We start from the raw sequence: 57,671 nt of genomic DNA, 5'->3' as shown, positions 1-57,671 counted from the left end.
TATAAGAATTTATATTTTCGCGAGAAACAGAAAGTTAAAGTTCATCCAGTAAAGAATTCAAGAAATGCTGAAAGAAAACCTGCATCAGATGAATTAAGAAATAAAGCATTAGATTTAAAAGAACAAGGATTGAGTATAAGGGGTATTGCTAAAGAATTAAATATTGCGCTTGGTACTATTCACAAAATAATTAATGAACAAAAATAAAGGTTGAAATTCCGACATAATACTTAAATTTGGCATAGAAGGAGGTGAATATTTTAATTCACAATTCTAAAATACCGAATAGTTTGTAGATTTGATGGAATGATTAATGAAAAAGATGATCTTTGAAGGTTGAATAATACGGCAGTTACAATACGTGTTATAATTGGTGCGTAATGATAAATTATGAGGTGGGAATAAAAAATGAATTAAGGCAAGTAACAATGAAAAGATTAAAACCTATATATAGTTTATTAGTGGTGGATATAGTAATGTGTACAGGCGTTATTTCAATATCAGCTTATTCAACAGTTAAAAAGCAACAGTATCGGGGGGGCGAATTAAGTAGAGATAATTAACTAATTATTTAGAAGCGGCTAAAAGCCATGATGTGGATAAATCAGTATCAATATTAAGAGAGAGTGGCATAATCGAGGCTCAACAAGAAAAGGATCTAAGTGAATTATTTAAAACCAAATTGCGCGATATTTAAAAGTTATGTTATTATTATACAATAGTGGTTGGTATTTGTTGGCTTGGGGGATGTTTAAATGAATTTATATTATACAGAAGTTGATGTTGCAAAGTGTAAAAAAAGAATTGATAATATAATTATGTCTGAAAGACTTTTTCCTGATGGATTAAGAGGTGAGGTGGATTTTTATAATAATAAATTTTACATAAGAAAAAAGAAAGCAAATTTTCATAGTGCATTTGAAAGAGTCTTTTATGGTGAATTGATAAAAAGAGAGAATGGAACTATCATCCAAGGGGAATTTCATATGAATTTCGTAACACAAATATTTATTGGAATTTGGTTTGGCATTTTAGCCTTTGCATGGGTAATTACATTAATATTTTATCTTTCAAACCGTTTTTTGGAACTTCAATTGAATTCTCAAGTGGCTTTTCTGGGGGATTAATAGGACCTCCACTTATGGCATTATTCGTAGGTGTAATGATAGGTTCAAGTTTTGAAATATACGAAAATGAAGAAAACTACGTGTTTGATTTAATAAAATCAATATTAGAAGCAAATGAAATAAAAAGTGATTTCACATAGCCGAATAGAATTCTATGTAAATTTTTAACGTACAATATTAAAATAGAACTTATTAAGAGGAGTATATCAAGATGATTAGAAATTATCTTGATATACTACCTTTATTTTTTAAAATTGATTTATCCATAAAAATCTAAAGATAAATTTTCCTACATTTAATGTGTTTTTTATTTTAGTTTGTTAGTAAATATGGGTAATATAATAGAGACTTAGGTCCAAATACTAATTATTCATATAATAGAAAACAAGATATTTATATAAATATAGGTATTTTAAATTTTATATAAAAAAATTGTGCAACAAAAAATAAAAAGGCGAATTTATTAATAGAAAACTATTATATTAAAACAGAAACATACCGAGGTTTTCAAATCTTAAAACCTCGGTATTTCTAATTTGGTGACTCATACAGGAGTCGAACCCATGATTTAATAAGAAAGATTTCTTTGATTATTGAGGAAGTTTTCATTTTTTTAATAAGAAAATAGGAGTAATAAATCATATGAATTTGGGAAATGAATACAACAATGTATGTTATTGGTTTGACAAAATATGTAAATCATATATAATTATGATATAAAGGTTTAAGGGGATGATAGTGTGATAAAAAACTGTTGGAAAAAAGCTGTAGCTTTATCAATGATTGCCACATCAATAATATTATTGAACCCGGTAGGAGCTAACGCATCATGGAAGCAAGATAATGTTGGATGGTGGTATAATGAGGGAAATCTATGGGCTACTGGTTGGAGAAAGATTGATGGAAATTGGTATTATTTCTATCAAAATGGATATATGGCTAAAGATACACAAATAAATGGTTATAGAATATATTCAAATGGAGTTGCGGCAAGCAATCCTAGTGAAAAATATGAAGACATAACTTCTTATAAATGGAAAAATGAAAATGGAGTGACTAAGGATACCTCTAATAACTATTACTATATTGAAAATGATAAAGTTATTGGCAAAATGATTAATAAAAATAACTATTTGTACTATACAGAAAATGGACAATACTTTACTGGATGGAAGAGACTAGGTGGGAATAAAGGCTACAATTGGTATTACATGGAGAATGGAAAACGTTGTTTAGGCTGGAAAAGTATTAATGGAAATTGGTTTTATTTTTCTGATTTTGATGGAGAGTCTGATACTGATGTTGAAAATCTAAGAGGAAAGATGGTTAGTACATCTATTTTGGATGCTGGAAAGAGTTATCAATTTGATGATTATGGAGCTTTACAAAGTACAGTTACAATATAAAAAATATATTGAAAATACTGTGAGGAGCCAAATCACATTTAAGTTTGTGTAGTTAAATAACATTTTGTGTATTTGAATTATCAAATATTTCAAATTGCCTAAATAATATTACACAATACAAAAAAGAATGACTTAATTAGGGAAATAAGTCATTCTTTTATTATTATTTAAGGGGATAAATAATAATGCTTTAACTACTTTACAAATTTAATTTTATATTATTAATGTTACATCAATGTGTCAAATTTATTAACTTAATATAAACAAAAATCTAATTATTAACTATGAGAAATAAAAAATGAAGATTACGTATCGTGGGGAAAGAAGTATTAAAAGCGAAATTTAATATTATTAAAAGCATTTATATATAAAAAAGCAGTATAAAAATAAGTAAAGATATTGTTGAAAGATAGTAAAATGGAAATGGGTATAATATTAATGATTATGAGAGAGATGAGTAATCATAAAAAAAGGCTAAGATCCTCATTCTTAGGCCTTTTTTTGGTATGTAACAATATGTTTGTCCAAATTTTGAGAAATATGAATAACGATTTTATTTCTAGGAGAAAGAATATAAAGCATCTTATTTAGGAGACACTTTCTTAAACGGATGTTATATCTCAATTTAAATAATTCAAATTTATTCATGATAGTACCTCTTTTTACTAATTTATACACATAAAATAAATTATAATCTACATAATATAATTTTTCAAAAAAAATCATACTACAAATAATGCTAAAATATTGTATAAATATACATGCTGTTTTGTTCGGATAATATGAGCATTTTAATCTAGGTAAATAATATATAAAGAGATATTAAATTATTAGAAAATATAAATTTATATACATAAGATTTGTATTATTGACAGTATTTAGAAACCAATAAACTCAATTTATTAGTTCTAGTTCGGATAGAACTAATTTTTTGTACCGAAATATATGAATTCTAAATAATATAGTTAATTTTTTATAAAATACTTGTTATATTATCTAATGTTTGAGATAAACTTCGATGAGTTGGAGTTTTTAGAATATATGGAATTTAACGAATATTAACATTGAAAAATTGACGAAATAGATGTTAAAATGTATAGAAGAATTAAAATAAGAAAGTATTGACTTATGAGGAAATTATTTAAATTAAAGATAGTAAAAAATATGTAGTAATTTATTGGAGGTAATTATCATGAAAATTCATGAAATTTTGTTTGGTTCACAACCAAAATCTATTTTGAGAATAATAAAAGAAGGGAATTTGGATGAACTTAAAAATTTTATAACAAATGGCGGAAATGTTAATGACAAATATAATGATACCAGCCTGCTTCATTTTGCTATAGATAATTGTGAGAAAAATTACTTTGAAGTAATACAACTTTTAGTAAGTAATGGTGCTGATATAAATAGTAATCAAAGTTATTTGAAAGAGATACCTTTACATAGAATCTGCGCAAGAGTAAGTCCTAAGATGGATGTTATTAGATTATTATTAGAGAAAGGATCTAAAGTAAATGCTGAAAATATATCAGGAAAAACTCCTATCTTTTATTGTAACTTTAATTATTCGGTAGAACTTTTAAACCTTCTTATCAAATATGGCGCAGATATTAAGCATAGAGATAAGTATGGCAATACTCTTTTGCATGATGATTATTTAACTTGCAGTGATAGTGATAAATTTGAAGAATACTTAAATGAAGTAGTTTCTCTTGGATTAGATATAAGCTCAAAGAATAACGTGGGTCACACTCCATTATATCTGTGTAAAAATAAATCTATTGAAAATATATTGATGGATCATGGAGCAAAGAGAAATTTTTAATTAAGCCTTTAGATAGGTTTTATAAAGAGTGGATGAAAGTAGCTATATTAAGTTTTTGATTCTTTTTAGGCAACATTTCTACCGAGTATAATTTATAATTGTGGTTAATATATTACTGCAAAACAAAATTATAATTAAGGGAGGTAGATTCAAATGTCATTAAATAATAGTGGAGTACATAAAAATTCATTATCCAGAAAAAGAACTGATTCAAATACGGTGAAGTCAGATGTTGGCGCAGAAATTGGTTTTCCTAATAATAAAGATAAAGGTAGAGGAAAAACAGAAGGAATAGTTGGAAAGAATTAAAATTTAAAATGATTTAATTTTTCAGATTAAAAGAATAATTTAGAATATAGAAAAATAAAAAATCCCTTTGCGCTAATATTTTTTTATAGCAAAGGGATTTCTTATTAATTTCTTATTAGATAATCAAATGCGCCTAAAGCAGATGTTGCTCCTGATCCCATGGAAATAATTATTTGCTTGTATGGGGTATTAGTGCAGTCTCCTGCAGCAAATACTCCTGGTACATTGGTGGCACCATGGTTATCAATTATAATTTCACCTGATTTATTGCGTTCAATTGTTTCGCCTAGCCAATCAGTATTTGGTACAAGTCCAATTTGAACGAATATACCATCTAATTCAATATGTTTAACTTCTTCTGTGTCACGTTCAATATAGGTAATTCCGTTTACCTTATTGGTGCCAGTAATTTCTTTAGTCTGAACATTTTTTAGAACAGTTATATTATTCAAACTGTAAAGACGATCTTGTAAAACTGAATCTGCTTTAAGTTCTGGCATAAATTCAAAAACAGTTACGTGATTAGCAATTCCGGCAAGGTCAATAGCAGCTTCAATGCCTGAATTACCTCCACCTATTACTGCTACATGTTTCCCTTTAAACAAAGGACCATCACAGTGAGGACAATATGTCACACCTTTATTCTTAAATTCTTCTTCTCCAGGAATACCAACGTTTCTCCAACGAGCACCTGTCGAAATTATTACAGTTTTACTCTTTAAAAGAGCACCATTTTCTAGTTCTATTTCAATAAGGTCTTTCTTTTTTAAAGTCTTAGCACGTTGTAAATTTATTATATCAACATTATAGTCTTTAACATGCTCCTCAAGACTTGCTGCAAGTTTAGGTCCTTCTGTATATTTTACGCTTATAAAGTTTTCGATTCCTATAGTATCTAATACTTGGCCACCAAAGCGTTCAACGATAATTCCTGTGCGAATGCCTTTACGTGCGGCATAAATAGCAGCACTTGCTCCGGCTGGACCGCCGCCAACAACAAGCATATCGTATGGATCTTTATCTGTAAAATCTTCTAAAGGTGGAGAATTTCCGATTTTAGCAAGAATTTCTTCAGTAGTCATTCGACCACTTGCAAAAAATTCTCCATTTAAATAAATCGATGGTACTGCAAGTATGTTTTTACTCTCTATTTCTTCTTTGAAAACAGCACCATCAATCATTGTATGAGTGACATTTGGATTAAGAATGCTAATTAGATTTAGAGATTGAACAACTTCTGGACAGTTATGGCAGCTTAAACTAATATAAGTTTCAAAATGGTATTCTCCTTTAATGTTTTTAACTGAATCAATTGTCTTCTGATCAATTTTGGGAGCTCTTCCGCTAACTTGTAGAAGGGCTAATATTAATGAATTAAATTCATGTCCTAAAGGGATTCCTGCAAAAACTATACCAGTTTCTTCATCATCACGATTTATGCTAAAGCTTGGAGTTCTTAATAGTTTTGACTTTTCAGCTTTTATTTTTGGAGACATAGCAACTAATTCATCTATTAGAGCAATCATAGTGTTGGATACATCATCGGAAGCAGCGCTGACTTTTATAAGTACATTGCCTTCCATAAGTTCAAGATATTGAGCTAATTGTTGTTTTATATCTTTATCTAGTATCATAGGCGTACCTCTTAGATCTTTCCTACAAGATCTAGGCTTGGTTTAAGTGTTGATGCGCCTTCTTTCCATTTTGCTGGGCAAACTTCGCCAGGATTATTTCTAACATATTGAGCAGCTTTAATTTTATTAACTATTACAGCTGCATCACGCCCGATATTACCAGCATTAATTTCAATTGCTTGAATAACACCATCTGGATCAATGATAAAAGTACCACGATCTGCAAGCCCGTCAGACTCAATCAATACATCAAAGTTGCGTGATAATGTATGTGAAGGATCACCAATCATAGTGTAAGTTATCTTTTTAATGGCTTCTGAACTATCGTGCCATGCTTTATGTGTGTAGTGAGTATCTGTTGAAACTGAATATACTTCAGCGCCAAGTCCTTTTAGAGTTTCATAATTATCTTGTAAATCTTCTAATTCAGTAGGGCATACGAATGTGAAATCTGCTGGATAAAAACAAACCACACTCCATTTACCTTTGAAATTTTCTTCAGTGATATCTATAAATTCACCGTTTTTGTAAGCTGATGCTTTAAATTGTTTTACTTCTGTTCCTATTAATGACATAATATGTTACCTCCTAAAATTCATTTTATATTTAAATTATAATTTGTTTTTAAATATTATCACTTAATAATGATAATGATTATCACTTAAGATAATTATAAAACTAAATTATAATTTGTCAATACCATTATGTAAAAATTCTAAAATATCATGTCATATGCGTAACAAGTATATACAAAGTAGTAAGTAAGCCAATAGTTTCAAGATTGCGAAAATTAAACAGACAAGGTTGAGGGAAGCGAAAAATATTATTATTGTTAGAGAAAGTATTGGAAAAGACTATGTTAATATACATTAAATCCACCTACTTTTAGTAGGTGAGTAACTTAACTTAAAAAAGTAATCAAGTTTCATATTAAAATTTTACGTATTTTCGAATAGGTCTAAAAAATTTTTGCCTGCAGATGATAAATAGCCTGTTTTTGACCATATTATAGCTATTTGAGTTGTTAATATATCACTATCAATTTCTTTGTAAATTATATTTGAAGAGCCTATTAATTTTATTGCGGATTTTGGTACTATGGCGATTCCAAGTCCAGAATTTGCCCAAAGCAGTGAAGTCCGTGCATCGTCATTTTTACAAAATACATTTGGCTGAAAATTAAAATCTTGGCATACTTTAAATATGAGGCTTTCAAATCTTCTATAAAATATTAATGGTTTGTTATTTAATTCAGTAATTTTTATAATTTCACTATCAGTCCAATTTAGGTCCTGTCTCATAGCTGCAACCATAGGCTCTTGGGGTAATAAAATTGAGTTTACTCCAGAACTATTAAATGGAGTTCGTACAATAGCAATTTCAATTATACCCTTATCTAGTGATTCTAATAATTCATAGGTATTCCCTTCATGAATTTCAAAATTTATAAAAGGATATTTTTCGTGGAATATATTTAATCTACTATCTAAAAGTGATGCTCCAGATGAAGATACAGTACCTATGGATAAGGTTCCATGATTTCCTTGCTTAAAATCTTTTAATTCATTTTCTGTAGATTTTGCTAAAGATAATATCTGCTTAGCACGTTTATAAAGTATAACTCCAGCATCGGTAAGTTTTATACTTCGACTTCCTCTTTCAACCAGTTTAACGCCGAGCTCATCTTCTAAGTTTTTTAACTGATAGCTTAAAGGAGGCTGAGCCATATGAAGTCTTTTGGCAGCATTTGTTATTTGACCTTCTTCTGCAATTGTATAGAAATATTTTAATTGTTTAATATCCATTCTTATTCACCTTCTCATATACAAAAAATGTATGGCATTGATACATATTATGTATTTTTTATATAGATATGTTTTTGTTATAATGATAAAGGAAATTTTAACAATATTCAATAAGACATTACAGATAGGGGGATAAATCTTGAATTATTTATTAAAATTCGTAAAACCATATAAAAGACAAGTTATATTAGGTCCTATATTTAAGTTGCTCGAAGCTGTATTTGAAATATCAATACCAACAATAATGATATTTATAACAGATAAAGGGATAGAAACGAAAAATATAAATTACATATTTGAAATAGGATTAATAATGCTTTTTATGGCAGTTTTAGGCGTATTATCATCTTTTACATGCCAGTATTTTGCATCTATTGCTTCACAGGGATTTGGGACAGCTCTTAGAAATGAGATGTTTAAAAAGATAGGAACTTTTTCATATAATGAGATTGATGATTTTGGGACACCATCTCTTATTAATCGTGTTACAAATGATGTAAATCAACTTCAACTTGGTCTTGCAATGCTTATAAGACTTGCTATAAGGGTTCCGTTTCTTTGTGTTGGCGGAATTATAATGGCTATGTATCTTGACGTTAAATTGTCGCTTATAATGTATTTATCGATTCCGTTCTTTGCTTTTGCAATATATCTTATTATGAATAAATCTCTTCCTCTATATAAGGTGGTTCAAAAAAAACTTGATAAGTTATCGCTTATTTTAAGAGAAAATTTATCTGGAGTAAGAGTTATAAGAGCATTTTCAAGAGTAGAAGGTGAAAAAGTAAGATTTAGAGAATCTAATGAAGAACTTTCAAGCACTGCAATTAAGGTGGGGAAAATATCGGCACTTATGAATCCCGTTACAAGTATAATAATGAATTTCGCACTTATGGCTGTAATTTGGTTTGGAGGAATAAGGGTAAATGTAGGTGGAATGACAACAGGACAGGTTATAGCTTATATAAATTATATAAATATGGTATTATCAGCGCTTATAGTACTTGCTAGCCTTATAGTTACTTTTACTAAAGCAGCTGCTAGTGCAGCTCGTGTAAATGAGGTGTTTAGAACAGAACCAAGTATTAAGTACAATGGGAATTCTGAGTTTAGTAAAAATATAAATAAAGATATTCCAATAATTAAATTTGATAATGTATCTTTTTCTTATAAAGGATCTAAGGAAGATGCAATAAGTAATATTTCTTTTGAAATAAAAAGAGGACAAATGGTTGGGATAATAGGTGGTACAGGTTCAGGAAAAACAACTTTAGTTAATTTAATACCTAGGCTATATGATACAAGCAAAGGAGATGTGATGCTAAATGGAATTAATGTTAGAGATTATTATAAAAGAGAACTTGATAATAATATAGGGTTAGTTCCCCAAAAAGCTGTTTTATTTACTGGCACTGTATCAGAAAATATAAGATGGGGTGCTCAAGATGCAAGTATGAGTGAAGTTAAGAAGGCAGCTGAAATTGGAATGGCAGCAGATTTTATAGAAAAAATGCCTGAAAAATATGACACATATATATCCCAAGGTGGGGTTAATTTCTCCGGTGGTCAAAAACAAAGACTTACTATAGCAAGAGCCTTAATAAAGAAACTTGAGATATTAATAATGGATGACAGTTTAAGTGCTCTTGATTATGCTACAGATGCTGCACTTAGAAAAGCTCTTAAAGAAAATTCTAGTGATACAACTGTAATTATGGTAACTCAAAGAATAAGCACTATAAAGGATGCTGATCTAATAATTGTATTAGATGACGGGAAACTCGCAGGAGTTGGAACACATGAACAATTGCTTAAAGAGTCAGAAGTTTATAGAGAAATATGTAGCTCTCAAATTACAAAGGAGGCTATGTAAATGAAAAAAAGTACATTTTCTAGATTAATTGGTTATGTTTCAAAATATAAAGGGTATTTGTTTGCATCTTTGATATTTGCACTGATAAGTAATGTACTTATAGCATTTATGCCATTAATAGTAGGGAAAGCTATTGATCACATAGCTGCTAAAGGTGAAGTCGATTTTGATGGATTAATTAAGACAATTATAATACTTGGAGTAATATATGTAATAAGTGCGTTATTTACATGGTTATTTACTATTGTGGCTAATATCGTAGCATATAGTACAGTAAAGGATCTTAGAAATGAAGCATTAAATAAGATAAGTTCTCTGCCTTTAAAATATTTTGATAAAACGCCTCATGGAGATATTATAAGCAGACTTACAAATGATATGGACAATGTTTCAGATGGGTTATTTCAAGGAATAACACAAATTTATCCAGGAATCATAACTATAATAAGTTCACTCATTTTAATGGTAAGTTTAAGCTTTAAATTAACTTTAGTTATAGTTTTAATGACACCTTTATGTTTTCTTATTGCTTCCTTCATAACAAAAAGATCAAATAAAATGTTTAAAGAGCAGCAAAAGACTTTAGGAGAATTAAATGGTTATATAGAAGAAATTGTAGGAAGTCAAAAAGTAGTAAGACTTTTTGGATATGAAAAAAGAGCTGAGGAAAATTTTTCTGGAATTAATTCAAGGCTTTATAAGTGTGGGCAGCTTGCTCAGTTTTATTCATCACTTACAAATCCAGCTACAAGATTTGTAAACAATATTACATATATTTTAGTTGGACTTGTTGGAGGAATACTTTCAGTTTTAAGTGGATTAAGTGTTGGTGTGATTTCAAGTTTTTTAACTTATTCAACTCAATTTTCACAACCAATAAACAACATTACCAGTGTAGCTACTCAGCTTCAAGCCGCCCTTGCATCTTGTGAAAGAATATTTTCTATTATAGATGAGGAGCCAGAGAAAGCAGATTTTAAAGAAGCTGAAAATATAGAGAGCTGTGATGGAAATATTGAGTTTGACAATGTATCATTTTCTTATAATAAGGAAGTTCCACTTATAGAAAATTTCAGCGTTAATATAAAAAAAGGAAGCACAATAGCTATTGTAGGACCAACTGGTGCTGGAAAAACCACTATTGTTAATTTGCTTATGAGATTTTATGATTTGGATAACGGCAAAATTACTATAGATGGAAAAGAAATAAATAGCCTAACTAAGAACAATGTTAGAAGTCAATTGGGAATGGTTCTTCAGGATACATGGCTATTTGAAGGAACTATAAGGCAAAATATTGCTTATGGTAAACCAAATGCTACGTTAGAAGAAATTGAAAATGCAGCCAAAGCTGCCTTTATTCATAGTTTTATAAAAAGACTCCCTGATGGTTACGATACGCTTATAACTGAATCTGGAGGAAATCTTTCAGAAGGTCAAAAGCAGCTCTTGACTATAGCTAGAGTAATGCTAATTGATCCACCGATGCTTATATTAGATGAAGCAACAAGCAATGTAGATACAAGAACTGAACTAAAAATACAAAATGCATTTCTTTCAATGATGAAGGGACGTACAAGTTTTGTTATAGCTCATAGGCTTTCTACTATACGTGATGCAGATATAATCCTTGTAATGAAGAATGGTAAAATTTTTGAAAGAGGAAATCATGATGAACTTGTAGATAAAGGTGGAATTTATACAGAACTTTATAACAGTCAGTTTAAGCATCAACTGTAAAAATATGTTTGTATATTCGAAAAAATTTATATGTTAGTATAAATTGTATAGGTAATATCATATTTAATAATATAGCTTTTTTATCACGAGTGTTTTAAAGTTATAAAGGATTATAAATTTATAAATGTATAAGAGGTAGGAAAATGAAACGTAATAATAGTAATAGTACTAAAAATATTAAGAAAGCGAGAATTACTATATTAGTTATTTCAGTTGCAGTACTTGTAATTATAGGAAGTATAGTAGCGGCACAGAAATTTTCAATAAACAACAAAACGGTACAAGCTGCTACAAGTACGGAAGAAAGTAGCAAAGATGATAAAGAAAATGGTGATTCAGTTGATAAAGAAAGCAATAGCAGTGTAGAAGATGTTGCATATTTGGAAAAGTATATTGAGCAGCAAGAGAAGAACCAAAAGCCTGATGGTGCTGATGGTAAAAAAGTTGCTTACTTAACTTTCGATGATGGTCCATCAACAACAGTGACCCCTCAAATTTTGGACATTCTTAAGTCAGAAGATGTACATGCAACTTTCTTTCTTATAGGAAAGTATGTCGATAAAGATGATGCAAGCAAGAACCTAGTAAAGAGGGAAGTAGCAGAAGGTAATGCAATTGGGATACATTCATATTCACATGACTATGGTTACTTATTTCCAAAGGGTAAAATAAGCTTAGAGAATTGTATGTCTGATTTTGATAAAACAGATAAAGCTTTAAAAAACGTTTTGGGAGAAGATTTTTCAACTCGATCAATCAGGTTTCCAGGAGGACAAGAAACATGGAGTAAAAAGGATCCTCAAGGAGCAGAAAAAGTGGACAAAGCTCTTCATGAGAAGAATTGGCATCAAATTGATTGGAATGCATTACCAGGAGATTCAGAAGGCACTCATAAAAAGAATGCAGATGAGCTAACTCAAGAAGCTATAAAAAGTATAGGTAATAGAGAAAAGGCACTGATTTTAATGCATGATACTTATGGGAAAGAAGAAACAGCGAAGGCTTTGCCACGAATAATAGAATATTTAAAACAGCAAGGCTATGAATTTAAAATAATAGAATAACTAATTATTATCTCCCTCGTATTTGTGAAATAAGAGGGAGTTTTTTTTATTCTTTAGGAATTTATATTCAAATAAAATCTGTGGACGAGGTGCTCCTTGAGGGTATAACTTAAAAAAGGTTGATTGACTAGTTTTTGTATTTAAAAAAGAATAAAAAAAGAAATCTTGCTCGCCTGCATAAAATGTTCTTATATGCAGAATAGTTCAGTATTGTAGAAAAGCTCCGTATTGCAGCATAGCTACTCTTTTTATAGGTGCATAGCTGCCATTTCTGATGTGCAGATTTTTCTCACATACGTTCGAAAAGGCAGATAGGTTCTATTTAAAGTATGTGGTGTAAATAGCTAATACATTGAGAAAAGGGAGTGGCAAAATTTAACTTTGATTTATATCTATATTAGTATAATATGTAAATTGATAAAGTGAAATTTATACAATTGAGTTAAAAGAGTATAAGGCAGTGAATATTGAAAATGTAAAATTGTATTTTAAAATAATATATGTTAAAGATCTAAGATTGGGAGTGGAAAGTTTTGATACTTAGCAAAGAAGTAGTTATACGTCATAGTAAAGGATTGCATGCAAGAGTTTTGGCGATGGTTGTTCACAAGGTAAGTGAACTTGAAAAGAAATATGATTTAAAGTTTTTTATTATTTATAAAGATAAAAAGAAAATTTTAGCGACAAGTCTTATGCCGCTGGTTTTATTGAAGATAAAGCAAAATGAGAAGATCTTAGTAGAAGTTCATGGAGATGATCCGAAAGAGCAATTAGATGAATTATGTGATTTTCTACAAAGTGATTTTGATTTAGATGATAAAAGTACTATTAATCAAGTTGATAACATAATAAATAATAATACTATAACGTTAGAGCACGTATTTAGTAATATACCTAATGGAATTATTGCGACAGATGAGAAAGATATAATTTCAATATTCAATGAGGAAGCAGAAAGATTATTAGGAATATCTTCTGGTGATGCTATTGGCAAAAAAGTATATGAAATAATGGAATTCACAAATCTTCATGAAATAAATAGAACTGGCAAATCAGAGTTAATGGTAAAAGAAATAATAAATAATAGAATATTACTTATAAATAGAACTCCAATAATAATAGACAAGAAACCTAAAGGTGCATTAGCAGTATTTAATGATATTTCAAGATTAGAAAAAGTTAAAGATGAACTAAAAACGGTGAAAGATTTGAAAGAAAGATTACAACTTATATTGGAAACAGTACAAGATGGAATATGTGTTATAAATTCAGATGGATATATAACATATGTGAATAAGGCGTATCTTAGAATTTTGAACGAAAAAGAAGAGGATATATTAAATAAAAATATTAGGGATGTATCTCCAGATGGTGCAAGAATTAAAGTACTTAAAACAGGAGAAGGTATCGTAGGGGCTATAAGTTATAAGGAAAATGGTGTAATAATAGTTTCAAATGTAAATCCTATAGTAATTGACGGGGAAATAACAGGCGTTGTATCTATAGTTAAAAATGTAACAGAAGTTCAAAAGCTCTCTGAGAAATTAACTCGGGTTTCTGCAAAAGCTGATTATCTAGAAGAAGAGCTTATGAGAACTAAAAAACCTGATTCGGCGTTTTCGAAGTACATCGGCCATAGTGGTAAAATATTGGATGCACTAGCTACAACATTAAAAGCAGCGAAAACAGATACTACGGTTTTAATAAGAGGAGAAAGTGGGACTGGAAAAGAACTAATTGCAGAAGGAATACATTTTTCAAGTAAGAATTCCAAAGGACCTTTTATTAGAGTGAATTGTGCAGCAATACCACAAAACTTATTAGAAAGCGAACTTTTCGGATATGAAAAAGGAGCTTTTACAGGAGCTATAAAAAGAAAATTAGGTAAATTTGAATTGGCTCAAAATGGCACTATACTTCTAGATGAAATAGGAGAAATGGATAAGAGTATGCAGGCCAAAGTTTTAAGAGTAATTCAAGAAAAAGAATTTCAAAGAATTGGTGGAGAAGAAACTATAAAAATAAATGTTAGAATAATTGCTGCGACTCACAGAAACTTAGAAGAAATGGTAAAGTCAATGGAATTCAGGGAGGATTTATATTATAGGCTAAATGTGATTCCAATATTTTTACCACCTTTAAGAGAAAGAAAGCAGGATATAGCACCTTTATTGGAACACTTTATAGATAAAATAGGTAAAAGGATAGATAAAAGAATAACTGTAGTAACAAATGATGCAATGGAATCTTTATTAGAATATAAGTGGCCAGGAAATATCAGGGAATTAGAAAACCTTGTAGAGAGGATAATGACTCTAAATGAAACAGGAGTAATAGAATTAAGTGACCTTCCAGCTTATATGAGAAAAGATATAAATACAGTTAACGCTACAATCAAAAGTAAAAATAATAATGAAATAGACATGCTTATTGAAGCAGATGAAATACTACCGTTAAAGGAATATGAAAAAATCATAATAGAAAAAGCACTTAAGAAATATGGAAGTTATAATGCTGCGGGAAAAGCATTGGGACTTACTCATAAAACAGTAGCTGCAAAGGCAAGACAATATGGAATAGAGAAAAAGGTGACTTGGGAATAGAAATAGCAAGTTGGTAAAAAGTATCATGATAAAAAAGAACATTTTGATATTTTTTACCAAGGAATAGACCACTCATATTACAGTTATGTGTAAATGTTTACTTGAATTTTTGGCTAGAAGGCTTGAAAATACATACTTTTAAAAATATTTAGTTAGTAATTGAAATTGTGGCATGAGTATTGCTTTATATAAAAGTACAAATATAAATAAAAACAAATCAAAATTATTTATATATATTCTGAAAATTTAATTTCTGGAAGTTTATTTTAGACTATCAATCAGATAATGAAAGGTAGATGATTTTATAATGGATGAATTATATTATTTAGAACTTATATATAAAAATTAGATATAAATAATTTTAATCATAAAGAATATTTAAATATGGGAGGAAGAATTTTATGAAAAAAATAATTAATGATGCAAATCAAGTACTTGAGGATATGCTAAAAGGAATGGTAGCTGCACATCCAGAATATATAAAAAAAATAGAGAATGCAGATGTTTTAGTAAGAGTAAATTCACCAATAGATGGAAAGGTTGCTTTAGTAAGTGGCGGAGGAAGTGGACATGAACCAGCTCATGGAGGATATGTAGGAAAAGGAATGCTTGATGCAGCAGTAGCAGGAGCAGTGTTTACATCACCTACACCAGATCAAGTATATGAAGCAATAAAAGCTGTAGACTCAGGTAAAGGGGTTTTACTTGTAATCAAAAATTATACTGGGGATGTTATGAATTTTGAAATGGCAAAAGATATGGCTGAAATGGAAGGGATTAATGTAAAAGCTGTTGTAGTAAACGATGATGTTGCAGTTGAAAATAGTACTTATACAGCAGGACGAAGAGGAATTGCAGGAACAGTATTTATACACAAAATAGCAGGTGCTAAAGCTGAAACAGGAGCTAGTCTTGAAGAAGTTACAAGAGTTGCAGAGAAAGTAATATCAAATGTTAGAAGTATGGGAATGGCTATTTCATCTTGTATTGTACCAGCTGCTGGTAAACCAAATTTCACATTAGGAGAAAATGAGATGGAAATTGGTATGGGGATTCATGGAGAACCAGGAACTCATAGAGAAGAAATAAAAACAGCAGATGAAATTACAGAACATTTAATGAGCAAAATTTTAGAAGATATCAAATTGAGTAGTGGAGAAGAAGTTGCAGTCATGGTAAATGGCTTATCATCAACACCACTTATGGAGTTATATATAGTAAATAAAAAGGTAAATGAAATATTGGAGGAAAAAGGAATTAAAATTCATAAAACATTTGTAGGTGAATTTATGACATCTCTCGAAATGGCCGGATTTTCAATAACAGTATTAAAACTTGATAGCGAATTAAAAGAATTACTAGATGCACCAGCAAACACACCAGCATTTAAAGTGATATAAAGTGAAGATTTCTAGATAGAGACTTTTGTATTATATGGATTTAGTAGAACTTACTTAAGGAGTGTACAGATTCTTCTATCAAAGAATTACGATTTAGATGAAGCTTTAATATATAAGCATCATCTAAATTAGTTTATATATAGGAGGAATAAAAATGAGTATTCAAGGAAAGAAAGTAATTGAAATATTAGAGCAAATAAGTGAAAAGATAGATGAAAATAAAGCATATTTATCAGAGTTAGATGCTGCAATTGGAGATGGAGATCATGGGCTTAATATGAGCAAAGGATTTAAGGCTGTAATAGAAAAGATAAAAGACGATGATGGAAATGATATTGGAGGAATATTAAAGAAGTCAGGAATGGCGTTAGTATCTAATGTTGGTGGAGCTTCAGGACCTTTATATGGAACAGCTTTTATGAAGGCAGCGGTAAGTGTTAATGGAAAATCAGAAATTGATATTAATGATTTTGCAAAAATGCTAGATGAAGCTCTTGAAGGTATAAAAATGAGAGGTAAAGGTCAGGCTGATGATAAAACTATGATAGATGCAATAGAACCAGCATTAAAGTCAATAAAAGAAGGTATAGATAAAGGGCTTGAAGTCAAGGGAATTTTAAAATCAGCAAAAGAAGCAGCGTATAAAGGTGTAGATCATACAAAAGAAATTATAGCTAAAAAAGGAAGAGCAAGTTATCTTGGAGAAAGAAGTTTAGGCCATCAAGATGCTGGAGCTACATCTTCTGCAATAATATTAGAAACAATATATGAAGCTTTAAACTAGTAGTTTTTGTTTTGAGTTACATCAAAATAGTCGTTGAAGGAGAATAGATATGGTAGGAATAGTAATAATATCGCATAGTAAAAATATAGCGGATGGTGTAAAGGAATTAGCAAAGCAAATGGCGCCTAATGTAGCTATAGGCGTGGCAGGAGGAACATCAGATGGAAGAGTTGGCACTGATATGGAGAAAATATCAAATGCAATAGAAGATGTTTATTCTGAAGATGGAGTAATTATTATTTTTGATTTAGGTAGTGCTTTTATGAATGCAGAAATGGCAATAGAATGTCTAGATGAAAAAATGAAAGAAAAAATAAAGATAGTAGATTGCCCGATAGTTGAAGGTGCAGTGACAGCAGCAGTTGAAAGCAGTATAGGTAAAAATATTGAAGAAATCGAAGAAGCGTTACAACCTATGAATTTAGGAAAAATGCCTTGAAATAATAAAATATAGATAAACAACAATATGGCTTAGACTTATGTTATAACCTGCAGAAATTATAAATATTTCAATTATAGATATGAACTTAAATATGTTTATCTAATAAATCCAATCTTTTAAGTGGTTATCTATAGTTGTTTAAAAAAGAACATTTTAATAGTATCTATATAGTTTAAGAAGATAATTTCTATAAATATAAATAGAAATTCATCTTCTTAATTTTTTATAAAGTATCTATCATTTTAGTGAGAAGATATTAGTGATATCATTCTTAATAACTAAAATAAAGCATATTATAAATGAAACCTAAGAATTATTAATAAGTAATTAACCTGAATATATACAGTATTTTAAAAATATATTATTTATTCTTAAAGAAGTATTATAAATGATTAATTATTCTAAAATATAGTAAAAGTATTTCGGGTATAATTGAAATTTATAAATATTGACTTAAAAAATTTAGTTGATTCTTTTAAATTGAGAATTGTTATTAGAGGAGAGGAATTATGGAAAAATATACACTAAAAATTATTGATATAATTGATGAAACAGATAGTACAAAAACATATCTTTTTGAAAAACCAGAAAATTTAACATGGGAACCTGGTTCTCATACCCATATTGGACACATTGGATTTGATATTGGTGATAAGCCTAGAAAAGAATGGGTAAGGCACATGTCTATTACAACTTTACCGGAGGAAAATAAGCTTGCTATAACAACAAGAGTGCCAGGAAGCAAATCTGAATTCAAGAATAAGTTATCTGAATTAAAAATTGGTGATGAAGTTGTGTTTTTTAAGATAGGTTCAAGAATGAGGTTAAGACGTATAAATAGACCTATAATTTTAATATCAATGGGAGTTGGAATAGCTACCATGAGACCTCTGGTTTTATCATTTATTAATGATAAAACCAATATTCCATATCTATTAAATATAAATATAGACTCATCAGATAAATTTGTATTTAAAAATCAACTGGATAAATTAGCAGATGAAAATTATAAGAATTATTGGATAAATTCTAGAAAAGGATTCTATGAAATACTTAGCAAATCAATGAAATTAGGGGATGCTATTTATTATGTAGTTGGAAGTGATGCATTTATAAAGGATATTATCCAAAGATTAAGGGTAAATAACATTAAAATTGATGATATTCTTATAGATAGAAAAGATGAGGTAAAACAAAAGTTTTTAGAGGGTTAAAGAATTGCGAAGTTTATGATGTTAATGTGTAATAATGAGAGGGTTTTAAAAAGGATTAGGAGATTTCTAAGAGTGAATTACATTTTTAGAATAAGTTTGGCTAAAATATATATAACAATATTTACATTAAATTTTAAATATGGTATAATTATACTTGCGTTGTGATATATGAAATAAAAAAGGACGTTCAATTATATAACTTACCATCTCGCGTAATTGGTACTTACGTTTTTAAAGCAATATAATTCTACTAGTCCTAAAAATATAGATAATGTTTCAAATATAAATTTGTGTTATTGTTACTTGAAAAGTTTTAAAATTATAGAGATTAGGTTGAGTAGCTCACTAAGAAAAAGAAATATATTTTTCATTAAGTCTTTATCGAAACGTCTTTTTACATGTGCACGTTTCATATGCTACGCCTCCATAATATATCGATTTGAGATGGCATAATAATTATAGCACTAATTGGTAAAAAATACAAATTTGTATTGATGATATGTTAAGCAGTGGTAGGAGAAATTCTACTACTGCTTTTTAGTTTCAGGGCAAAAAAATATATAAAATGATAATTAATGTGATATTTTATTGTTAAATCAAACCATGTATTGATAAGATATATGAAATATTATTAAATATATTATAGTCAATTACGAACAGGATTTTTAGATATCTTTCTAAATTAATTTTAAATAATATTGCAATTAAGTTACCACATCCAAGTATCAATCGAGTATTAGCTTAACAGAATTTTAAATGCAAATTTATTATTGTAATATATATTTAAATAAAAATCTTGATGATTTTTAAATTTAACCTAGGATTAGTTTGAATTAGTCCTAGGTCATTATATTTATTACTGCAAATACTAATCTTAAAAAAGAAGAAATAAGGTTGACTAGTCAGCCAAGTGTTTGGAGGAAAAAAATTTGGAAAAAGAAAATGTTCATTTTATAATGCTTAATAGTAAGTTCTTTTGAAATACGCAGTTTTTTTTAGATAGAGCTTTAAAAAAAATATGAATTAAGTAGTGGCTCTATTTCATACATATTTACATTAGAAAAAAATGAAGGTATAAGTCAAAATAGGTTAAGTAAAGAAGCAGGAAATGATAAGTCCATGTCAGCAAGAACAATTACAAAACTTATAGAACTGGATTTCGTATATAAAAAACAAGATGAGAAGGATAGCAGAGTTTACAATTTATTTTTAACACCAAAGGCAACAGAACTTATACCTAAGATTCGTAAGGATATAAAAAGTGTAGTGGATTTGATAACAGAAGATTTAACAGAGGAAGAGAAGTTTATAACAACAAAATCCTTAAAAAAAATCTTAGATAGAACTCAAATATTAAAGCATAAAGAAGAGCGTTAATTTTTAAAGGAGGAATTTAAATGGAGAAAGATATAGAAAAAGATAAGGAGAGAAGCAGATGGTCAATATTAGTTATAGTTTTAATGTTTACATTTATGTCAGCTTTAGACGGCAGTATTGTAAATGTAGCATTACCTAAAATGGCTAATGCTTTAAATGTAACAACATCCAGCATTCAGTTGGTTGCAACAAGTTATTTAATAGTTATTGCGGGGACAGTGTTGATTTTTGGAAGACTTGGAGATATGCTTGGAAAAGCAAAGATGTTTAAATTTGGGTTGGGCCTATTTACATTTGGATCCTTATTATGTGGCATAACGCATTCTTTTCCAATATTGATTCTAGCGAGAGTGGTACAAGCTGTAGGCGCTGCTGGAACAATGGCTAATAATCAAGGTATTATTACAGAAACATTTCCTCAAAATGAAAGAGGAAAAGCACTTGGTTTTTTAGGAACTTCAGTAGCATTGGGGTCTTTAGTAGGACCAGGACTTGGAGGACTCATAGTGGGTGCATCTAGCTGGGAATTTATATTTTTGATAAATGTACCTATTGGATTAGTTGCTTTATTTTATGCACTTAAGTTGTTACCTAAGGGTAAGAAAACAGTAAAAGGAAAGCTTGATTTAATAGGCGCTGCATTATTTATGCTTACAATAGTTCCTCTTTTCGGTGCTCTAGACGAAGGACTAAATCGTGGTTTTACAGATCCAATAATTTTATCAAGTTTTATGATTGCAATCATTTCTTTCGTAGCATTTATTTTGGTGGAAAAGAAACGAGATAATCCATTGTTGCAATTAGAAATATTTAACAATAAGTTATTTTCACTAAGTATATTTTGCGGCTTTATAACCTTTGTAGCAATATTCTGTAATAATATTATTCTCCCTTTCTATCTACAGGATGTAATGAATTATACACCTGAACATACTGGATTAATACTCATGGTTTATCCTTTGATTTTAACTGTGGTGGCACCAGTTAGCGGAAATTTATCGGATAAAATTGGTTCGGAAATTTTAACTTTTATTGGATTAGTACTTATAGGATTTGGATTAATATTAATGTCTAGCTTAAATGTAGGCTCATCTTTATTAGTTATGATTATATTTATTGGAATTATGTCAATTGGTATGGGATTATTTCAGTCACCTAATAATTCTTTAATAATGTCAACAGTGCCAAAGGATAAGCTTGGAATTGCAGGAAGTGTAAATGCTCTTGTAAGAAATTTAGGAATGGTGTGTGGTATAGCTTTAGCAACAACACTTCTATATAGTATGATAAGTTTTAAAATTGGGTATCGTGTTACAGATTATGTTGTGGGAAGAAATGATGCATTCATATATGGTATGAGAATTGTATATATAGTTGCAGGAATAATAAGTTTGTTTGGAGCGGCACTAACATTTATAAGATTAAAAGGAAAGAAATATAGGAATATAGGTATAGGATAATATAAGAGGTTTCTGCACTAAAAAATTAGTGTGGACGCCTTTTTTTATAAAAAAATATTCATTTTTAAAAATAAATATTTTTAGGAGTGAATATTTTTAAGAATATTTAAATATAAGTGTTTAAAAAGTTAAGAAGGAAGAAATATAACAATGTAACAATTTGCAGGAAATATAAGGTGTTGGAGAGCCTTGCAGATAGATTTCTCAAATACAGCTCTAAAAGCAGGAATTGGGTTGATTCGCAGAAATAAATTCTTTTATACAGAAAATGGATCATGGCTAACTTTAGAAGCATGGTTAATATTTAAAAAATTAACGAGCAACAGCAAGCTGTTAAATTTTATTAAGCTAGATTATTCCTATAAATAATACCGATTTTATAGCTTCTGTATAGTATATAAATATAATATATCTGAAAAATTATACTTGGTAAAGTTTTGATGTTTTATTGAATATATTAGAAACTCTAAATATTGCAATACGGTATATTTATAACAGAATTAATGAAAAGGGATGATTTTAATAATGGAAATATACAATAAAAATGTATATAAGAATAGATGGATAATATTAGCGGTGGTAGTTTTGCTTCCGTTTATGGGAACACTTGATAGTACAATAGTAAATGTAGCGCTTCCTGTTATGGTGAATATATTTTCGGTAACGATGTCGTCTATTCAGTTGATAGTAATTTGCTATCTTATAACAATAGTTAGTACAATATTACTGTTTGGAAGGTTAGGTGATATAAAAGGAAAATCTATAATATTTAATTTAGGTTTATTGGTGTTTACGTTAGGATCTTTATTTTGTGCTTTATCAAAAGATTTTACTTACCTATTATTTTTTAGAATAGTTCAGGCGGTAGGAGCATCAGCAGCTATGGCAAACAACCAAGGGATAATAACTCAAGTATTTCCTGCCAATGAAAGGGGAAGAGCTCTTGGTATATCAGGAACATTTCTAGCTCTTGGGACAATGATTGGTCCGCCATTAGGTGGTATTATAATTTCTTACTTAAGTTGGCATTATATATTTCTAATAAACATTCCAGTAGGGATAATTGCAACAGCAATTGGTTTTAAAGTATTGCCACGTAAGTTAAGTGAAAAGAAGGAAGATATTGATTTTATTGGTGCAATAATTTTTGGCGTAAGTGTCATATTATTATTTTACTCTCTTATAAATGGACAAACTGTTGGCTACGATAATAACATGATTAAAATTAGTTTTATTGTAGCTATCATTTTATTCATAATATTTATACGAATAGAAGGAAAATTGAAATATCCACTTCTAGATTTATCATTATTTAAAAATTCACTTTTTACGGTTGGCATAATATGTACGTTCATATGTTATGCATCAATTAACAGTAATAATATTGTACAGCCTTTTTACCTCGAAAATGTTTTAAAGATGACTCCAAGCTTTGCGGGAATGATAATGATGATCGCTCCTGTATTAATAACAGTTATTTCTCCATTTAGTGGTTATTTATCAGATAAAATAGGGTCAGAATTTCTAACATTTTTAGGATTGATACTAATAGGAATTGGGATGAGCCTAATGGCAACTTTAAATGAAAACTCAAATATATATGAATTAATTGTCTATATAGTCTTTATTGCAATTGGAAATGGATTGTTTTTACCCCCTAATAATTCATTAGTTATGTCTTCAGCATCTAGTGATAAGTTGGGAATTGCAGGAAGCATTAATGCTTTTGTAAGAAATTTGGGACAATCATCTGGGGTTGCGATGGCAACAATGCTTTTATATTCATTTATGAGTATGAAAATGGGAGGAAAAGTACTTGGATATATAGAAGGCAGAGATGATGTTTTTATGTACGGAATGAGGTATGTATATATTTGTTCAGCTATTATTTGTTTTGCTGGAGTAATAATAACATATATAAGATTAAAAAAGAAAAAGTTAAACGAAAAAAGATGATTTATTAAATGCGGATTAGTACGTCGATAAAAATAATCTTTTTTTGAGTTTGATTACTATGAAAAAAGTTAAAAATAAAGAAAACTCAAATGTTTTCTTTATTTTTATATAATAAAACTTTATATTTATGAATTGCATTAGTATATAGTAATGTGATTTAGAACTAATAGTTATTAATGTATTTTATTTAACTATATAACCTCGAACTCTTTGTACTCCGTAGCTATTTACCCTTCGAAAGTATTCATGATCGTTTTCACCAGGCTCTCGTTGTACAAATACATCTAATCTATTATCTACGCCAAAATATTTATCTGAACCTTTATCATTAACAGTGACTTGTCCATAACCGTCCAAATATATTTGAGTATTTAGAGGTATTACATTATTTGCAACACCGCCTGGAGTTAATGGCTTATTTTGACAGGTTACTGGACCCGCACTGCTATTTTCTGAATCAAGTGATGTATAAAATGTTAGTACAAAGTCTTTCCATTCAGGTGTATTGTTTTTTTGTTGTTCCTTTTCTTCTGCTTCCTTTTTTTTAATTAATTCTCTCTGCTCAGCTTTTTCATTAATTATTTCATCTATAGGATTTTCCTTAAATTCTATTTTTTCTTTATGTGTCATTTCTATATTATTATCTTTTACAACATCTGTTGCTAAAGCGTTAAATGGTGTTATTGTGCTTGCGTCATATGTATCAAGTATTAGGATAAAACCTAATAAGCACACTAGCCTCTTTACTCTTAGCATTTGTCCACTCCCCTTTGTTGGTGGTTTTTAATGAGACATAATAGGCCCTAATAAATTATAACACAAATGTAAAAAATTTACAAAATGAGAGGGGTATATAATTAATGAGTTAAAGGGTGTTATATGAATAAATCTTTGAAACTGGTAATTTATCAATACAAAATGTTAGTGTTGGTGGCTAGATGGTAAAACATGTGATAGAAAGCTATGAACAAGGTTTACAATAATAGTTGTTGTGAATTTATGATTTAGCAAGATAACTATGAGATATTCTCACGTTAAACAAAAACTCTAGAAGTAGGGTTCTCTTGGCGCTTAGATATTTTGATAGAAGGAATAAAAAATACTCTATAATAATTATAAAAATTTCAAAAGGAAGTGCATAAAACATGATAAGAAATCTAATAAATAACGATAAAGAAAAATAATTAATTAATAATTTAGTTATAAGTTAGTTGATATTTTTGTAATGTTTAACCAATATATGTAAATGTGTTTAATATCATATTAAAATGTGATATTATAAATATGTAATTATGTATAAACCTTTATAGCAATAATATGGAACTAAAAAATGCAGTCATTAGCCTGACTGTATTTTTTATTCTTATAAGAAATTATAATGCAATTAAATCTGTGGACGAGGTGCTCCTTGAGGGTATAACTTAAAAAGGTTGATTGACTAGTTTGTGTATTTTAAAAAGAATAAAAAAGAAATCTTATTCGCCTGCCAAATTTTTCTCACATGCGTTCAAAAAGGCAGATGCGTGAAAAAATCTCCGGCTCCACAGTCGCCTGCGATTTTGTTCTGCAAAATAAAAATGTTATAATGGTTATAATTGGTCGTTTTGATATGAGTTTAAAAAAATACTCATCTTTGAAATAGAGGTCAAATACGTATATTTAAGAAATAAATATACTAATATTAAAAGGTGTTAATCACGATAAACTTATGAAAAGCTAGGAGTTGTTATTTATGCATGACCATTTATTATTAATAGACGGTTCGTCTCTTTTATCTTGCTGCTTTTTTGGTAATCTCCCGAAAGAATATAGATTTGCTAAAACTGAGGAAGAAAAAGATAAAAATATTGAAAAATTGCGTCAATCCCCTAAAGGAGAATTTACTAATGGTGTCTTTACAATGATGGCATCCATGCTTAGAATGATTAGAAATCAAAATCCTACTCATATGGCTGTAGCCTGGGATTTGACTAAGGAATTTACCTTTAGAAAAAAGTTGTATCCAGAGTATAAGGGAAATAGAAAAGATTTAAGAAGTGAGCTTGGAAGTCAATTTGCATTAGCTCAAAAAGTCCTAAAAGAAATGAATGTTCCAGAGTTCGTTTTTAAAGAGTACGAAGCGGATGACATAATAGGTACATTGGCAAAGAAATTTCGAAGATGCACGAGAGTTAGTATTTGGACAAAAGATCAAGATTGCCTTCAACTTGTTGATGATGATATAAGAGTGTGGCTTATAACCTCAAAGTGTGCTGATATGTATGAAAGTCTTGGAATAAATATTAAAGAACTTAATATACCTAGTGGGACTTTTGAGTTTACTACACAGTATGTAAATCATTTTTATGGTGTAGATCCTATTCAAATTATTGATAGAAAAGCAATAGAAGGTGATTCTTCTGACAATATTCCTGGAATAAATGGTGTTGGTGAAAAATCTGTTATACCATTACTTCAAGAATTTGAAACTGTAGAAGGTATATATGATTTTATAGAAAATTCATCTGAAAAAGAAATAAAAAAAGTATTTAAGGATCTTGGTATATTACGTTCTCCGTTATCAAAGCTAATTGAGGAGTCAAATACAAAAATTACAGGAAAAAAAGCAGCTTTGCTTTGCAAACAATTAGCTACTATAAAGTGTGATATAGAGGAGCTTAATAATATAACAATAGATCAATTGAAACTTCAAATAAATGAAGAAGGTATGAAAAATATATTTACGGAACTTGGATTTACAAACTTGCTAAATTAAAGGTTAGCATATTATTTGTGAGTAAATACAGGAATATAGGGAAAGCATTCCTTAATATATACGTAATAAAAAGCTATTTGCAGGTAAGTGAATAAATATTAAAATAAATACAAAAATGTAATATGCACATGTGAGTGATATATATTAGGAGGAGTAGATTATGAAATTTTGTTGGAGTACATTAAAAGTTAAAAATTTAGAAGAATCGTTAAAGTTTTATCAGGAGATTGTTGGACTTAAGATTAATAAAAGATTTAATGCAGGTCCTGGGAGAGAAATTGCATTTTTAGGAGATGGAGAAACCAAAATAGAACTTATATGTGATGAAGAAATAAAGGAAGTAAGCTAGGGAGAGTATATTTCTCTTGGATTTGAAGTTGATTGTGTAGATGAGAAAATAAACTTTATTAAGGAAAAAGAAATAGAGATTCACAGCGGACCATTTCAGCCAAATCCTAATACCAAGTTTTTTTATGTTTTAGATCCTAATGGATTGAAGATTCAATTCGTAGAAAATAAATGATCATAAAGATATTGACATTGTAAATATATATTTAATCAAAGCTGAAAATCCTTAAAATTTGAGGATTTTCAGCTTTTTAAATAATAGTTTAATTAACCCAATATGTCTATTTTAATATTTTACCATTTTCCTTTGCTCATATGTGCTGCTAATTCTGCTTTTGATATTTGCTTAATAGTCCAAGCACTATTTTTAGCTTTTTCAAAAGCTGTTACACAAGTAGGATCTAAGTTTAAATCTATTCCTTCTCTAGAAAGCTTGTAAATTTTATCTGCTAAATTAATGATTTCTAAATGAATGTCATTAGTTCTATCAGAATTATAGATTTTATCAGCTTCTTCACTAGTTAATTCAACAAATTTTTCTCTAGGAACTCCACACTTTGGACACTTCTCTGGAGCTTCTGCTCCTTCACATATAAATCCACACACACTACACTTAAATAATTTTTTCATAATTCTTCCTCCCTTTAATCTTACCATTAGATTATTAAAACATATATAATTATATGTTCTTACATATATATTAATTTGACATAATTGGTTAAAATCCTCCTGAAATTGAAAAAAATCTTAAAAATACTTTTGTGTAAAATATAGATTGACGTACATAATCTGAGTATGTAAAATTAGGATAAATAAAGATTGTAATCCATAATAGTAAGGAAATGAGGTGTTTTAATGAAGGAGGAATTATTATATTCTGAAAATAAAAAAAATAATAGAATATTTTTATTAGATATATTTACTAAAAAGACTATTAAATTCAAAAATTTAATTAAATATAAATTGAAAAAATCAAAGAAAGTTGAGAAGCTAACATTAAAATCTGCAAAAAAACAGTTTGAAGAGCTTAAAGCTAAAAAAGAAGAATTTGAAAAGTATGAGAATGAATTTCTAAAGTATGATGATCAATTAAAAGATATGGATTATTGCCTAATAAAATCTAATGATTTAAATTCGGTAATCAGCTGTAAAAAAGATAGCTTGTCTCAAAGATTTTTTAAGTATGAGAATGTGAATATTGATAGTAAAGCAATAAATGCATTAATGTTTTTTAGTAAAGAAAGTATTATTCAGATAGAAGAAACTATAGGTCAGTTAAATAAGGATGAAATTTCAATAGAAAAAACATATAAGCTAAGTAAATTTAGGGTTAAAAATATATGTAATTTATATATAAGCTATGAAGAAAATAAATATGTAATAAAAAATATAGAACCTTTAGATAAAGAAATATATGGAACATTGAATGAAATTACAAACAAATATGAAGAGTATCACTTACAAAATAAAGAGATAAGAGATAAATTTATTAAAGCTTTTTCTGATGCCAAGTATGAACTAAATATTGCGAGTCCATGGATGAATAATTATGTAGTTAATAATAATTTAATAAATATGATGGAAAATTTACTTTCAAGAGGTGGATCTATCAAAATTATATACGGTATAGAAGAAAATAGCTCTATCTATCACGTTAAAAAGGATAGTAACAATAGAAGTAAGAATAGAAATAGCGATATAATAGCAGAAAGACTAAAAGATAGATTTAAAGATTATGGAGGGAATTTTAGAATAAAAAAGGTGAACTCACATAATAAGCTTTTAATTTGCGATGAACAGTATTATATGGAGACAAGTTTTAACTTGTTATCTTTTTCGGGAGAATATGACGAGAACTCTAAGGATATTAGAGATGAGGGGGCAACTTATAGCACCAACATAGACGTTATAAAAGATTTGAGAAATAGATACTTTAGTTTTTAATAGACAAGATGAGATCGAACTAAATATAAATCGATGCTTAACTTAAATGTAAAACATTAAAAATTAGAGCCGGATGTGTTGATAAATCTAAAGAAATTACACTTATTTTTTAAAAATAGTTTGTTGGAAGTAATGGTAAAGTGGTATATAATGATGAAAATGCTTATTTAATGTTTTAAATTGAGAAGGAGGAATAAGAGTGTCTTATTTATTCGTAGAGTATCCAAAATGCACAACATGCAAACGAGCAAAAAAGTGGCTTGATGAACATCAGGTTGAATATGAGGATAGACACATAGTTGAGAATAATCCTAAAATAGAAGAACTTCAGGAATGGATTAAGAAAAGTGGTTTGCCGATTAAAAAGTTTTTTAATACAAGTGGAACTTTGTATAAAGAGATGAATTTGAGTCAAAAGCTTAAAGAACTTTCAGAAGAAGAACAAGTAAAACTTTTATCAACAAACGGAATGTTGGTTAAACGCCCTATTGTGGTTGGAGATGACTTTGTACTTGTTGGATTTAGAAACGAAGGTTTGTGGGAAGATTCACTCTTAAAAGGCTAGATTAACATTAATATAATGAGTTTTAAATCAGAAATTATTTTGTATATACGTGAGAAATGCAAAATAAGAATCTGTTGTGAGAAACAATGGATTATGGTTGAATTAATTAATAAAAGAATATAAGTTAGTGATTAAGTTATGGAAGAAAGAGAGATTTGAATTAAAATAAATCTCTCTTTCTTTTTGTTTTTAAAAATTGGCAAAGAAAAATAATTCGCAGAGATTGTAGGCTAAATTGTTTTATATGCTACATAACTAAGCAAGTTAATATGTAACATGTTAAAATACATCAATAAAAATGATTAAATTTATCACTAAAATTACTATTTAAAGTGTGATATTCTATATAACATAAAGTAAAAGGCAAAATTTTCATAAAGCGTACAACAAAAGGTATTGATTAATATAAAGTATCTATAATTAATCTGCTTATAGAGATATGTTGGGGAATTTGTGAAATTGCTATATTGGGGAGTGATAGGGATGGAAAATTTTCGAAAATATAAAAGAATGTATTTTATGCCGCCAAAAGTAACATATGATTGGGTAAAAAAAGATTATATAGATAAAGCACCTAAATGGTGTAGCGTTGATTTACGTGATGGAAATCAATCATTAATTGAACCTATGAGCTTAGAAGAAAAATTGGAATTTTTTAATATGCTAGTAAAAATAGGTTTTAAAGAAATTGAAGTAGGATTTCCGGCAGCTTCTGAAACAGAATATCAATTTATAAGAACATTAATTGAGGAAAAGATGATTCCTAAAGATGTTTCGATTCAAGTATTGACTCAGGCTAGAGAACATATTATAAGAAAGACTTTTCAAGCAGTTAAAGGGGCTCCACATGCAGTAATTCATTTATATAACTCAACTTCTGTTGCACAAAGAGAACAGGTCTTTGGTAAATCTAAGGATGAAATTAAGCAGCTTGCTGTAAATGGAGCAAGGCTTTTAAAAGAAATAGCAAAAGAAGAAAAGGGCAACTATTCGTTTCAATATAGTCCGGAAAGTTTTCCGGGAACAGAAGTAGATTATGCAGTAGAAGTATGTAATGCTGTTTTAGATGTTTGGAAGCCAACAAAAGAAAAGAGGGCAATCATTAATATTCCTACAACAGTTGAAAATGCTATGCCTCATGTATTTGCTTGTCAAGTTGAATATATTCACAAAAACTTAAAGTACAGGGATGCTGTAACTTTATGCTTACACCCACATAATGATAGAGGAAGTGGAGTGAGTGATGCAGAATTTGGCATACTTGCAGGGGCAGATAGAATAGAAGGAACTCTATTTGGTAATGGAGAGAGAACAGGAAATTTAGATATTGTTACAGTTGCTATGAATCTTTACTCTCATGGTGTAAATCCTAATTTGAATTTTAGGAATATGCCTGAAATTCTTGAAACTTATGAAAGATTAACAAGGATGCAAGTAGGCATGCGCCAACCTTATGCTGGTGAATTAGTGTTCACTGCTTTCTCAGGATCTCATCAGGATGCTATTTCAAAGGGGATGAAGTGGCGTGAAAATAAGGAGTGTACGTATTGGGAGGTTCCTTATTTGCCTATTGATCCAATGGATGTTGGGCGTCAGTATGATTCAGATGTTATTCGTATTAATAGTCAATCAGGTAAAGGCGGAGTAGCGTATATATTACAAAAGAATTTTGGAATTTCACTTCCAAAAAAGATGCAGGAAGACTTTGGGTATACGGTAAAGGATGTGTCGGATAAGGCCCATCGAGAATTAACGCCAGAAGGAATTTATAAGATTTTAGAGGAGAAATATATTCGGAATTCTCATGTGTTTCAAGTGCCAGAATGTCATTTTATACAAGGAAGAGAGATAGCGGCAGATACTACAATTTGTCATGGTGGAAAAGTACAATGTATAACAGCCCATGGAAATGGAAGACTAGATGCGGTAAGTAATGCAATTAAACAATATTTTGATATTAACTATGAATTAGATGTGTATGAAGAACATTCGTTAACAAGAGGTTCTTCATCAAAAGCAGTAACTTATGTAGGAATTAAATGCCATGATAAGCTTTATTGGGGAGTAGGAATAGAGAATGATATTATTAATTCATCAATTGCTGCTTTAGCAGCAGCAGTTAACCAATTAGAAGAGATTAAGAATATGAGAAGATCAGATAATAGAATGACAGAAGTATTAAATTATATTCAATCAAACTATAAGACGGTCACATTAGAAAAACTTTCAGAAACTTTCTACTTATCTAAGCCTTACTTATCAAAATATATTAAGGAAAGTACAAATAGTACATTTGTGGATATAGTAAAACAGATTAGAATGGATAAGGCTAAGAGTTTGTTGAAAGGAAGCGGAATGACAGTAGAAAAAATTGCAGAACAGGTTGGTTATGAAAATGTAGAGCATTTTACAAGATTATTTAAGAAAGCTTACGGAATAACTCCAGTAGAATTTAGAAACAACATACCTAAACGAATTGATCAATAAAATATTGAGCGGAGATATTTGAGATTAGAGAATTTATGCAATATTGTCACAATAAATAGGTAAATGTGGTTTCGATATTGTATATATAATAAATTAGATTCTATTTACATTTAAATAGAAAGATTGAATAAAAAAATATAGATTTATATGTCATACTATGGTATATTATATACATAACAAATGATGTTGAAAAACGAAAGATTTAAGCAAACTAAAGATATTTCGAAAAAGAGATAACTGTAAAGATGGTTGTCTCTTTTTTTTATTAAAAATAAGGAAGGAATATAACTATACAATTCAGATAATTTCTTATGTTAATACTAAAAATATATTAAAAACATTTGTCGAAAAAAACCTGATAATCAATATTAAAAGATATAGATTATTTTTGGATATTATGATAAAATGTAGTTACACAAAAGATACCCAAACCCCACTCTTAATCTCTCCTAAATTTTATAAATGATACAGCCATTAATTTGGCTGTATTTTTTTATTCTTTAGGAAATTATAATGCAATTAAATCTGTGGATAACTTTTATAGTAGTCTATTTTACTAAGGTTAATTACTATAAAAGAATAAAAAAATAAATCATATTCGCCTGCCAAATTTTTCTCACATGCGTTCGAAAAGGCAGATGCGTAAAAAATCTTCAGCTCCAAAGTCGCTTGCGATTTTGTTCTTCTCGCATATATGAAAAGAGTGCTAAGCACAATAAGATACTTTCCTAAGATTTTATTTTGGTTGGAAATTAAGATGCCACATAATATACAATAGGTGATTAAGCAACTAGCAGAGTAACGCTATTAGAATTAGATGATATTTACAATATGTGCTATAATTTAGTAAGAGTAGCACATATAAATGTTGAGAAATCCTTTATAAATTATTGTAAAAAGTCGTAAATTTGGAGGAGAAACATGGAAGTTATAAAATCAGTGTTATATTTTATATTGGCTGGAATATTTGAAATTGGAGGTGGATATCTTATATGGATATGGTTACGCGATGGAAAAAGTTATTTATATGGAATTATAGGAGCGATTATATTAATTTTATATGGAATAATTCCTACGTTACAGCCTTCGAATGCTAACTTTGGTAAGGTATATGCAGCTTATGGAGGAATATTTATTGTAATGTCAATTTTATGGGGATGGAAAATCGATAAGATAATACCTGATAAGTTTGATTTAATTGGTGGATTCATAGCGCTCGTAGGTGTTATTGTTATTATGTATGCACCTAGAGGATAGAGCTGGTTGTGATAAACTAATGTATATATATAATGGTAAAAGTATAAATAATAGCTATAAGAATTAGTAATGAAGTTAGAAGAGTAATTTAAATAAGCAGAGCAATTAAGAATTTGATAGTATTAATGAGATGTGCAATAAGTACAAATAAATGAATAGCATATAAGAAGATAGTCTTATTGAAATTCAATAGTGGATTGGTTATATGCGACAAAAGTAAAGTGAAAAGAGCTTTAAAAGGAAAATTTTTAAGAATATAAATAGTATATAAAAAATTGCAATTAAGAACTTTTACTAATATTTGAATTAATATAAAATTATAGGAGGAAAAAGCAAACTTTTATATAATTATATATATTTAAGGGGATGAGTGCATGAATCAGAATGTAGATATAATATTAGAAATAATAAAAAATATGCCATGTGAAAATGTTGAAGGAGTTAATATTCCGAGGTCTTTAGGATATGAGCAGATAGGAATGAGTATTGATGAATTTGATGAAGCGGTAAAGTACATACAGGATAATAATTTACTAAGAAAGATAGTTCCTGTATTTAAAAATAATAAGATAGTACTAATAAAGATAACGTAAGGTTAAATTAAGTTTCTAGAGAGGTGGGCTAATATGACTAGTAAAGAAATAGAATTTGTTGATTTAACTAACCAACAGTATGAAGCATTGATTAAAATGCAAATGGAGTCATATAAAACAATATTGGGCTTTTGCAGAGAAAATATAAATGATTTGGAGAAGATAGAAATTATAGATAAGAACATATTAAGAATAGATGAAAAAATAGTAACCAAATTAGAAGAAATGAGAGTTTACAACAAAATATTTATGGAAACAGTTAAGTAAGATGTAATATTTTTAGAGGAATTTCTCCTTTTTTGTGTAATTATTTATTATGGAAAGAGGTGAGGATATGGAATTTAATCAAGAGTCATGGATTGAAAATTATGTACATAGCTTATGCCCGAAAAAAATTAGTAAAGAAAATGCAGATAAAGAGATAAAAAATATAGTAACTTTAATAAATGAGTTATTTAGCAGTAGAAATGCAGACAAGTATGTTGAATTTATCCCAAATGAAAATGCTATAATATTTCCAGGTAGAAAAGCAAACATTTTTATAAGGTACAGTGTAGATGGAAACAGTAATGAATTAAAAATAGCGAGACATAAAAATCGTGAATTAGGTAGCAATATAGAAAAAGCAATATTAATAAGTTGCAAAGGTGAAGAATATGTAGTGAAAGATGAACCTTCCATAACAATGGATGAAATGTCATTTGAATGTTTAAAAGATTCTATTAATTATGCATTTAACAAAATATTAAATTAAACTTTTATGTAAGAGAACCCTATATGGGTTCTTTTATTATATTAATTTTATTTTTTTAGAAGAATTTTAAGAAAACATTTTCAATTGACAAAAAACTGACAAAATTTAATGATAATATATATATTAGAAAGTGTAAATGTTGTCAATAATGTATTATAGAGAATATAAAAAATTTTTTATATTATGTGATAATGTTTACAAAAGTCATAAAGTTTTAATTATTTTTGTATAAAAATCACAAGAATTTAATATTATCATATATTTAAAAGAGGTGAGAACAACATGGGAAATATAATTAAAATTAATATGTACGCTGAAATGAATAAAAAAAAGAATACTAAGTTAGATTTAAAAACAGTAGAAGAAGTCATTTTAGAATATAATAAATGGCTAAAGAAAAACAATAGAGAGGATAAAATAGAGACTTATGAAAAGTTTTTACAAGTGTAATTATTTTTAAAGGTAGATTGAGTGGTAATGCTTAATTTACCTTTTTTTATTATCTAGGAAATTATATCGTTGGTCAATCTGTGGACGAGGTACTCCTTGAGGGTATAACTTATAAGAAAGGCTGATTCAAAAGGTTGATTTTTAAAAGAGAATAAAAAAGAAAATATATTCGCCTGCCATTTTGTTCTTTAAAATTACGCTATTCGTTAACTGTTTTTATTTATTATATTTAGGATTTTTGGAGTTTATTATGGGTTAATGTAAATTTAACTCTATTTTATGGTAAAATATAAATAGAGTTTAGAAGTGCATTTTAGTAAAATTAGAGAAATATATTAGAGATAATAAAAATAGATTACTAAAATATCATCAAATAGCTGAAGAGTTATAGGGCTGAGTGATGTGACTGAAAAATATATTTTATTTTACAAAAGATTGGAGGTAGGTTATGGAGAATAAAGAACTATTAATTGAAAACTCACATAAGAGGAGTGAAAGTTATGGCGTAGAGAAAAATTCAGATCACTCAAATAAAATTCTTAGTGGTGAGAAATTAGAAAATATATTAACTACCAATAAAGAATTAATAGAGGTATCTAAAATATACATAGATATGGTGTTTTCAGCAGTTATGGATAATGAATTTATTATAGTATTAACGGATAAAAATGGATGCATTTTATACATTAAAGGAGCAGAAGAAAATAACAGTAAGGTAGGTGTTAATAATCTTCAAGTTGGTGCTTATATGGACGAGCAAAATATAGGAACCAATGCAATGGGAACAGCAATTAAAGAAGATAGGTGCATTCAGATAACTGCAACTGAGCATTATATAAAGGGATTTCATAATTTGACATGTTCGGCTGCACCTATTCATAACACAAAAGGAGAAATTATTGGAACCTTAAACTTAACAGGTAGAAGAGATATGAAGCATCCTCATACTTTAGGATTAGTTGTTTTTGGTGTAAAGGCAATCGAAAATGAATTGGACAAGAACGGAATACGTGATATATTAAATCAAACCTATAATTATATGGAGAGCGTTATAGATAATGTTGACAAAGGCATTATGATTATAAATAAAGAGTATAAAGTAATAAATATAAATAAGCTCGGAGTAGAAATATTTAATATAGATAAGGATTTACTACTAAATCAAGATATACATTATATTTTGCCTGATTTAGGAAATGTAATAAAGGAACTGGAGAATCATAATGGCGATATTGTAAAGGAAGTAAAATTAAAGCACACAAGCAGGCACAAAATAAAGTTAGTTTTTAAAGGACTTAAACATAAAGATAATATTATAGGAATGGTTGTAACAATAAGTTATGAAAAAGAAGAAAAAGACACTAAGAATGCAACAGGAGCGTTTTTTACCTTTAATGATATAATTGGAGATAGTGCGGCTATTGTCAATGTGATAATAAACTGTAAGGTTATTGCCAATAGCCCATCAACTGTTCTAATTCAAGGGGAAAGCGGAACTGGTAAAGAAATATTGGCACAGGCTATGCATAATTATAGTGTAAGAAGAAGAAAAAAATTTGTTGCAATAAATTGTGGAGCCATACCAGCTAATATAATAGAAAGTGAATTGTTTGGATATGAAGATGGGACATTTACAGGAGGAAAAAGAGGAGGAAATCCAGGTAAGTTCGAAATTGCAAGTGGAGGTACATTGTTTTTGGATGAAATTGGAGAAATGCCACTTGATGCACAGGTTAAGCTTTTAAGAGTGCTTCAAAATGGAAGAGTTACAAGACTTGGCGGAAGCAAAGAAATTCCTATAGATGTAAGAGTAATAGCTGCTACTAACAAGAATTTAAAAAGAGAAGTCCAAAAGGGTAACTTTAGAGAAGATTTGTACTATAGATTATGTGTAATTCCTATCACTTTACCTCCTTTAAGAGAGAGAAAAGGCGATGTAAAAATGCTTATTGACTTCTTTTTAAGAATCAAATCATTTCAGTTAAACAAATCGATACCAGAGCTTGATAAAAGTTTATATAGTAAGCTGTTAGACTATGATTGGCCAGGAAATATAAGAGAACTTGAAAATTATATTGAAAATATAGTGAATTTGGATGGAAGATCATCTTTTAATTTATGGGAATTTGAAGATGATCAAAGTCTTGAGATAGATAATTCATATGATAGGAAAATATTAAAAGATGACTTTTTAAATAAAGATATCTGTGGAGATGATCAGATTAATGGTTTTTCAAAGACTGTGAATGATGAAAAGACTGAATACATGGTGAATACTTTAAATCTAGAAGAACTAGAAATGAAAGCAATTCATGAAGCCGTAAGAGTAAACAATCATAATATGACAAAAGCGGCTAAGGCTTTAGGGATAAGTAGAAATACGTTATACTTAAAATTGAAAAAATGCAAATAAAACATAAGTGGTGTCCTAAAATATTACGCTGTATTAAATTTACGCTGTACTGTTTTGGGACATATCTTTGTTAAAAATTATTTATATAAAAGAATGTAATATTAACAATTAAGTCATGTCATATTTATTTTTTTATGTTTAATAATTTAAAATAGAACCTTTAAATACAAGATTTTTAAGTAATTGCGCAATTTTCACTGGAAACATATCTATATATTTTGATACTTTATTATCATAAATATATAGTAGATTGATAAAATAATCACAACTTGGCATGAATATTGCTTTAATAATCTATGTGGTCAAAAATAGACATATTAACTTATTATTTTTGTAATTATGCAAAATAATAAATGAGCAAATTTTAGGAGGAAATATTTATGGCACGTTTTACTTTACCAAGAGACATATATCATGGGGAAGGAGCACTTGAGGCACTTAAAACTTTAAATGGAAATAAAGCATTTGTAGTAGTTGGTGGCGGATCAATGAAAAGATTTGGCTTTCTTAAGCAAGTTGAAGATTATTTAAAAGAAGCAGGAATGGAAGTAGAATTGTTTGAAGGTGTTGAACCAGACCCATCAGTGGAAACAGTAATGAAGGGTGCAGAAGCTATGCGAAACTTTGAGCCTGATTGGATAGTTGCAATGGGTGGAGGGTCACCAATTGATGCTGCAAAGGCTATGTGGATATTCTATGAATACCCGGATTTTACTTTTGAACAAGCAGTTGTTCCGTTTGGATTACCAGAGCTTAGACAAAAAGCTAAGTTTGTAGCGATTCCATCAACAAGTGGTACAGCTACAGAAGTTACAGCGTTCTCAGTTATAACAAATTATGCAGAAAGAATTAAGTATCCTTTGGCAGATTTTAACATAACTCCAGATATAGCAATAGTTGATCCAGCACTTGCTCAAACTATGCCAAAAACTTTAACAGCTCATACTGGAATGGATGCATTAACTCATGCTATAGAAGCATATACTGCATCACTTCAATCAAATTTCTCAGATCCATTAGCAATTAAAGCTATAGAAATGGTTCAAGAAAATTTAATCAAATCATTTGAAGGAGATAAAGAGGCGAGAAATCTAATGCACGAAGCTCAATGTTTAGCTGGAATGGCATTTTCTAATGCATTACTTGGAATAGTTCACTCAATGGCTCATAAGGTTGGTGCTGTATTCCACATTCCTCATGGATGTGCAAATGCTATATTTTTGCCATATGTAATTGAGTATAATAGAGTAAAATGTGAAAATAGGTATGGTGATATTGCAAGAGCATTAAAATTAAAAGGAAATAATGATGCTGAGTTAACTGATTCATTGATTGAATTAATTAATGGATTAAATGATAAATTAGAAATTCCTCACTCAATGAAGGAATATGGAGTTACTGAAGAAGATTTTAAAGCTAATCTTTCATTCATCGCTCATAATGCAGTATTAGACGCATGCACAGGATCAAATCCTAGAGAAATAGATGATGCTACAATGGAAAAATTATTTGAATGCACATACTATGGAACTAAAGTTAACTTATAGGATAAATAAAGGCAATTTTTTTAGTTCATAATCTTATAGAAATAAAATAAATTTTGTATTAAAAATCATATGGCTTTCAAGGAAGCTGTTGAAATGAATAATTGAATAATTACTAAAAAGAATCGTTACAACATTAATAAAGCAACAAGGGCTCCACCTCATGGAGTCTTTGTTGTTAATATAGCAATAAGAATGGAAATTCCAGTTCATATTATTAATAGAATTTATAAATGTAGGGGGTACTAAGAGTGTACAAAATTGTCAACAAAAGAGAACTTACAAATAATATATTCTTAATGGATATAGAAGCACCTAGAGTTGCTAAATCAGCAAAACCAGGTCAATTTATAATTATAAAAAATGATGAAAAAGGCGAAAGAATACCTTTAACAATTGCAGGTTATGATGCAGAAAATGGTACAGTTTCTATAGTTTTTGCAGCCATCGGAAAAGGAACTAAACAGTTAGCTGGATTCAATGTCGGAGATTATGCTTCAGATTTTGTAGGTCCATTAGGTGTACCAAGTGAATTTATTCATGAAGATTTAGAAGAATTAAAAAAGAAAAATATTATCTTTATTGCAGGAGGAGTAGGAGCAGCTCCAGTTTATCCTCAAGTTAAATGGATGCATGAACATGGAATAGCTGTAGATGTTATTTTAGGAAGCAGAAATAAAGATTTATTAATATATGAAGAAGAATTAAAGGCAGTTGCTGGAAATCTTTACGTGACAACAGATGATGGTTCGTATGGGTTTAAAGGAACTGGTTCAGATATGCTTAAGGAATTAGTTAATAATCAAGGTAAGAAATATGATCATGCAATTATCATTGGACCAATGATAATGATGAAATTTACTTCAATGTTAACTAAGGAATTGAATATCCCAACTGTAGTAAGTTTAAATCCTATAATGGTTGATGGTACTGGAATGTGTGGTGCTTGTAGAGTTACTGTCGGCGGAAAGGTTAAATTTGCATGTGTTGATGGGCCTGAGTTTGATGGTCATTTAGTAGATTATGATGAATCAATGAGAAGACAAGCAATGTATAAAAAAGAAGAAGGAAGAGAACTATTAAAACTTGAAGAAGGAAACACTCATAACCATGGTGGTTGTGGATGCAAGGAGGGTAAGTAATAGAGATGAACGATAGAATGAAAAGAACACCTGTTACTGAACAAGCTCCAGAAGTAAGAGCAAAAAACTTTAAGGAAGTTTGTTTAGGCTATAATGAAGATGATGCTATGAAAGAAGCAAATAGATGTTTAAATTGTAAAAATCCTAAATGTGTTGAAGGATGTCCAGTATCAATCAATATTCCAGGATTTATATCGAAAGCTAAAATTGGAAACTTTGAAGGTGCTGCTAGGGAAATAGCAAAATACAGTGCACTTCCAGCGGTTTGTGGAAGAGTATGTCCACAAGAAAGCCAATGTGAAGGTAATTGTGTACTTGGAATTAAAGGCGAAGCTGTAGCTATTGGAAAGTTAGAAATGTTTACTGCAGACTGGTCAAGAAAAAATAAAGTAGATTTGTCACAAACAGAACCTTCTAAGGGTAAGAAAGTTGCAGTAATTGGAAGTGGTCCTGCTGGTCTTACTTGTGCAGGAGATCTGGCTAAAAAAGGTTATGATGTAACTATATTTGAGGCACTACATGAAGCAGGAGGGGTTCTAGTTTATGGAATACCTGAATTTAGATTACCAAAGGATGAAGTTGTTAAAGCTGAAATTGAAAACATAAAGAAGCTTGGAGTAACAATTGAAACTAACGTAATTGTGGGAAGAACAATAACTATAGATCAATTAATTGAAGATGAAAAATTTGAAGCTGTATTCGTTGGCTCAGGAGCAGGTCTTCCAAAGTTTATGGGAATACCAGGCGAAAATGCAAATGGCGTGTTTTCGGCTAATGAGTTTTTAACAAGAGTAAATTTAATGAAAGCTTTTAAAGAAGAATATGATACTCCAGTTAAAGCAGGTAAAAAAGTTGCTATAGTTGGTGGTGGAAATGTTGCTATGGATGCAGCAAGAACTGCCTTAAGACTCGGCGCAGAAGCCCATATAGTATATAGAAGAAGTGAATCTGAGCTTCCAGCAAGAGCAGAAGAAGTTCACCATGCAAAAGAAGAAGGCGTAATATTTGATGTATTAACTAATCCAACAGAGATCTTAACAGACGAAAATGGATGGGTTAAGGGAATGAAATGCGTTAAAATGGAACTTGGAGAACCAGATGCTTCAGGAAGAAGAAAACCTGTAGTTAAAGAAAATTCAGAGTTTGTACTAGAGGTTGATACGGTAATAATGTCCCTTGGAACATCACCAAATCCATTAATTTCATCAACAACTAAAGGTTTAGAAATCAATGGTAGAGCTTGTTTGGTTGCAAATGAAGATGGATTAACAACTAAAGAAGGTGTTTATGCTGGTGGAGATGCAGTTACAGGTGCTGCAACTGTTATTCTAGCAATGGGAGCAGGAAAGAAAGCTGCGGCTGCAATAGATGAGTATTTAAGTAGATAGTATTTAATATATATAAGAAGGTTAGTTACATAGAAAAGTTAATGTAACTAATCTTTTTTTGTTTATAATTTTAGATGATATTTTACAAGAGTTATTTCTTTTTGATAGAAATAATATCTCTGCTAAAGGGAGTAAATAATCTTAAAAATTTCTTAAAAATCTATAATTAAGTATTCCTAATAATATTATTTATTGATTTTATTATGGATTGATGATAATATTTCATATATATGAAATAAGTACATAGAAATGTATTATATTACAATTGGAAGCTATGAAGAATTCTTTCTAAATGGGCACTTTAAGAGTTTGGAGCTAGTTGTGCAACCGACCAATTAAGATTAATTAATTATTTTATTAGTTAGTTTTAGTTGGTTTTTTATGTGAAAAAATTTACATATTTATATATAAATATGTACTTATATATCTTAAGGTTAAGTATAACGTAAATTCATTGAGATAAGATTTTACTGTTCATGAACAAAAAAATAGTATATTACAATAATCGTAAGGGTTAAATTAAGCGGTATATAAGTATTAAATGAAGGGATGAGACTGTTATGGATATTTTTGTAGCTAGACAGCCTATATTTAACAGAAAAAATGAAGTTGTTGCATATGAACTTCTGTTTAGAAATGGACAAAATAATTTCTATAACAACGCTAATGGAGATGAAGCAACTTTAAAGGTTATATCAAATACATTTTACACATTTGACTTTAAAGATATTACTGATAATAAGAAAGCATTTATAAACTTTACTGAAGAATTGATAAAAAAAGAAATAGCAACTATACTTCCTAAAGAATATGTTGTAATAGAAATTTTAGAAAATATAGAACCAACTGATGAAATTATAGATGCATGTAAAAGACTTAAGAAAAAAGGATTTGTTTTAGCATTAGATGATTTCGTATTCCATAATAAATATATTAAATTAATAGAGATAGCTGATATTATAAAGATAGATTTTAAAATCACTACAGGGTATGAAAGGAAGAAAGTATTGGAGCTAAAAAAGATAAATAGTAGAATAAAATTTTTGGCAGAAAAAGTTGAGAATAAAGAAGAATATGATGAGGCTTTAAAATTTGGATATTCATATTTTCAAGGATATTATTTTAGTAAACCAATAGTTCTTTCAAGAAAAAATATTCCAACTAATAAAGATACAGCAATGAAAATTCTAAAGTTAATTAATAAAGATGATTTTGATTTTAGCCAACTTGAAGAATTAATAATAAAGGATTTAGGTTTATCATATAAAATAATTAAATTAATAAATTCGTCTGCATACTGTCTAAAGAATGAAGTTAGGTCTATAAAATATGCTATTGCACTTTTGGGAAGAAAAGAAATTATAAAATGGTTATATGTAGTTTTATTAAATGATCTAAAGGAAAATAATACAGATGAACTTATAAAAGTTTCATTGCAGAGGGCGAAGTTATGTGAATTAATATGTAATATGAGTGAATATAAGAATAAGGTTTATTCAGCGTATATGGTAGGATTATTTTCCGTTATGGATGCAATTTTAAATTGTTCAATTGAAGTGATTTTAAAAGAATTATATATAGATGATGAAATAAAGGAAGGACTAATTGAAAAAGATAATTTATTGAATAAAATATTAAAACTAGCTATTAATTATGAAAAAGGTGAATGGGAAAACGTTGAGTTTTATACGAAAGAAATAAATATCAATGATAATAAGCTTGCAGAAGCATATATAGATTCTATAAAGTGGGCAGATGATGTTGTGAGTTAAAAAAATAAGAAACTAGAATCATTCTAGTTTCTTACTTTAATTGGTAAAAAAAGAAAATACTATATCAAAACTCTAGGAAAAATTTCAATATAAGTAAATTGTATATTTACATTAACATTATACGACATAATCTGTTTTAATTCAACAATAAAAATATAAAAAAGGTGTAAATGGCAAAAAAAAATAATGTTATATTATTTTTCATTGGAATAATATTAAAAAATAGATAAAAATAAGCAATTATATTAATTAATATAAGAAATTAAACTAAGAAATGGCAAAAGGGTTTTAAAACTAATTTTGAATATGAAAAGAGATAGCAGTTAGATTAATAAATGCTACCTCTTTTGGTGTAGTTGAAAAGTAATACTTTCATTAATAATTATTAACAAAATTTTATTACATTATACATAGAACATTGTAAAAATGATAGAAAAATAAGTGGTAAGATTAAAAATATCTAGAGATTTACTAAATATTAGAAGTGAGTTACAAAATGATAACGTAATTTTATAATTAATAACAATATTCATTTTATTAGTTATAATTAATTTATGAACGAAAGAAAGTGATGGCAGTATGGGAAAGCTTCAAAATATAAATAGGAAGATTAATGAATTAAGAGGAATTTTACATGAATTAATTGAGGAAAAAGCAAATTTATTAGATCATGAAATAATTCTAGCTAGCAAAGAACTTGATAATGCTTTAAATGAATATAATAGATTAATCAGTGAAATGCACAAGTAAGCAATATTATACATAATACAAAACATAGATCTATAAAATTTAAAGATATAAGTTATAAACAATATAATTGATTTTTAAAAAATATTTATCTTAAACATCTGATAGCTTAAGATAAATTTCGATGAATTAAACTTTTTAGAATATATATAATTCTTATTATAAAAATTTATGTTTTTATGTCAGAAAATTATATTCATTAACGAATAATATATTGAGTGTGTAAAAATTGATTACCATATACCCCTTAATATGTGATTATATAACACTCCTATATTTTACTATACCTACTTACACCAAATCCCCTGTAAGGTTGATTATCAACTTTACAGGGGATTTTTGTTTTTTTATAGCAAGATATACTAAATGACCAGTAATTTATGATCCAGCAATATTTAATTCACAATATTAATTTAATCCGATTATTATATAACAAATATTATTAAGGAGTTAATATCAATTGAATTTTGCACCCCATCATTAATAAGAGGTGAAATAAATGAAAATAAAAGTGATTAATAGTTATCCAACTTGTATATGGGAAGAAGATATTATTAAAGCAATTCATAACCTATGTGTTGAAGAGCTCCAAGAAAAACTAGAAGAATATGAAACCAATAATTTAATCGGAGGAATTGTTAATTGCCATATTTCAAAAAGAGAGTTCTGTTGTAAAGGACGAGTTTTTATAGAAATGACAGCAGACTTTGATATTGTTGATATAGTAGATTAGATAAAATAGTAACTTAGAGAACTATAACTAAATTAACAACAATCTCCTCATCAAACATGGGGAGATTTGTACTTTTGTTTAAAATACGTACTAAGAAATGTATATAAAGAAATTTTGGTTGAAAAAAGTTTCTTTATATTTGGGGGGCGAAGTGAATAACAAGTTTCATTGGTGATTCTGACTTTTATAATTATAGAATTAAATGTTATGAGAATAATTATCAGAGTTATGTGAATTAAGTGGATTTTATGGTATAATATAGATTGGGAGTAAATTACTTGGTAAAGTTAAGAAGGACTAAAATGTAATTAACTTTACTTAACTTATGCACTAAATTGGTTAATTGTGTTAGATGACTTAAGATAAAAATTTATTAGACATCAAAGAATAAATTTTAGATATATTGCACTTAGTTTCTTTGTATAAAGTGTATTTATCTTCAGGCATGAATATTTAAAATTCATATAAATCTAAAATTTATGCTTAAAGACAATTAAATATTAGCTTTTTTAGTATTTATGTCAAAATTACTGAATAAGCCTAGTAATTTATAGAATGATTATGGAATTAGGTATTGGGATTAAATATGATAACTTAAAGTAGGAAAGGAAGGATAAATACAATGTTTAAGAAAATGAAAATCTCCCAAAAGTTAATAGGAAGCAGTGTGATATGTACTGTATTCTTAGTTTTAGTAGGAATTGCTGGACTATTTAGCATGAACAAACTAAATATGAATACAGATAAAATCTATAATACTAATTTAATGAGGCTTCAGAAGTTATATTTGGTAAAAAGTAATATTAATTTAGGGTTATCTGATATGGAACATATTATTAATAGTAATTTTAAAAATGATATAGATGAGGCGCAAAAAGATTTAGCAAGTTTATCTGATTTAAATAATAAAACTTTTGAAGAAATTGAGAAAATACCGTATTCTAGCGAAAAAGAAGAATCAGATTACAAGAAAATCAAGGATGCGTTAACTAGGTATAGGGATACAAGAACAAAGATAATAAAGTATGTTGCTGAAAATAATTATGAAGAAGCTGTTAAATTATACAATTCTGAATATGTTACTTTAAGAGAAGAAATAGCTAATGATATAAATGTTATAATAAATGATAATATTGATGCAGCAAAAGAAACATCTGAGTCAAGTAATGCCGTTTTCAAAAATTCGTTTAAATTTCTTATGATATTTATAGTTATTTCTGCATTGATATTAGCAATACTAAGTGGTGGATTAGCAATTTGGTTAAGAAAGAGAATAAACAGTATAGTTAATTTTGCTAATGGTTTAGCGGAAGGAGATCTTACTGAGAAAATAAATATAAATGCATATGATGAAATAGGAAATATGTCAAAAGCATTGAATATTGCTGTATTAGACGTGAAAAATCTTATTATAGAACTTACTAATCGTATGAAAAATGTTAGAATTTCAAATGAAGATCTAACTTCAACAATGGAAGAAATGTCTGCAACTATGAATAATATTAAAAATGTAACTCATGAAATTGCTGATGCAAGCATGAATTTAAGTTCGGCAACTCAAGATGTTAGTTCATATACAATGGAGATAGAGAAGCTAACAGATGAACTTAGCAGAAATGCTGAAAAGAGGGAATTGGATTCAGATGAAATTATGAAAAGAGCAATAAACGTAAAAGAAAAGGTGGAAGCATCATCTAATAATGCAATAAGCCTATATAATGAAAAAGAAATTAAGATTAAAAAAGCAATTGAGGACATAAAGATAGTTAAAGAAGTGGAAAAAATGGCAGAAGCTATTGGTCAAATATCTGAACAAACTAATCTTTTAGCGCTTAATGCATCCATAGAGGCTGCTAATGCTGGGGAGGCAGGACGCGGATTTGCTGTAGTTGCAGAGGAAGTTAGAAAATTAGCTGAGAAATCATCAGAAACAGTTATTGATATAAAGAAAAATATCAGTACAGTTGGAAATGTTATTGAAAACTTTACTAATAATACTAAGGATATATTAGGATTTATCGATAGTCAGGTTAGACCAGATTATGAAATGTTGAAATTGATCGGAAATCAATATGAAAAGGATGCTGAAGTTGTAAATGAAATGTCAAAAGAGATTGCGGAGTCAGCAATTAAAATTGCAAGTAATGTATCTAAAGTAAATAATGCAATAGTAAATATTTCATCAAAATCCCAGCAATCGGCTTCGAGTGTAGAAGAAATATTTGCAAGTATTAGTGAAACCAGTGCGTCAGTAGATAATGTCACTAATCAGGCAAAAGACACATCAGAAATGGCTGATAGCATGATTGAAATGGCAAATAAATTTAAAATCTAGAAATAGTATAAGTTCTAAATGTAGATATCCAAATTTGAACTTAGATTTATGTGTTAATAAACTGAAATTACATACAATTTTATAGCAGGACTATGAAAATATGTAAGGCCAAATAGTCATTCTAATAGAATGGTTATTTGGTCTTTTTGTATATAAATAAAGTTTACTACATAATGTAACAAATGATACAGCAAATGTATTTATTGGGGATTATACTTATAAAAAAGTAAGAGAGAGTATAATTTGGAAGAAATAAAAGAAATAGAGAAAATAATTTATAAAATGAGACAATCTTTATATGAAATTATAAACAATGAAAAAAGTTTATTAGATATAGAAGTTATTGCTGCGAGTCAAAAGTTAGATGATATAATAAATCAATACAATGAGCTACTTGATGGATGAATTTAAATATACTTATATTTTTAATATTATGTATTTTGTAATTGGATTTAAACCTTTGGCTTGCTAGAGTTTTAAATTTATTTTTGCAATATATATGGTCGAATCTTTATATAATTATATCAATTGGAAGGAAATTACATATTTTTGTATAATTAGATATATATAAGGAGGGGATATTATGAATACTATGGAAAAAGTAATGATGAATCTTAAAATAAGACCAGATGGTATGAATCTGTATGAATTGGATAGGATGTGTTTCACAACTTATCAAAAGACTTTAGTAGGTTCAAAACTTGGAAGAGTAAAAGATCGGATAGAACCTATTTTGAGATATTTAGAGGAAACAAATCAAATAACAATTAGAGAAGGAATTGTCAGATTAAAAAGAACTGATACGATCTAGGATATCCAAAAAACTAGACTGTAATATAAAGTGGAGGATTAGAAATGATAAGAATACTTTTATGCTGTGGAGGTGGCTTTTCATCAAGTGCCCTAGCAAGTAAGGTGGAAAAAGAGATATTAGAGAGTAATATGCAAAATGATTATTCAATTGAATTTTCTCCGTTTTTATTAGTGAATAAGAGAATGAATGAATTTGATATCATTGTATGTTGTCCTCATTTAATAATTGATGTTAAGAAGCTGGTAAAAACTTCGGAAATTGATATACCTATTTATATTCTTCCACCGAGAATGTATGGCCTCATTAGTTTTAAGGAATTAGCACTGGATGTTGTAGATGCAATCAACTTGTACAATGAGACTAAAATTAATCCTGTATATTTTCCAGGCGAAGAAAACACTATGATGGTTACTAGGTATTTGGCATATAGAAAAAATAAAACCTAATAAGTTATTTTTAGAAAAGATTATTTAGATTATGAGAAATGGAGATTTTGGATTCCAGATATTATAACCTAGTAAAGAAGAGATACCTTCAAATTTATGAAAGTATCTCTTCTTTAATTAAACTATTGTACGGCAGTATCAGCTGCTGTAGTTGATGATGTATTTTTTTCTTTATGAGCTTCTTTTTTAGCTTCAGATGCTGCTTTTATCTTAGCTTTAGCATCTTTAAATGATAATCCTGTTATATCAATTCCTAATTTTTCAGCTCTTGCATTTTGAATTTTAGTTATTACATCCTCATTTGATAAGCCTGTAACGTCTATTCCAAGTTTAGAAGCTTCTGCTTGATTTAATTTTATTCGAGCATCTTTATTTGATAAACCTGTTATATCAACTCCGAGTTTTGTTGCTTTCTTAGTTAAATCAGCAAGATTTTTAGCTTCAACAGCTGACTTTATTTTAGATAAAGCATCTTTATTTGATAGACCAGTTATATCAATTCCAAGCTTTCCTGCCTCTGCTGATAAAATTTTAGCTTTAGCGTTATCAACTGAAAGATTTGTAATATCTATTCCTAGTTCAGCTGCTTTTTTATTAAGTCTGTCAAGAGTTTTTCCTTCAAGAGCAGCTTTTATTTTAGATGAAGCATCTTTATTTGATAGACCTGTTATATCAATCCCAAGTTTTTCAGCTACAGCAGTTCTTATTTTTGCTTTTGCTTGATCATTAGTTAATCCAGTGATGTCAATTCCAAGTTTTGATGCCCTTTGAGTAAGTTTTGCAAGTTTATCAGCTTCGTTATTTTGCCGAACCTGTCCTGTAGTAACACCATTTGTTACATTTTGTGTGGAAGCATCATCAGCAAATGCTGGAACGAGGCTTGATATTGAAATCATAGCTGCTACTGCAATTCCTAGTATTTTTTTCTTTTTCATAATTATCTCTCCTTACGTCATATAAAATTTTGTTTTTATGTTAAAAACATATAATTAATATAGAAATAACCGGCTATAAGGGAATTATAATTCTGTTATGTGAAATTTATGTGAAAAGGAGTCTTGAATATATAAATTTAATTTATATTATCCTTCAATTGAATTTCTACATTTCGCCTTAAATAAGTGCTTACTTACATAACTAGAATTTTAAATGTAAATTTATTATTGCAAAATATATATTGAAATTTTAAGTTTCTAAGATCAGGTAGTAAGTGAACATTTAGCTTATTGGAGTCTTAGATATAAATTTATTACTGCAACATTTATAGATATTTATCATAAAAATGATAATACTATATATTAGGATAAAAATCCTAAACAAATTTATAATTAATCTAGTAGATAGAAATACTAAAAGTAAAGTCATATTGGGGTTAAACGAAAGGAGAAAAATAATGAACGATGTAATACAAAATATTCTAACAAGAAGAAGTATAAGAGTTTATAAGGAAGAGCAAATTTCGGATGAAGATTTAAATACAATATTGGAAGCGGCTAAATTTGCTCCAAGTGGTATGAATAGCCAAGATTGGCATTTTACAGCTGTACAGAATAGAGAGAAGATAAATAAGTTGATTTCAGCTACTAAAGAGGCATTACAAAATTCTCCTATAGAACAGTTAAATAAGATGGCTAATAACCCTAACTTCAACCCATTTTATAATGCACCTACTATAGTAATAACATCCTGTGATAAAAACTTACCGGTAGGGCAGTCTGATTGTGCTGCAGCAATACAAAATATAATGTTATCTGCTCATTCACTTAATATTGGATCGTGCTGGGTACATACTTTAGCTATGGTTGGAGATGATCCTAATGTTAGAAAGGTTCTTACTGAACTAGGAATTCCAGAGAACTATACGACATTTGGTACAGCAACATTAGGTTTTAATGGAGGAAAAGAACCAAAAGCTCCAACGAGAAAAGAAGGAACAGTAAATATAGTAAAATAAAAAAATAATGAGTTAAAAAGATGACTTTTACGTATCTACTATAGTAATAAGTCATCTTTTTATATTCAGTATAGTCTAGCATGCTTAAACCAAAAAATATTTTCTGTGTTTATCTTAAAATATCACTTTCAATATAATTTAAATTTTTTCTTAGTTCAGATGCTATATTCCAAGTTATATCTCCACCTTCGAACAAAGATTGTATAATATTTCTTTCTAGTTGCATTGCTTTAATTTCAATTTTTTTCTTTTCATACTTACTAGCTCTTTCTAAGATTGGTTTGCTTGCAACCCAATATACACCTTGATAATATAAAATTATTTTTTTGAGCGTTTCTTCATTTTCAGGAGTAATAATAGATTTAACATATTGAATTAAGTATTTTGCATTAGTGGAATAAAGCTCTTTCATTGCTAAGTTCCTTAATTGTTGTTCACTTCTTTTTTTGTTTTCTATCCCTCTCAATATATACCTGAATTTTTTTATATTAAAAATTAGTGAAGAAATACGTGCTAAAACTTCTTTAAATACCAACGAAAAGCCTGCAACTGACGACATCAATTTGATTTTGTTTCTAACTGATTTTTCATAAAAATATGCAGTTGATTCATCTATATTACCGGAGTCTAACATTTTTCTGGTATTTTCAATTTCTTTTTTGAAACATATAAGCATCCATTTTTTTTCTTCTTTACTACTTCTGTTCCAGTTCTTATAATAAGAATTTCCACGTTTTAGTTGATGAATGCGATACTTATATTCGCTTATAGCCATATGAATATATTTTTTATTATCAACTTCTGATTTTAATCTGTTTATAGTATTAGTCCACACTTGTATTTGTGCTTTGTTTAATATCTCTAAATAATCGGTTTCTTTAGACATATTTTTATTAGCAACTAAAGGTAATATAAAAGTTGTAATAAGGAGTGTGGTTAGAATTACTCCAACAGACAAAAATAAAATTAATGTTCTTTCTGGAAATGGTTCACCATTTTCTAATGTTAAAGGAATCGAAAGAACTGTGGCTAATGTGACAGCACCTCTTACTCCTGAAAGGGAGGTTAAAAGTGCAGCATGAAATTTGACGCCTTTTTCCTCTGTTTTACAGGCGCTATCTCCAAACTTATACATGAATAGAACCCATAAATATCTGAGTGTAAGTAAGGCTAATGTGATTAATAAAACATCAATAACTGCATCAAGATTATTTATTGTGGCTTCATAAAAAGCAATTTCAATTATATTTGGTAGTTGTAATCCAACTATTATAAATATAAGCCCATTTAGAACATATGCTAAAACGGACCAAGTATTTTCTGATACTGCATTTAGCCTAGCATTTTTAAATTTTAGTTTTCTAGATGATAACGAGTATACCATTCCAGCCACAACCACAGCTAATATACCTGAGACCTTAAATACTTCCTCTGATAAAAGATATATTATAAAGGGAGTTAGAATTTGGAGTAATATTTCAACTGTAATATCTTCCATTCCAAGATTTCTTATCCAAAGTTCAAATTTAATTAGAATATTCTCTAAAACGAATCCGACAATGATTCCTCCAATAGAGACCATAAAAAAACTTACAGTTGCATCGAATAATGAGAATGTTCCAGTCAAAGCTGCAGCTAATGCAAATCTAAAAGATACAAGGCCTGATGCATCATTCATAAGCCCTTCGCCTTCTATAAGATGAAGAACTTTTCTTGGAAGTGAAATCTTTTTTGAAAGTAAACTAACTGCAACATAATCAGTTGGGGATAAAGCAGCTGCAAGTGCAAAAGCTGCAGGCAATGAAATAGATGGGATCAGCTTATTTATAATGAATCCAACCAATATTACGGTTACGATAACTAAAGCTAATGCCATTAAAAGTATATTTCTTCTCTGTTTCCATAGAGATCTCTTATCTGCATTTTTTCCATCACGAAAAAGAAGTGGGGCAATAAACATTACTAGAAATGTATGAGGATCTAGTTCAATGCTAAATCCTGAATGTATTATTGCAATTAGTGATCCGATTGCAATTTGTACAATAGGCACTGATAAGGAAGGTATAAATCTACTTACTATAGTTGATAATAAAATGCAAATTAATAATATTAAGATATAAGTAAACATATATAATCCTCCTAACTTCAATATTTATGTAAAAGCACACATGCTTTATGGCAATTTCATAGGTTCACAGAAAATACACTAATTATAGTATATTAAATTGGTGAGAGTTTATGTAACAGTTTTATTTCTCGGATTTAATGCTTGAATCTTATATTATATAGGTTCTAAATAATATAGTCTATTCTTTTATAAAAATTAATTGTTTTATATTACCTAATAGTTTAAGAAAAACTTTGATGAATTAAACTTTTTTTTATATACATATTGAAAAATACTTGTTAATTTACAGTAAACCTTTTACGGACAAACTAGTAATACTGATTATAACAATTTTCGATAAAATTAATTAGTATTGACAATAAAAAACACGGCATATATAATGGTAATGTGCTTAAATGCTGGTAAAAGTTAATACAATTAAAGTTATGATAGAGTCTTGTTTTATGAAATTTATGAAATGAGACTTTTTTGTTTTTATAATATAGGAATACTACTTTACAACAAAATCTTGCAAAACAATTATTTATAAATATTTAATATACTTACGATAAAGGGGAAATAATAATGAAGTTAAAAAAAATGAAACTAAAAAGCATTAGAGCCAAGCTTGTTATGAGTCTATTAGGAATATGTTTAATTCCTTTAATAATACTCGGCTTTGGTGCTAATGAAGAAGCTAAAACAATCCTTAATGAAAAACTAAAGCTGACAAGTCAACAAACTCTTTTGGAATTAAATGATGGAATTGACAATTATTTTAATGGATTTGTAAGCATGACTAAAGCATTATCAACTAATTATAATTTTGTTAATTCTGATAAAGAAGAATCATACTCATCTATAGTTAGTATGCTAAAAGATGTAAAGGAAAGTAATAACGATATTTTTAGTGCATATTTTGCAAGTGTGGATGATAAATTTGTAATCTATCCTAGTGAGAAAATGCCAGAAGGATACAAGCCTAGTGATAGAGATTGGTATAAACAAGCGATAGAGCATAAAGATCAAGTTATAATAACTCTACCATTTAAAAGTGCTCAAACGGGAAAAAGTGTTGTAGCTATAGCCAAGGCAATAGAAAAGGATGGAAAATTAGTTGGTGTCTGTGCAATGAATGTATCTTTAGATGCAATTACAGAAAAGATAGCAACTAAGAAAATAGGTAATACTGGTTATATATTTGTTTCAGATATAGATGGACAAAATATGATAGCACATAAGAATAAAGATTTAATTGGTACAGATGTAGCAGCTAAGCAGTCATTCTGGAAAGATGTGAAGACTAATAATTCGGGATTTTTAACCTATGAATTTAATAATACAAAGAAATTTGGAGTGTATGGAACAAACTCAACTACAGGATGGAAAATTGTAGCTACTCTAGATGAAAAAGAAGTAACTAATGATACAAATTCAATACTTACTACAACAGTATATATAACTTTAGCTATATTAGTAATTTGCATAATACTATCCTTATTTTTAAGTAAAGGTATATCGCAAAATATTAAAAAGCTAAAAGAAGTATTTGAAAAAGCTTCAAAGGGAGATTTAACTGCATCGATAAATTTGTCTACAAAAGATGAATTCATGGAATTGTCACAGTCTTTTAATGATATGATATCTAATATATCAACGCTTATAGAAAATGTTACAGCATCATCTAAAACAGTATTAGAAACTTCATCAAATCTAGCGAATATGTCAGAGGAGGTAACAGCATCAATAGAGGAAGTCTCAAAATCAATAGAAGACGTTTCACATGGGGCAGTTAATCAGTCGCAAAATGCGCAACATGGGGTCTTAGAAATGAATGAGTTATCAGGTAAATTGGATGAAATTAATGAAAACTCTCATGAAATGGACAAACTTTCTGTAAACACTAAAGAATTAGGAGCAAAAGGATTATCTATGATTGATACTTTAATAGAAAAATCAGATAAGACTAAAGCGGCTACGGATGAAGTTAATGGTATAGTTCAAGAAATGGCTGAAAATACTAAAACAATAGATACTATATCTGAAACAATATCTCAAATAACGGAACAGACGAATCTTTTAGCATTAAATGCAAGCATAGAGTCAGCTCGTGCGGGGGAAGCAGGAAAAGGGTTTGCTGTTGTGGCGGAGGAAATAAGGAAACTTGCAGAACAGTCTAAAGTCTCCACTGAAGAGATAAAGGAGATTATTGGAAATATAAGGAATAAGTCAGATAAGGCAACAGATGCTATTATAGTTGCTGAAAATATAGTAAAAGAGCAGGAATTGTCAGTAAGTATGACTCTGGAAATATTTAACGAAATAATAGAATCAATTGGAGTAATGAGCGCTAAAGTTAAAGAAGTGAAAGCATCTATAGTTGATATAAATAGAAGTAAACAAAGTGTATTAGCAGAAATTGAAAATATTTCATCAATATCGCAAGAAACTGCAGCTGCATCTGAGGAAGTTAGTGCATCAACAGAGGAAATAGATTCTGCTATGGTTAGATTTACTAAGCATGCTGAAGAGCTTGAGTCACTTTCGGAAAAATTAGGAGAAGAGTTAGGTAGATTTAAGATAAATTAATATAAGAATTACTATTTTAGAGGTGTAGATATCTGTTTCATATACTAATCTATTAGTAAATTCAACATAATAAAATGCTTTTTACATAATGAATGCACTATGTAAAAAGCATTTTTTAGTTTTAATCATATAAGTTTTAATACTATTTTATCGTTAAATTTACTTAAAATATTATTCGGATTTAAACCCTTGCTTATTAATCGCTTCCTTAACATTAGGATAATAAACTGTTTGATAAATTTTTGATGTGAAAGTACTCCAATTTGTTTCTTGCTGAGACCTTCCAATATCTTTTAGATATTTTGACATTTCTTCATCATAAGTATTAATAGAAGCTTCAACAATACTTTTATTGTAACTTTCGTTATGTTTGTAACTTCCAAAAGGAATTCTAGGTTTTTTATGAGATTCATCAGCAGGATAGCCAATTGCTAAACCTATCATAGGAAAAGTATACTGAGGTAATCCTAATAATGCTATGACTTCCTCTGGATTTTTTCTTATACCTCCAATAGGTACTGTTCCAAGTCCAAGAGATTCAGCGGCTATAACTGAAGCACCTAAAATTATTCCGCAATCTACAGAACCAGCTAGAATTCCTTCGATATCTTTATGAATAACTTGCTTATATCCAGTTTTTTCACCAGCAAGATAGGTTCTATAAAAGTCCATTACAAATACTAAAAAAACAGGGGCCTTTGCTACATATTCTTGATCTCCTACAAGTTCAGCTAATTTTGCCTTTCTTTCTTTGTCTCTTATGACTATAACAGATGTTTGCTGTCCGTTTATTGAATTAGGCATACATTGAGCACTCTTTAAAATCTCATCAATTAATTCATCAGGAACATCTTTATCTAGATATTGTCGTATTGATCTATGATTTTTTATTACATTGATTATGCTATTCATAATTACCCACCTTCATATATAAATTTTAAAATTAAACGAAATGCTTTAATACATATAGTGTAATTTAGTTTTAGGGTTGGATATCTATATTATTATTCTAAATACAAATTTATTATTATAATACATATAATATCTTAGTTTAGATAAAAACTAGAGTATATCTTAAATTATATTATCACCATTTATAGTTATAGAATCCGCTTTAATATATGGAATATAAATTTTGCATTATTAAATATATAGTAATATTTATAATATTATGTATCTAATAAAATAATAGAGTGTTAATATTAATATATAGTATAGTACTTAAGAATAAGAATGGAGTGAGTGAGATAAATGGATAATACTATAGTAGTACAGGCTATGAAGGAGCTTGATATAGACCAAGTGCTTAAACTATGGAGAGATATTTTTGGTTCATCATTTTTAGAAGAATCTGTGACTAAAGAACAATTAGTTACATATTTAAAGAAAAATCCAAAAGCAAGTTCTGTAGCATGTACAAGGGATGGGAAGGTAATTGGAGCTTTATTATGTGGCAGCGATGGCATACGGGGATTTATATATCACATTGCTATATATAACGAATATAGAGTTAATGAAATTGAAAAAAGAATGTTAGATCGTTCTTTAGAAAAGTTAAAGGAAATTGGAATAAAAACTGGTTTTATATTCACGCAAAGTAGTAATCATGATATGGAAGTAGCCTTCAATTCTATAGGTTGGGTTGTAATTCCTAATGAGCTAAATTTGGGGATCTAATTTACTAATATAGATATTATGAATTATGAAATTTGGACATAGGGGACTCTATAAATAATAGGATCTTGATATCTAGTGTATGTTTTGTAACTATCAGAGATATCATAGGTCCTTTTAACCTTTATATGGACAACTACTTCAAGTGTATCAATATGAATAAAAATGATAATATTAAAGAATTATGGCGGATAATGTGAATAATATCGTTAAATAGCAAAATAATAAAGAATGCAAGTGCAATAGAGATGATACGATAGAACACGTCGTTAAGAGACATAATTTTAGAAATAACTTAAACTTACTAAGATGCCTAGAAGAAGGTGTGAAAAATCTTTCTAAGAAAGTTGTTGACAAGATTAAATAACGATGGTAAGATGTAATTCGTTGCTGAAAAGCACAAAATTCAATAACTTAAGGCTAATAGAACATCCAAGAAAAATGTTTGAAAAGTTTTTAAAAAAGGTTGTTGACAAAGTATGAAAGCGATGATATACTGAGTAAGCTGTCAGAAACGACAGAAACTTGTAAAGCCTTGTAACAAAAGGTTTTAGAAAGAAAAATTGGTCTTTGAAAATTGAACAGAATAATATAAATACATTTAAGTAAACCAGCAATTTTTATTTGAGTAAGCTAAGATTAAACTTTTTATTGAGAGTTTGATCCTGGCTCAGGACGAACGCTGGCGGCGTGCTTAACACATGCAAGTCGAGCGATGAAGTTCCTTCGGGAACGGATTAGCGGCGGACGGGTGAGTAACACGTGGGTAACCTGCCTCATAGAGGGGAATAGCCTTTCGAAAGGAAGATTAATACCGCATAAGATTGTAGTGCCGCAT

48 protein-coding genes, 1 rRNA gene, 2 pseudogenes and 1 riboswitch (1 of these 52 running past the window's edge) are annotated in these 57,671 nt (G+C 28.8%); of the genes and pseudogenes, 43 read left to right on the top strand and 8 right to left on the bottom strand.

What is annotated here, in order from left to right; translation table 11 throughout:
• The 7 genes from T483_RS0115425 to T483_RS31655 all read left to right on the top strand — a co-directional run.
• Nucleotides 1-207, top strand: the 3' portion of a protein-coding gene (locus T483_RS0115425; protein WP_026887670.1) for a resolvase. It extends 195 nt beyond the left edge of the window; only the last 207 of its 402 coding nucleotides appear in the window; its start codon lies off the left edge, out of view; the stop codon is at nt 205-207.
• Nucleotides 208-380: 173 nt separating this feature from the next.
• Nucleotides 381-563: a hypothetical protein gene (locus T483_RS0115420; RefSeq protein ID WP_026887669.1), complete on the top strand. Its 183-nt coding sequence runs from the start codon at nt 381-383 to the stop codon at nt 561-563.
• Between the two features lie 192 nt (nt 564-755).
• On the top strand, nt 756-1,127 hold the full coding sequence (locus T483_RS0115415) for a hypothetical protein (RefSeq protein ID WP_026887668.1): 372 nt from the start codon (nt 756-758) through the stop codon (nt 1,125-1,127).
• A 14-nt stretch (nt 1,128-1,141) separates the two neighbouring features.
• A complete protein-coding gene (locus T483_RS32480; RefSeq protein WP_278247441.1) occupies nt 1,142-1,267 on the top strand; it encodes a hypothetical protein in 126 nt (41 codons plus the stop codon).
• 600 nt (nt 1,268-1,867) lie between these two features.
• Nucleotides 1,868-2,533 carry a cell wall-binding protein gene (locus tag T483_RS0115405; RefSeq protein ID WP_026887667.1) on the top strand — a complete coding sequence of 222 codons (666 nt, stop codon included), beginning with the start codon at nt 1,868-1,870 and terminating at the stop codon, nt 2,531-2,533.
• A 1,192-nt stretch (nt 2,534-3,725) separates the two neighbouring features.
• The gene (locus T483_RS0115400; RefSeq protein ID WP_026887666.1) at nt 3,726-4,361 is read left to right on the top strand and encodes an ankyrin repeat domain-containing protein; all 636 of its coding nucleotides are present in this window, start codon (nt 3,726-3,728) and stop codon (nt 4,359-4,361) included.
• 153 nt (nt 4,362-4,514) lie between these two features.
• On the top strand, nt 4,515-4,670 hold the full coding sequence (locus T483_RS31655) for a hypothetical protein (protein WP_173706897.1): 156 nt from the start codon (nt 4,515-4,517) through the stop codon (nt 4,668-4,670).
• A gap of 104 nt (nt 4,671-4,774) precedes the next feature.
• Here the strand turns inward: T483_RS31655 and ahpF are convergent, their stop codons facing one another.
• The 3 genes from ahpF to T483_RS0115380 form a co-directional block, all read right to left on the bottom strand.
• The gene (gene ahpF / locus T483_RS0115390; RefSeq protein WP_026887665.1) at nt 4,775-6,304 is read right to left on the bottom strand and encodes an alkyl hydroperoxide reductase subunit F; all 1,530 of its coding nucleotides are present in this window, start codon (nt 6,302-6,304) and stop codon (nt 4,775-4,777) included.
• Nucleotides 6,305-6,315: 11 nt separating this feature from the next.
• Nucleotides 6,316-6,879 carry an alkyl hydroperoxide reductase subunit C gene (gene ahpC, locus T483_RS0115385; RefSeq protein ID WP_017212628.1) on the bottom strand — a complete coding sequence of 188 codons (564 nt, stop codon included), beginning with the start codon at nt 6,877-6,879 and terminating at the stop codon, nt 6,316-6,318.
• Nucleotides 6,880-7,242: 363 nt separating this feature from the next.
• A complete protein-coding gene (locus tag T483_RS0115380) occupies nt 7,243-8,109 on the bottom strand; it encodes a LysR family transcriptional regulator (RefSeq protein ID WP_026887664.1) in 867 nt (288 codons plus the stop codon).
• 139 nt (nt 8,110-8,248) lie between these two features.
• On the opposite strand from T483_RS0115380, the gene T483_RS0115375 reads away from it, so the two are divergent.
• The 11 genes and pseudogenes from T483_RS0115375 (at nt 8,249) to T483_RS0115315 (ending at nt 24,022) form a co-directional block, all read left to right on the top strand.
• Nucleotides 8,249-9,982, top strand: a complete 1,734-nt coding sequence (locus T483_RS0115375; RefSeq protein ID WP_026887663.1) for an ABC transporter ATP-binding protein — start codon at nt 8,249-8,251, stop codon at nt 9,980-9,982.
• Nucleotides 9,983-11,722, top strand: a complete 1,740-nt coding sequence (locus T483_RS0115370; protein WP_026887662.1) for an ABC transporter ATP-binding protein — start codon at nt 9,983-9,985, stop codon at nt 11,720-11,722.
• 143 nt (nt 11,723-11,865) lie between these two features.
• Nucleotides 11,866-12,786, top strand: a complete 921-nt coding sequence (locus T483_RS0115365) for a polysaccharide deacetylase family protein (protein ID WP_026887661.1) — start codon at nt 11,866-11,868, stop codon at nt 12,784-12,786.
• A 533-nt stretch (nt 12,787-13,319) separates the two neighbouring features.
• Complete coding sequence (locus tag T483_RS0115360) at nt 13,320-15,389, top strand: sigma 54-interacting transcriptional regulator (RefSeq protein ID WP_026887660.1); 2,070 nt, start codon at nt 13,320-13,322, stop codon at nt 15,387-15,389.
• Between the two features lie 401 nt (nt 15,390-15,790).
• Nucleotides 15,791-16,789: a dihydroxyacetone kinase subunit DhaK gene (gene dhaK, locus T483_RS0115355; RefSeq protein ID WP_026887659.1), complete on the top strand. Its 999-nt coding sequence runs from the start codon at nt 15,791-15,793 to the stop codon at nt 16,787-16,789.
• 154 nt (nt 16,790-16,943) lie between these two features.
• On the top strand, nt 16,944-17,573 hold the full coding sequence (gene dhaL, locus T483_RS0115350) for a dihydroxyacetone kinase subunit DhaL (protein WP_026887658.1): 630 nt from the start codon (nt 16,944-16,946) through the stop codon (nt 17,571-17,573).
• A 49-nt stretch (nt 17,574-17,622) separates the two neighbouring features.
• Nucleotides 17,623-18,012, top strand: coding sequence for a dihydroxyacetone kinase phosphoryl donor subunit DhaM (dhaM, locus tag T483_RS0115345; RefSeq protein ID WP_026887657.1), 390 nt, complete (start codon nt 17,623-17,625; stop codon nt 18,010-18,012).
• A 512-nt stretch (nt 18,013-18,524) separates the two neighbouring features.
• Nucleotides 18,525-19,229 carry an FAD-dependent oxidoreductase gene (locus T483_RS0115340; protein WP_026887656.1) on the top strand — a complete coding sequence of 235 codons (705 nt, stop codon included), beginning with the start codon at nt 18,525-18,527 and terminating at the stop codon, nt 19,227-19,229.
• Between the two features lie 929 nt (nt 19,230-20,158).
• Nucleotides 20,159-20,606, top strand: a pseudogene (locus tag T483_RS29220) (MarR family winged helix-turn-helix transcriptional regulator).
• Nucleotides 20,607-20,626: 20 nt separating this feature from the next.
• Complete coding sequence (locus tag T483_RS0115325) at nt 20,627-22,066, top strand: MFS transporter (protein WP_035790230.1); 1,440 nt, start codon at nt 20,627-20,629, stop codon at nt 22,064-22,066.
• Nucleotides 22,067-22,591: 525 nt separating this feature from the next.
• Nucleotides 22,592-24,022: an MFS transporter gene (locus T483_RS0115315; protein ID WP_026887653.1), complete on the top strand. Its 1,431-nt coding sequence runs from the start codon at nt 22,592-22,594 to the stop codon at nt 24,020-24,022.
• 183 nt (nt 24,023-24,205) lie between these two features.
• On the opposite strand, the gene T483_RS0115310 is transcribed toward T483_RS0115315, so the two are convergent.
• Entirely contained in the window at nt 24,206-24,778 is a 573-nt protein-coding gene (locus tag T483_RS0115310) for a 3D domain-containing protein (RefSeq protein ID WP_026887652.1), read from the bottom strand.
• 976 nt (nt 24,779-25,754) lie between these two features.
• Here T483_RS0115310 and T483_RS0115305 point away from each other — a divergent pair.
• Complete coding sequence (locus tag T483_RS0115305; RefSeq protein ID WP_026887651.1) at nt 25,755-26,777, top strand: 5'-3' exonuclease; 1,023 nt, start codon at nt 25,755-25,757, stop codon at nt 26,775-26,777.
• Between the two features lie 160 nt (nt 26,778-26,937).
• Nucleotides 26,938-27,300, top strand: a pseudogene (locus tag T483_RS29215) (VOC family protein).
• A 119-nt stretch (nt 27,301-27,419) separates the two neighbouring features.
• On the opposite strand, the gene T483_RS0115295 reads toward T483_RS29215, so the two are convergent.
• Nucleotides 27,420-27,755, bottom strand: a complete 336-nt coding sequence (locus tag T483_RS0115295) for a rubredoxin-like domain-containing protein (RefSeq protein WP_026887650.1) — start codon at nt 27,753-27,755, stop codon at nt 27,420-27,422.
• A gap of 225 nt (nt 27,756-27,980) precedes the next feature.
• Between T483_RS0115295 and T483_RS0115290 the strand changes: the two genes are divergently transcribed.
• From T483_RS0115290 to T483_RS0115200, 19 genes are all read left to right on the top strand, one after another.
• Entirely contained in the window at nt 27,981-29,069 is a 1,089-nt protein-coding gene (locus tag T483_RS0115290) for a hypothetical protein (protein WP_026887649.1), read from the top strand.
• Nucleotides 29,070-29,268: 199 nt separating this feature from the next.
• On the top strand, nt 29,269-29,634 hold the full coding sequence (locus T483_RS0115285) for an arsenate reductase family protein (protein WP_026887648.1): 366 nt from the start codon (nt 29,269-29,271) through the stop codon (nt 29,632-29,634).
• A 483-nt stretch (nt 29,635-30,117) separates the two neighbouring features.
• Nucleotides 30,118-32,121, top strand: a complete 2,004-nt coding sequence (locus tag T483_RS0115280) for a 2-isopropylmalate synthase (RefSeq protein ID WP_026887647.1) — start codon at nt 30,118-30,120, stop codon at nt 32,119-32,121.
• A 921-nt stretch (nt 32,122-33,042) separates the two neighbouring features.
• Nucleotides 33,043-33,378 (top strand): YnfA family protein, encoded by a 336-nt coding sequence (locus T483_RS0115275; RefSeq protein WP_026887646.1) that lies wholly within the window; start codon nt 33,043-33,045, stop codon nt 33,376-33,378.
• Nucleotides 33,379-33,752: 374 nt separating this feature from the next.
• Nucleotides 33,753-33,971, top strand: a complete 219-nt coding sequence (locus T483_RS0115270) for a hypothetical protein (RefSeq protein WP_026887645.1) — start codon at nt 33,753-33,755, stop codon at nt 33,969-33,971.
• A 33-nt stretch (nt 33,972-34,004) separates the two neighbouring features.
• A complete protein-coding gene (locus T483_RS0115265; protein WP_026887644.1) occupies nt 34,005-34,238 on the top strand; it encodes a hypothetical protein in 234 nt (77 codons plus the stop codon).
• Nucleotides 34,239-34,305: 67 nt separating this feature from the next.
• Nucleotides 34,306-34,725, top strand: coding sequence for a hypothetical protein (locus tag T483_RS0115260; protein WP_026887643.1), 420 nt, complete (start codon nt 34,306-34,308; stop codon nt 34,723-34,725).
• A 282-nt stretch (nt 34,726-35,007) separates the two neighbouring features.
• Nucleotides 35,008-35,175 carry a hypothetical protein gene (locus tag T483_RS31650; RefSeq protein WP_196244884.1) on the top strand — a complete coding sequence of 56 codons (168 nt, stop codon included), beginning with the start codon at nt 35,008-35,010 and terminating at the stop codon, nt 35,173-35,175.
• A 448-nt stretch (nt 35,176-35,623) separates the two neighbouring features.
• The gene (locus T483_RS0115250; RefSeq protein WP_026887642.1) at nt 35,624-37,588 is read left to right on the top strand and encodes a sigma-54-dependent Fis family transcriptional regulator; all 1,965 of its coding nucleotides are present in this window, start codon (nt 35,624-35,626) and stop codon (nt 37,586-37,588) included.
• Between the two features lie 380 nt (nt 37,589-37,968).
• Nucleotides 37,969-39,135, top strand: a complete 1,167-nt coding sequence (locus tag T483_RS0115245) for an iron-containing alcohol dehydrogenase (protein WP_026887641.1) — start codon at nt 37,969-37,971, stop codon at nt 39,133-39,135.
• A gap of 248 nt (nt 39,136-39,383) precedes the next feature.
• On the top strand, nt 39,384-40,274 hold the full coding sequence (locus tag T483_RS0115240) for a sulfide/dihydroorotate dehydrogenase-like FAD/NAD-binding protein (RefSeq protein ID WP_026887640.1): 891 nt from the start codon (nt 39,384-39,386) through the stop codon (nt 40,272-40,274).
• Nucleotides 40,274-41,662: an NADPH-dependent glutamate synthase gene (gene gltA, locus T483_RS0115235; protein ID WP_026887639.1), complete on the top strand. Its 1,389-nt coding sequence runs from the start codon at nt 40,274-40,276 to the stop codon at nt 41,660-41,662. Before T483_RS0115240 ends, gltA begins: the two co-directional genes overlap by 1 nt.
• Nucleotides 41,663-41,920: 258 nt before the next feature.
• A riboswitch (cyclic di-GMP riboswitch) is annotated at nt 41,921-42,004 on the top strand.
• 218 nt (nt 42,005-42,222) lie between these two features.
• The gene (locus tag T483_RS0115230; RefSeq protein ID WP_026887638.1) at nt 42,223-43,434 is read left to right on the top strand and encodes an EAL and HDOD domain-containing protein; all 1,212 of its coding nucleotides are present in this window, start codon (nt 42,223-42,225) and stop codon (nt 43,432-43,434) included.
• A gap of 579 nt (nt 43,435-44,013) precedes the next feature.
• On the top strand, nt 44,014-44,184 hold the full coding sequence (locus tag T483_RS0115225) for an aspartyl-phosphate phosphatase Spo0E family protein (protein ID WP_026887637.1): 171 nt from the start codon (nt 44,014-44,016) through the stop codon (nt 44,182-44,184).
• A 496-nt stretch (nt 44,185-44,680) separates the two neighbouring features.
• The gene (locus T483_RS0115220) at nt 44,681-44,914 is read left to right on the top strand and encodes a hypothetical protein (RefSeq protein WP_026887636.1); all 234 of its coding nucleotides are present in this window, start codon (nt 44,681-44,683) and stop codon (nt 44,912-44,914) included.
• Between the two features lie 622 nt (nt 44,915-45,536).
• The gene (locus T483_RS0115215) at nt 45,537-47,249 is read left to right on the top strand and encodes a methyl-accepting chemotaxis protein (RefSeq protein ID WP_026887635.1); all 1,713 of its coding nucleotides are present in this window, start codon (nt 45,537-45,539) and stop codon (nt 47,247-47,249) included.
• Between the two features lie 243 nt (nt 47,250-47,492).
• Nucleotides 47,493-47,654 carry an aspartyl-phosphate phosphatase Spo0E family protein gene (locus tag T483_RS0115210; protein ID WP_026887634.1) on the top strand — a complete coding sequence of 54 codons (162 nt, stop codon included), beginning with the start codon at nt 47,493-47,495 and terminating at the stop codon, nt 47,652-47,654.
• Nucleotides 47,655-47,832: 178 nt separating this feature from the next.
• Nucleotides 47,833-48,060, top strand: a complete 228-nt coding sequence (locus tag T483_RS0115205; RefSeq protein ID WP_026887633.1) for a hypothetical protein — start codon at nt 47,833-47,835, stop codon at nt 48,058-48,060.
• A gap of 44 nt (nt 48,061-48,104) precedes the next feature.
• Nucleotides 48,105-48,509, top strand: coding sequence for a PTS sugar transporter subunit IIB (locus T483_RS0115200; RefSeq protein WP_026887632.1), 405 nt, complete (start codon nt 48,105-48,107; stop codon nt 48,507-48,509).
• A 122-nt stretch (nt 48,510-48,631) separates the two neighbouring features.
• Here T483_RS0115200 and T483_RS0115195 read toward each other — a convergent pair whose 3' ends face one another.
• Nucleotides 48,632-49,444: a hypothetical protein gene (locus T483_RS0115195; RefSeq protein WP_026887631.1), complete on the bottom strand. Its 813-nt coding sequence runs from the start codon at nt 49,442-49,444 to the stop codon at nt 48,632-48,634.
• A 458-nt stretch (nt 49,445-49,902) separates the two neighbouring features.
• Here T483_RS0115195 and T483_RS0115190 point away from each other — a divergent pair, with 458 nt between their 5' ends.
• Entirely contained in the window at nt 49,903-50,463 is a 561-nt protein-coding gene (locus T483_RS0115190) for a nitroreductase family protein (RefSeq protein WP_026887630.1), read from the top strand.
• A 109-nt stretch (nt 50,464-50,572) separates the two neighbouring features.
• On the opposite strand, the gene T483_RS0115185 is transcribed toward T483_RS0115190, so the two are convergent.
• Complete coding sequence (locus tag T483_RS0115185; protein WP_026887629.1) at nt 50,573-52,591, bottom strand: Na+/H+ antiporter; 2,019 nt, start codon at nt 52,589-52,591, stop codon at nt 50,573-50,575.
• Between the two features lie 564 nt (nt 52,592-53,155).
• Here T483_RS0115185 and T483_RS0115180 point away from each other — a divergent pair.
• Nucleotides 53,156-55,159 carry a methyl-accepting chemotaxis protein gene (locus tag T483_RS0115180; RefSeq protein WP_026887628.1) on the top strand — a complete coding sequence of 668 codons (2,004 nt, stop codon included), beginning with the start codon at nt 53,156-53,158 and terminating at the stop codon, nt 55,157-55,159.
• Between the two features lie 171 nt (nt 55,160-55,330).
• Here the strand turns inward: T483_RS0115180 and T483_RS0115175 are convergent, their stop codons facing one another.
• Entirely contained in the window at nt 55,331-56,071 is a 741-nt protein-coding gene (locus T483_RS0115175) for an NADPH-dependent oxidoreductase (protein WP_026887627.1), read from the bottom strand.
• A 339-nt stretch (nt 56,072-56,410) separates the two neighbouring features.
• Here T483_RS0115175 and T483_RS0115170 point away from each other — a divergent pair, with 339 nt between their 5' ends.
• Together T483_RS0115170 and T483_RS0115165 are read left to right on the top strand one after the other, a co-directional pair.
• Nucleotides 56,411-56,836, top strand: a complete 426-nt coding sequence (locus tag T483_RS0115170; RefSeq protein ID WP_026887626.1) for a GNAT family N-acetyltransferase — start codon at nt 56,411-56,413, stop codon at nt 56,834-56,836.
• A 644-nt stretch (nt 56,837-57,480) separates the two neighbouring features.
• Nucleotides 57,481-57,671 (top strand): 16S ribosomal RNA (locus T483_RS0115165); the annotation flags it as partial.

The sequence above is a fragment of the Clostridium beijerinckii HUN142 genome, from assembly GCF_000621745.1.
GTDB lineage: Bacteria > Bacillota > Clostridia > Clostridiales > Clostridiaceae > Clostridium > Clostridium beijerinckii_A.
This window is presented reverse-complemented; position numbering and strand designations above follow the sequence as displayed.

Bases quoted from the DNA above. Each gene is read 5' to 3' on its own strand.
- T483_RS0115420 (WP_026887669.1), top strand. From the start codon at position 381: ATGATAAATTATGAGGTGGGAATAAAAAATGAATTAAGGCAAGTAACA.
- T483_RS0115415 (WP_026887668.1), top strand. From the start codon at position 756: ATGAATTTATATTATACAGAAGTTGATGTTGCAAAGTGTAAAAAAAGA.
- T483_RS32480 (WP_278247441.1), top strand. From the start codon at position 1,142: ATGGCATTATTCGTAGGTGTAATGATAGGTTCAAGTTTTGAAATATAC.
- T483_RS0115400 (WP_026887666.1), top strand. From the start codon at position 3,726: ATGAAAATTCATGAAATTTTGTTTGGTTCACAACCAAAATCTATTTTG.
- T483_RS31655 (WP_173706897.1), top strand. From the start codon at position 4,515: ATGTCATTAAATAATAGTGGAGTACATAAAAATTCATTATCCAGAAAA.
- ahpF (WP_026887665.1), bottom strand. From the start codon at position 6,304: ATGATACTAGATAAAGATATAAAACAACAATTAGCTCAATATCTTGAA.
- ahpC (WP_017212628.1), bottom strand. From the start codon at position 6,879: ATGTCATTAATAGGAACAGAAGTAAAACAATTTAAAGCATCAGCTTAC.
- T483_RS0115380 (WP_026887664.1), bottom strand. From the start codon at position 8,109: ATGGATATTAAACAATTAAAATATTTCTATACAATTGCAGAAGAAGGT.
- T483_RS0115370 (WP_026887662.1), top strand. From the start codon at position 9,983: ATGAAAAAAAGTACATTTTCTAGATTAATTGGTTATGTTTCAAAATAT.
- T483_RS0115365 (WP_026887661.1), top strand. From the start codon at position 11,866: ATGAAACGTAATAATAGTAATAGTACTAAAAATATTAAGAAAGCGAGA.
- dhaK (WP_026887659.1), top strand. From the start codon at position 15,791: ATGAAAAAAATAATTAATGATGCAAATCAAGTACTTGAGGATATGCTA.
- dhaL (WP_026887658.1), top strand. From the start codon at position 16,944: ATGAGTATTCAAGGAAAGAAAGTAATTGAAATATTAGAGCAAATAAGT.
- dhaM (WP_026887657.1), top strand. From the start codon at position 17,623: ATGGTAGGAATAGTAATAATATCGCATAGTAAAAATATAGCGGATGGT.
- T483_RS0115340 (WP_026887656.1), top strand. From the start codon at position 18,525: ATGGAAAAATATACACTAAAAATTATTGATATAATTGATGAAACAGAT.
- T483_RS0115325 (WP_035790230.1), top strand. From the start codon at position 20,627: ATGGAGAAAGATATAGAAAAAGATAAGGAGAGAAGCAGATGGTCAATA.
- T483_RS0115315 (WP_026887653.1), top strand. From the start codon at position 22,592: ATGGAAATATACAATAAAAATGTATATAAGAATAGATGGATAATATTA.
- T483_RS0115310 (WP_026887652.1), bottom strand. From the start codon at position 24,778: ATGCTAAGAGTAAAGAGGCTAGTGTGCTTATTAGGTTTTATCCTAATA.
- T483_RS0115305 (WP_026887651.1), top strand. From the start codon at position 25,755: ATGCATGACCATTTATTATTAATAGACGGTTCGTCTCTTTTATCTTGC.
- T483_RS0115295 (WP_026887650.1), bottom strand. From the start codon at position 27,755: ATGAAAAAATTATTTAAGTGTAGTGTGTGTGGATTTATATGTGAAGGA.
- T483_RS0115290 (WP_026887649.1), top strand. From the start codon at position 27,981: ATGAAGGAGGAATTATTATATTCTGAAAATAAAAAAAATAATAGAATA.
- T483_RS0115280 (WP_026887647.1), top strand. From the start codon at position 30,118: ATGGAAAATTTTCGAAAATATAAAAGAATGTATTTTATGCCGCCAAAA.
- T483_RS0115275 (WP_026887646.1), top strand. From the start codon at position 33,043: ATGGAAGTTATAAAATCAGTGTTATATTTTATATTGGCTGGAATATTT.
- T483_RS0115270 (WP_026887645.1), top strand. From the start codon at position 33,753: ATGAATCAGAATGTAGATATAATATTAGAAATAATAAAAAATATGCCA.
- T483_RS0115265 (WP_026887644.1), top strand. From the start codon at position 34,005: ATGACTAGTAAAGAAATAGAATTTGTTGATTTAACTAACCAACAGTAT.
- T483_RS0115260 (WP_026887643.1), top strand. From the start codon at position 34,306: ATGGAATTTAATCAAGAGTCATGGATTGAAAATTATGTACATAGCTTA.
- T483_RS31650 (WP_196244884.1), top strand. From the start codon at position 35,008: ATGGGAAATATAATTAAAATTAATATGTACGCTGAAATGAATAAAAAA.
- T483_RS0115250 (WP_026887642.1), top strand. From the start codon at position 35,624: ATGGAGAATAAAGAACTATTAATTGAAAACTCACATAAGAGGAGTGAA.
- T483_RS0115245 (WP_026887641.1), top strand. From the start codon at position 37,969: ATGGCACGTTTTACTTTACCAAGAGACATATATCATGGGGAAGGAGCA.
- T483_RS0115230 (WP_026887638.1), top strand. From the start codon at position 42,223: ATGGATATTTTTGTAGCTAGACAGCCTATATTTAACAGAAAAAATGAA.
- T483_RS0115225 (WP_026887637.1), top strand. From the start codon at position 44,014: ATGGGAAAGCTTCAAAATATAAATAGGAAGATTAATGAATTAAGAGGA.
- T483_RS0115220 (WP_026887636.1), top strand. From the start codon at position 44,681: ATGAAAATAAAAGTGATTAATAGTTATCCAACTTGTATATGGGAAGAA.
- T483_RS0115215 (WP_026887635.1), top strand. From the start codon at position 45,537: ATGTTTAAGAAAATGAAAATCTCCCAAAAGTTAATAGGAAGCAGTGTG.
- T483_RS0115205 (WP_026887633.1), top strand. From the start codon at position 47,833: ATGAATACTATGGAAAAAGTAATGATGAATCTTAAAATAAGACCAGAT.
- T483_RS0115200 (WP_026887632.1), top strand. From the start codon at position 48,105: ATGATAAGAATACTTTTATGCTGTGGAGGTGGCTTTTCATCAAGTGCC.
- T483_RS0115195 (WP_026887631.1), bottom strand. From the start codon at position 49,444: ATGAAAAAGAAAAAAATACTAGGAATTGCAGTAGCAGCTATGATTTCA.
- T483_RS0115190 (WP_026887630.1), top strand. From the start codon at position 49,903: ATGAACGATGTAATACAAAATATTCTAACAAGAAGAAGTATAAGAGTT.
- T483_RS0115185 (WP_026887629.1), bottom strand. From the start codon at position 52,591: ATGTTTACTTATATCTTAATATTATTAATTTGCATTTTATTATCAACT.
- T483_RS0115180 (WP_026887628.1), top strand. From the start codon at position 53,156: ATGAAGTTAAAAAAAATGAAACTAAAAAGCATTAGAGCCAAGCTTGTT.
- T483_RS0115175 (WP_026887627.1), bottom strand. From the start codon at position 56,071: ATGAATAGCATAATCAATGTAATAAAAAATCATAGATCAATACGACAA.
- T483_RS0115170 (WP_026887626.1), top strand. From the start codon at position 56,411: ATGGATAATACTATAGTAGTACAGGCTATGAAGGAGCTTGATATAGAC.